53 protein-coding genes, 2 tRNA genes and 2 pseudogenes (1 of these 57 running past the window's edge) are annotated in these 55,664 nt (G+C 56.6%); 37 read left to right on the top strand and 20 right to left on the bottom strand.

Annotated elements, in window-relative coordinates:
* Both yccS and GRPL_RS05070 read right to left on the bottom strand, forming a co-directional pair.
* On the bottom strand, nt 1-1,655 hold the 5' portion of the coding sequence (gene yccS / locus GRPL_RS05065; protein ID WP_032700361.1) for a YccS family putative transporter. Its footprint begins 481 nt before the window's first position; only the first 1,655 of its 2,136 coding nucleotides appear in the window; its start codon is at nt 1,653-1,655; its stop codon lies off the left edge, out of view.
* Between the two features lie 17 nt (nt 1,656-1,672).
* Entirely contained in the window at nt 1,673-2,119 is a 447-nt protein-coding gene (locus tag GRPL_RS05070; RefSeq protein ID WP_004860167.1) for a YccF domain-containing protein, read from the bottom strand.
* A 122-nt stretch (nt 2,120-2,241) separates the two neighbouring features.
* On the opposite strand from GRPL_RS05070, the gene helD reads away from it, so the two are divergent.
* A complete protein-coding gene (gene helD, locus GRPL_RS05075; protein WP_032700360.1) occupies nt 2,242-4,296 on the top strand; it encodes a DNA helicase IV in 2,055 nt (684 codons plus the stop codon).
* Between the two features lie 28 nt (nt 4,297-4,324).
* Here the strand turns inward: helD and mgsA are convergent, their stop codons facing one another.
* Nucleotides 4,325-4,783 carry a methylglyoxal synthase gene (gene mgsA / locus GRPL_RS05080; RefSeq protein ID WP_032688625.1) on the bottom strand — a complete coding sequence of 153 codons (459 nt, stop codon included), beginning with the start codon at nt 4,781-4,783 and terminating at the stop codon, nt 4,325-4,327.
* Nucleotides 4,784-4,936: 153 nt separating this feature from the next.
* Between mgsA and GRPL_RS05085 the strand changes: the two genes are divergently transcribed.
* Nucleotides 4,937-5,350 carry a CoA-binding protein gene (locus GRPL_RS05085; protein WP_032688491.1) on the top strand — a complete coding sequence of 138 codons (414 nt, stop codon included), beginning with the start codon at nt 4,937-4,939 and terminating at the stop codon, nt 5,348-5,350.
* A 34-nt stretch (nt 5,351-5,384) separates the two neighbouring features.
* Here the strand turns inward: GRPL_RS05085 and hspQ are convergent, their stop codons facing one another.
* Entirely contained in the window at nt 5,385-5,702 is a 318-nt protein-coding gene (gene hspQ, locus GRPL_RS05090; RefSeq protein WP_004860177.1) for a heat shock protein HspQ, read from the bottom strand.
* Between the two features lie 59 nt (nt 5,703-5,761).
* The gene (gene rlmI / locus GRPL_RS05095; RefSeq protein ID WP_032688490.1) at nt 5,762-6,964 is read right to left on the bottom strand and encodes a 23S rRNA (cytosine(1962)-C(5))-methyltransferase RlmI; all 1,203 of its coding nucleotides are present in this window, start codon (nt 6,962-6,964) and stop codon (nt 5,762-5,764) included.
* Nucleotides 6,965-7,153: 189 nt separating this feature from the next.
* Here rlmI and GRPL_RS05100 point away from each other — a divergent pair, with 189 nt between their 5' ends.
* The 3 genes from GRPL_RS05100 to yccX are packed head-to-tail and all read left to right on the top strand — an operon-like array spanning nt 7,154 to nt 8,850.
* A complete protein-coding gene (locus GRPL_RS05100; protein WP_032695678.1) occupies nt 7,154-7,708 on the top strand; it encodes a kinase inhibitor in 555 nt (184 codons plus the stop codon).
* A gap of 20 nt (nt 7,709-7,728) precedes the next feature.
* Nucleotides 7,729-8,517 (top strand): helix-turn-helix domain-containing protein, encoded by a 789-nt coding sequence (locus GRPL_RS05105; RefSeq protein ID WP_032700359.1) that lies wholly within the window; start codon nt 7,729-7,731, stop codon nt 8,515-8,517.
* Between the two features lie 51 nt (nt 8,518-8,568).
* Nucleotides 8,569-8,850 carry an acylphosphatase gene (gene yccX, locus GRPL_RS05110; protein ID WP_032695680.1) on the top strand — a complete coding sequence of 94 codons (282 nt, stop codon included), beginning with the start codon at nt 8,569-8,571 and terminating at the stop codon, nt 8,848-8,850.
* Here the strand turns inward: yccX and tusE are convergent.
* Together tusE and yccA are read right to left on the bottom strand one after the other, a co-directional pair.
* Complete coding sequence (gene tusE, locus GRPL_RS05115) at nt 8,847-9,176, bottom strand: sulfurtransferase TusE (protein ID WP_004860187.1); 330 nt, start codon at nt 9,174-9,176, stop codon at nt 8,847-8,849. The two genes, yccX and tusE, sit on opposite strands and share 4 nt — an antisense overlap.
* Nucleotides 9,177-9,264: 88 nt before the next feature.
* On the bottom strand, nt 9,265-9,924 hold the full coding sequence (gene yccA / locus GRPL_RS05120) for an FtsH protease modulator YccA (protein ID WP_004860189.1): 660 nt from the start codon (nt 9,922-9,924) through the stop codon (nt 9,265-9,267).
* Between the two features lie 267 nt (nt 9,925-10,191).
* On the opposite strand from yccA, the gene GRPL_RS05125 reads away from it, so the two are divergent.
* Both GRPL_RS05125 and GRPL_RS05130 read left to right on the top strand, forming a co-directional pair.
* Entirely contained in the window at nt 10,192-11,820 is a 1,629-nt protein-coding gene (locus GRPL_RS05125) for an ABC transporter substrate-binding protein (protein WP_032688486.1), read from the top strand.
* 145 nt (nt 11,821-11,965) lie between these two features.
* Nucleotides 11,966-12,053: transfer RNA gene (locus GRPL_RS05130), tRNA-Ser, on the top strand.
* A 49-nt stretch (nt 12,054-12,102) separates the two neighbouring features.
* Here the strand turns inward: GRPL_RS05130 and GRPL_RS28330 are convergent.
* Nucleotides 12,103-13,281 (bottom strand): hypothetical protein, encoded by a 1,179-nt coding sequence (locus GRPL_RS28330; RefSeq protein WP_227502913.1) that lies wholly within the window; start codon nt 13,279-13,281, stop codon nt 12,103-12,105.
* 146 nt (nt 13,282-13,427) lie between these two features.
* Here GRPL_RS28330 and GRPL_RS05135 point away from each other — a divergent pair.
* The 8 genes and pseudogenes from GRPL_RS05135 (at nt 13,428) to GRPL_RS05165 (ending at nt 22,933) form a co-directional block, all read left to right on the top strand.
* Nucleotides 13,428-13,515 (top strand) — tRNA-Ser (locus GRPL_RS05135).
* Nucleotides 13,516-14,112: 597 nt separating this feature from the next.
* A complete protein-coding gene (locus tag GRPL_RS05140; RefSeq protein ID WP_032695682.1) occupies nt 14,113-14,727 on the top strand; it encodes a TetR/AcrR family transcriptional regulator in 615 nt (204 codons plus the stop codon).
* A 75-nt stretch (nt 14,728-14,802) separates the two neighbouring features.
* Nucleotides 14,803-15,912: an efflux RND transporter periplasmic adaptor subunit gene (locus GRPL_RS05145; RefSeq protein WP_032700358.1), complete on the top strand. Its 1,110-nt coding sequence runs from the start codon at nt 14,803-14,805 to the stop codon at nt 15,910-15,912.
* The gene (locus GRPL_RS05150) at nt 15,909-18,995 is read left to right on the top strand and encodes an efflux RND transporter permease subunit (RefSeq protein ID WP_032700357.1); all 3,087 of its coding nucleotides are present in this window, start codon (nt 15,909-15,911) and stop codon (nt 18,993-18,995) included. Before GRPL_RS05145 ends, GRPL_RS05150 begins: the two co-directional genes overlap by 4 nt.
* Before the next feature lie 754 nt (nt 18,996-19,749).
* Nucleotides 19,750-19,863: pseudogene (locus GRPL_RS28325) on the top strand (helix-turn-helix transcriptional regulator); the annotation flags it as partial.
* Nucleotides 19,864-19,911: 48 nt separating this feature from the next.
* Nucleotides 19,912-20,823 carry a helix-turn-helix transcriptional regulator gene (locus GRPL_RS28610; protein ID WP_369804326.1) on the top strand — a complete coding sequence of 304 codons (912 nt, stop codon included), beginning with the start codon at nt 19,912-19,914 and terminating at the stop codon, nt 20,821-20,823.
* A 416-nt stretch (nt 20,824-21,239) separates the two neighbouring features.
* Nucleotides 21,240-21,818 carry a hypothetical protein gene (locus tag GRPL_RS05160; protein WP_032700355.1) on the top strand — a complete coding sequence of 193 codons (579 nt, stop codon included), beginning with the start codon at nt 21,240-21,242 and terminating at the stop codon, nt 21,816-21,818.
* Nucleotides 21,819-21,862: 44 nt separating this feature from the next.
* A complete protein-coding gene (locus GRPL_RS05165) occupies nt 21,863-22,933 on the top strand; it encodes a hypothetical protein (protein WP_223525942.1) in 1,071 nt (356 codons plus the stop codon).
* Nucleotides 22,934-23,195: 262 nt separating this feature from the next.
* Here the strand turns inward: GRPL_RS05165 and GRPL_RS0125915 are convergent.
* Nucleotides 23,196-23,627 (bottom strand): annotated as a pseudogene (locus GRPL_RS0125915) (GNAT family N-acetyltransferase).
* A gap of 468 nt (nt 23,628-24,095) precedes the next feature.
* Between GRPL_RS0125915 and GRPL_RS05170 the strand changes: the two are divergent.
* From GRPL_RS05170 to GRPL_RS05200, 7 genes are all read left to right on the top strand, one after another.
* Nucleotides 24,096-25,112: an iron ABC transporter substrate-binding protein gene (locus GRPL_RS05170; RefSeq protein ID WP_032688471.1), complete on the top strand. Its 1,017-nt coding sequence runs from the start codon at nt 24,096-24,098 to the stop codon at nt 25,110-25,112.
* A gap of 24 nt (nt 25,113-25,136) precedes the next feature.
* On the top strand, nt 25,137-26,711 hold the full coding sequence (locus GRPL_RS05175; protein WP_032700354.1) for an ABC transporter permease: 1,575 nt from the start codon (nt 25,137-25,139) through the stop codon (nt 26,709-26,711).
* A complete protein-coding gene (locus tag GRPL_RS05180) occupies nt 26,712-27,734 on the top strand; it encodes an ABC transporter ATP-binding protein (protein ID WP_032695690.1) in 1,023 nt (340 codons plus the stop codon).
* 360 nt (nt 27,735-28,094) lie between these two features.
* Nucleotides 28,095-29,150 (top strand): DarT ssDNA thymidine ADP-ribosyltransferase family protein, encoded by a 1,056-nt coding sequence (locus GRPL_RS05185; RefSeq protein WP_032700353.1) that lies wholly within the window; start codon nt 28,095-28,097, stop codon nt 29,148-29,150.
* Between the two features lie 4 nt (nt 29,151-29,154).
* Nucleotides 29,155-29,880, top strand: a complete 726-nt coding sequence (locus GRPL_RS05190; protein WP_032688468.1) for a DarT1-associated NADAR antitoxin family protein — start codon at nt 29,155-29,157, stop codon at nt 29,878-29,880.
* A 13-nt stretch (nt 29,881-29,893) separates the two neighbouring features.
* Nucleotides 29,894-30,139 (top strand): hypothetical protein, encoded by a 246-nt coding sequence (locus GRPL_RS05195; RefSeq protein ID WP_228134584.1) that lies wholly within the window; start codon nt 29,894-29,896, stop codon nt 30,137-30,139.
* On the top strand, nt 30,136-30,456 hold the full coding sequence (locus GRPL_RS05200; RefSeq protein ID WP_032688466.1) for a hypothetical protein: 321 nt from the start codon (nt 30,136-30,138) through the stop codon (nt 30,454-30,456). The genes GRPL_RS05195 and GRPL_RS05200 overlap by 4 nt, the downstream gene beginning before the upstream one ends.
* A gap of 176 nt (nt 30,457-30,632) precedes the next feature.
* Here the strand turns inward: GRPL_RS05200 and GRPL_RS05205 are convergent, their stop codons facing one another.
* From GRPL_RS05205 to hpxD, 3 genes are all read right to left on the bottom strand, one after another.
* Nucleotides 30,633-30,974, bottom strand: coding sequence for a hypothetical protein (locus GRPL_RS05205; RefSeq protein WP_032688465.1), 342 nt, complete (start codon nt 30,972-30,974; stop codon nt 30,633-30,635).
* 222 nt (nt 30,975-31,196) lie between these two features.
* Nucleotides 31,197-32,171, bottom strand: coding sequence for a PDR/VanB family oxidoreductase (locus GRPL_RS05210; RefSeq protein ID WP_032700351.1), 975 nt, complete (start codon nt 32,169-32,171; stop codon nt 31,197-31,199).
* 13 nt (nt 32,172-32,184) lie between these two features.
* Nucleotides 32,185-33,222, bottom strand: coding sequence for a molybdenum cofactor-independent xanthine hydroxylase subunit HpxD (gene hpxD / locus GRPL_RS05215; protein ID WP_032700350.1), 1,038 nt, complete (start codon nt 33,220-33,222; stop codon nt 32,185-32,187).
* 126 nt (nt 33,223-33,348) lie between these two features.
* On the opposite strand from hpxD, the gene hpxR reads away from it, so the two are divergent.
* The gene (gene hpxR / locus GRPL_RS05220) at nt 33,349-34,266 is read left to right on the top strand and encodes a LysR family hpxDE operon transcriptional regulator HpxR (protein WP_032688461.1); all 918 of its coding nucleotides are present in this window, start codon (nt 33,349-33,351) and stop codon (nt 34,264-34,266) included.
* On the opposite strand, the gene hpxO is transcribed toward hpxR, so the two are convergent.
* Nucleotides 34,263-35,417 (bottom strand): FAD-dependent urate hydroxylase HpxO, encoded by a 1,155-nt coding sequence (gene hpxO / locus GRPL_RS05225; RefSeq protein ID WP_032700349.1) that lies wholly within the window; start codon nt 35,415-35,417, stop codon nt 34,263-34,265. The genes hpxR and hpxO overlap by 4 nt on opposite strands.
* Before the next feature lie 499 nt (nt 35,418-35,916).
* Here hpxO and uraD point away from each other — a divergent pair, with 499 nt between their 5' ends.
* Nucleotides 35,917-36,417, top strand: a complete 501-nt coding sequence (uraD, locus tag GRPL_RS05230; protein WP_032700348.1) for a 2-oxo-4-hydroxy-4-carboxy-5-ureidoimidazoline decarboxylase — start codon at nt 35,917-35,919, stop codon at nt 36,415-36,417.
* Nucleotides 36,414-36,740 carry a hydroxyisourate hydrolase gene (gene uraH / locus GRPL_RS05235; protein WP_032688458.1) on the top strand — a complete coding sequence of 109 codons (327 nt, stop codon included), beginning with the start codon at nt 36,414-36,416 and terminating at the stop codon, nt 36,738-36,740. The genes uraD and uraH overlap by 4 nt, the downstream gene beginning before the upstream one ends.
* A gap of 33 nt (nt 36,741-36,773) precedes the next feature.
* On the opposite strand, the gene guaD is transcribed toward uraH, so the two are convergent.
* The gene (guaD, locus tag GRPL_RS05240) at nt 36,774-38,090 is read right to left on the bottom strand and encodes a guanine deaminase (protein WP_032688457.1); all 1,317 of its coding nucleotides are present in this window, start codon (nt 38,088-38,090) and stop codon (nt 36,774-36,776) included.
* Nucleotides 38,091-38,197: 107 nt separating this feature from the next.
* Nucleotides 38,198-39,691 carry an NCS1 family nucleobase:cation symporter-1 gene (locus GRPL_RS05245; protein ID WP_032688456.1) on the bottom strand — a complete coding sequence of 498 codons (1,494 nt, stop codon included), beginning with the start codon at nt 39,689-39,691 and terminating at the stop codon, nt 38,198-38,200.
* A gap of 145 nt (nt 39,692-39,836) precedes the next feature.
* Here GRPL_RS05245 and GRPL_RS05250 point away from each other — a divergent pair, with 145 nt between their 5' ends.
* The 3 genes from GRPL_RS05250 to puuE are packed head-to-tail and all read left to right on the top strand — an operon-like array spanning nt 39,837 to nt 42,245.
* Nucleotides 39,837-40,553, top strand: coding sequence for a GntR family transcriptional regulator (locus tag GRPL_RS05250; protein WP_032688455.1), 717 nt, complete (start codon nt 39,837-39,839; stop codon nt 40,551-40,553).
* Nucleotides 40,553-41,302 carry an allantoin racemase gene (gene hpxA, locus GRPL_RS05255; RefSeq protein WP_032700347.1) on the top strand — a complete coding sequence of 250 codons (750 nt, stop codon included), beginning with the start codon at nt 40,553-40,555 and terminating at the stop codon, nt 41,300-41,302. Before GRPL_RS05250 ends, hpxA begins: the two co-directional genes overlap by 1 nt.
* A gap of 10 nt (nt 41,303-41,312) precedes the next feature.
* A complete protein-coding gene (gene puuE, locus GRPL_RS05260) occupies nt 41,313-42,245 on the top strand; it encodes an allantoinase PuuE (RefSeq protein ID WP_032688451.1) in 933 nt (310 codons plus the stop codon).
* A gap of 34 nt (nt 42,246-42,279) precedes the next feature.
* Here puuE and hpxZ read toward each other — a convergent pair whose 3' ends face one another.
* Genes hpxZ through hpxW form a run of 4 tightly spaced genes read right to left on the bottom strand, consistent with a single transcriptional unit; the run spans nt 42,280 to nt 45,838 of the window.
* Complete coding sequence (gene hpxZ, locus GRPL_RS05265; RefSeq protein ID WP_032700506.1) at nt 42,280-42,666, bottom strand: oxalurate catabolism protein HpxZ; 387 nt, start codon at nt 42,664-42,666, stop codon at nt 42,280-42,282.
* Nucleotides 42,666-44,060 (bottom strand): AtzE family amidohydrolase, encoded by a 1,395-nt coding sequence (locus GRPL_RS05270; protein WP_032688449.1) that lies wholly within the window; start codon nt 44,058-44,060, stop codon nt 42,666-42,668. The genes hpxZ and GRPL_RS05270 overlap by 1 nt, the downstream gene beginning before the upstream one ends.
* On the bottom strand, nt 44,057-44,245 hold the full coding sequence (gene hpxX, locus GRPL_RS05275; protein WP_032700346.1) for an oxalurate catabolism protein HpxX: 189 nt from the start codon (nt 44,243-44,245) through the stop codon (nt 44,057-44,059). Before hpxX ends, GRPL_RS05270 begins: the two co-directional genes overlap by 4 nt.
* 9 nt (nt 44,246-44,254) lie before the next feature.
* A complete protein-coding gene (gene hpxW / locus GRPL_RS05280; RefSeq protein ID WP_032700345.1) occupies nt 44,255-45,838 on the bottom strand; it encodes an oxamate amidohydrolase in 1,584 nt (527 codons plus the stop codon).
* Between the two features lie 167 nt (nt 45,839-46,005).
* On the opposite strand from hpxW, the gene hpxU reads away from it, so the two are divergent.
* The 8 genes from hpxU to GRPL_RS05320 all read left to right on the top strand — a co-directional run bounded on the left by hpxU (nt 46,006) and on the right by GRPL_RS05320 (nt 53,652).
* Nucleotides 46,006-46,845, top strand: coding sequence for a MurR/RpiR family transcriptional regulator HpxU (hpxU, locus tag GRPL_RS05285; RefSeq protein ID WP_032688446.1), 840 nt, complete (start codon nt 46,006-46,008; stop codon nt 46,843-46,845).
* 213 nt (nt 46,846-47,058) lie between these two features.
* A complete protein-coding gene (locus GRPL_RS05290; protein ID WP_032700344.1) occupies nt 47,059-47,844 on the top strand; it encodes a transporter substrate-binding domain-containing protein in 786 nt (261 codons plus the stop codon).
* Nucleotides 47,845-47,853: 9 nt separating this feature from the next.
* Nucleotides 47,854-48,519 carry an amino acid ABC transporter permease gene (locus tag GRPL_RS05295; protein WP_032688444.1) on the top strand — a complete coding sequence of 222 codons (666 nt, stop codon included), beginning with the start codon at nt 47,854-47,856 and terminating at the stop codon, nt 48,517-48,519.
* On the top strand, nt 48,519-49,175 hold the full coding sequence (locus tag GRPL_RS05300; RefSeq protein WP_032688617.1) for an amino acid ABC transporter permease: 657 nt from the start codon (nt 48,519-48,521) through the stop codon (nt 49,173-49,175). The genes GRPL_RS05295 and GRPL_RS05300 overlap by 1 nt, the downstream gene beginning before the upstream one ends.
* A complete protein-coding gene (locus tag GRPL_RS05305; RefSeq protein ID WP_032688443.1) occupies nt 49,156-49,893 on the top strand; it encodes an amino acid ABC transporter ATP-binding protein in 738 nt (245 codons plus the stop codon). The genes GRPL_RS05300 and GRPL_RS05305 overlap by 20 nt, the downstream gene beginning before the upstream one ends.
* A gap of 15 nt (nt 49,894-49,908) precedes the next feature.
* Nucleotides 49,909-51,150: a pyridoxal-phosphate-dependent aminotransferase family protein gene (locus GRPL_RS05310; RefSeq protein WP_032695698.1), complete on the top strand. Its 1,242-nt coding sequence runs from the start codon at nt 49,909-49,911 to the stop codon at nt 51,148-51,150.
* Nucleotides 51,147-52,409 carry an allantoate amidohydrolase gene (hpxK, locus tag GRPL_RS05315; RefSeq protein ID WP_032688442.1) on the top strand — a complete coding sequence of 421 codons (1,263 nt, stop codon included), beginning with the start codon at nt 51,147-51,149 and terminating at the stop codon, nt 52,407-52,409. Before GRPL_RS05310 ends, hpxK begins: the two co-directional genes overlap by 4 nt.
* A gap of 337 nt (nt 52,410-52,746) precedes the next feature.
* Entirely contained in the window at nt 52,747-53,652 is a 906-nt protein-coding gene (locus GRPL_RS05320) for a GGDEF domain-containing protein (RefSeq protein WP_032688616.1), read from the top strand.
* Nucleotides 53,653-53,660: 8 nt separating this feature from the next.
* Here the strand turns inward: GRPL_RS05320 and GRPL_RS05325 are convergent, their stop codons facing one another.
* On the bottom strand, nt 53,661-54,494 hold the full coding sequence (locus GRPL_RS05325) for an AraC family transcriptional regulator (RefSeq protein ID WP_032688441.1): 834 nt from the start codon (nt 54,492-54,494) through the stop codon (nt 53,661-53,663).
* 250 nt (nt 54,495-54,744) lie between these two features.
* Here GRPL_RS05325 and GRPL_RS05330 point away from each other — a divergent pair, with 250 nt between their 5' ends.
* Entirely contained in the window at nt 54,745-55,512 is a 768-nt protein-coding gene (locus tag GRPL_RS05330) for a phytanoyl-CoA dioxygenase family protein (RefSeq protein WP_032688440.1), read from the top strand.
* Nucleotides 55,513-55,664: the final 152 nt, after the last annotated feature.

Below are 55,664 nucleotides of genomic sequence, written 5' to 3'. Positions count from 1 at the left end.
CGGCAGTTGGCGTTGATAGCCTGATCCAGCGCCCGTGGCAGATTGCGGAACTTCCAGTCTGGCCAGATAAAGCTCACCGCCGCCCAGGCGATAGCACAGCCAATCAGCGTATCGAAAATACGCGGCAGCGCGACCTCGAAACCTTCGCCTAGCAGGTTAAAGCACAGCAGAACCAGCAGGGTGATGAACATCGTCGCGTGGGCATACTGCACGTTGCGAAAAGCAAAGAACAGCACGCCGGTCAGAACAATGAGCAGCAGTTGGCCTTCAACCGATGGCACGAGCAGTAATATCGGCAGGCCTATGGCCACCCCGATCAGGGTACCGATAATCCTCAGCGCGAGTCGATGACGGGTGGCGTTATAGTTCGGCTGGCAGACAAACAGGCTGGTCAGGAGTATCCAGTAACCGTGGTTTAAGCCGGTGAACTGGATAAACGCATAGCCGGTACAGAGGACCAATGACATCCTGACCGCATGACGGAACAGAGCCGATTCTGGCGACATGTTGCGGCGCAGCCGCAGCCAAATATCGCTGAAACTGTTAAGTCCGTCGTCTGCGAGCAGGTTTTCGGTTGCGCTGTTCGCCGGGGCACTGGTTTGCGCCGACTCAATGGTTGCCAGCTGAGCGTCGATAGCGCGGAGATTGTTAAGCAGAAAGCCCAGCGCTTTCATCTGTTCAGCCGGAGCGCCGCTGGCCTGCACGCGGTCGAGGGCGGCATCAAGGTGCATAAATGCCCGCTCGAAATGGGCATCGTGCTGGTAGGGCTCGCGTAAAAGAATCGCGCGGGACAGTTTCTGGCATGCCTGCGCCTGCATCGACAGCATGCGCTGGAAGCGGAACATCACATCGCTATAGCGAAAATGATCGCGCAGCGTTTGGTACTGAATGTGCGATGAACTGGCGCGTTCGTGAATATCCTGAGCAACAAAGTAGTATTGCAATGTGCGACGGGTGCCGCGCTGGCCGCGGTCGCCGCGCAGACGCGTCAGCAGAGAGACCTTGGTCTGATTGAGCGTCGTCACCAGTTGACCATTGGCAATGGCTAAATCATATAGCGGCGCCTGGCTCTCATCCTCAATATCCGGGTCAAACAGACGGGATTTAAGATCCAGGTAATGCGCCAGCTGTTCATAGCTGCGCGCAAGATTATCCTGAAGAGGGCGAATCGGGAAAATCAGGTGTCCGCAGAGGGTCAGCAGGTTGTACCAGACTGCACCGGTCAGCAGAAAGAACGGCTGCAGATACCAGCGATCGTAGAGCGTTACCCCCAGCATGGTATAAATGGCGATCAGCAAGGCGCCAAATGCGATGGTGGCGTAACGCTGCCCCAGACCGCCGAGCAAGATAAATCCGGTGGTCGATACGGTTAACCCAAGCGCAAACAGCCAGGGCCAGGGGAACAGTAGCTCCACCGAAGCGGAAGCAATAAAGAAACACACTAGCGTGATGGCCAGATTGCGCAACCGGCCGGCCAGACGATCGTCGAGGTCGGTCAATGCCGCGGCCACCACGCCCAGCGTCAGGGGAATGGTCAGTTTGACTTCGCCAAGCCACCATGGAACGGCGGTTGTGCCGCAGAGTGCGATAAAAATCCTGGCGTTATATAGCCAGGCACTGTTCCATGTATAACGGCGTAGCAAGGGGCTAAGCATGGTCGTGTTCCGTCCGGTTACTGAAAGCGACGACGCGCATTCGCTTCACGCGCGGCGCGAGCCGTTTCGACGGAAACCACTCGACGTCCCACCGGCCATAATGCAATGGCGGCAATTTTAAAATTGGCAATACCGACCGGGATGCCAATGATGGTCAGGCATTGGGCGATGCCGCTGAAAATATGCATCAGGCACAGCCACCAGCCAAAAAAGATAAACCACAAAATATTCAGAATCGTGCCACCGGCATTCAGCAGGCTATTTTTGCCTTGCGGTTCAAGTTCATCGACATGAATGGCTTCATTACCGTAAGGCAGCAAGGAGAGTCGGGTAATCTCCCAGCATGAGCGGGTTAATGGCAGGGTGAAGATCAGGATGATGCTGACCAGAGTTGCCAGCAGCCAGCCCAGCGTGGTGGCGAAACCGCCAAGGATAAAGTTCAAAATATTCAGAATGGTACGCATAAACCCTCAGTTCAGTCCTGGAGATAATAAGTCCTGACCATTGTAACGTTTTTTACGCTGGAGCACCTGGTCGCTGGCGGTTAAACTTAAAAACATCCAACCTGATTGAAATTCGGCATGATATGGAACTTAAAGCGACAACATTGGGCAAACGTATGGCACAGCATCCTTACGACCGGGTGCAACTGCTAAACGCGGGAGTAAAAGTCTCGGGTGATAACCATGAGTATCTTATCCCTTTCAATCAGTTATTGTCAGTTCAATGTAAGCGCGGCCTGGTCTGGGGCGAACTGGAGTTCGTTTTACCGGACAGCAAAGTCGTGCGTTTACACGGCACCGAGTGGAATGAAACGCAGCGTTTTTATCATCATCTGAATACCCTGTGGCAGCAGTGGAGCGCGGAAATGAGCGGTATTGCCGCCGGTGTTCTCCAGCAGCAGCTGGAGGAGGTTGCCCGCGCCAGCGCCGAAGGCAAGTGGCTGACCCGTCAGCAGGTTACTGACATTCAGGTGAAGATTCGTCGTGCGTTGACCGGTCTGCCAATGCCGACCAGCCGTCTTGAGGCTTTCGAGAACTGTCGTGAGCTGTGGCGGCAGTGCCAAAGCTGGCTGGCCGATACCGAAGAGGCCCGGTTGGCTCATAATCAGGCTTTTACGGAATCGATGCTGGAGCAGTATCGCGGATTTTTTACCAGCGTCGAAACCTCTCCGCTGAATCCTGCGCAGGCGCGGGCGGTGGTCAACGGCGAGCGCGCTTTATTGGTGCTTGCCGGGGCCGGAAGCGGCAAAACGTCCGTGCTAGTGGCGCGAGCCGGATGGTTATTAACGCGGGGAGAAGCCGCCGCCGACCAGATTCTGCTGCTGGCATTTGGCCGCCAGGCGGCGCAGGAAATGGATGAGCGTATTCGTGAACGGCTGGGCTCAGAAGAGATTACGGCGCGCACCTTTCACTCTCTGGCACTGCATATTATCCAGCAGGGCAGCAAAAAAGTGCCGACCATCAGCAAGCTGGAGAGCGACAGCACGGCCCGCCAGACCTTGCTGCTGAAAAACTGGCGCCAGCAGTGTCAGGAGAAAAAAGTGCAGGCCAAGGGGTGGCGGCAGTGGCTGGAAGAAGAGATGGGCTGGCAGGTGCCGGACGGCGAATTCTGGCAGGATAAAAAAATTCAGCGACGGATGACCAGTCGCCTCGATCGCTGGGTTAGTCTGATGCGAATGCACGGGGGATCGCAGGCGGAGATGATCGCCGGCGCGCCGGAAGAGGTGCGCGACCTGTTCAGTAAGCGCGTTAAGCTGATGGCGCCGTTGTTAAAAGCGTGGAAAACGGCGCTGAAAGACGAAGGCGCGGTCGATTTTTCCGGGTTGATACATCAGGCGATTAATATTCTGGATAAAGGACGCTTCGTCAGCCCGTGGAAACATATCCTGGTCGACGAGTTCCAGGATATCTCGCCGCAGCGCGCCGCCTTGCTTGCTGCGCTGCGTCGGCAGAACACGCAGGCGACGTTATTTGCCGTTGGCGATGACTGGCAGGCTATCTATCGCTTTAGCGGGGCACAACTCTCTTTGACCACCGCATTTAATCACTATTTTGGCGAAGGCGATTGCTGCGCGCTGGATACCACCTACCGGTTTAACGGGCGTATTGGGGAGGTGGCGAACGGCTTTATACAACAAAACCCGCATCAGTTGAGTAAACCATTGAACAGCCTGACGGCCGGAGACAAGAAAGCCGTAACGTTGCTGGCGGACGATAAGCTCGACGATCTCCTCGATAAGCTCAGCGGCTACGCGAAACCGGAGCAGCGGATTTTATTGCTGGCGCGCTACCATCATTTGAAACCTGAGGCGCTGGAAAAAGCGGCGACGCGCTGGCCGCATCTGCAGCTCGATTTTATGACCATCCATGCCAGTAAAGGTCAGCAGGCGGATTATGTCATTGTCCTGGGACTTCAGGATGGTGATGATGCGTTTCCGGCCCCGGCGCGTGAATCCATTATGGAGCAGGCGCTGCTGCCGCAGCCGGAGGATTTTCCGGATGCGGAAGAGCGACGTTTGCTCTATGTCGCTATCACGCGTGCTCGGCTTCGCGTCTGGCTATTGTTCAACAAAGCGCGGCCTTCGCCATTTGTCGAAATGTTAGAAGATCTGGATGTGCCGGTGGCGAGAAAACCGTAAGTGCCGGCGGGCGGGCCGCCGGCCGGGATTACTTCAGCCGGTCGGCGAGGTAACGTTGATAATCCGGGATCAGAATATCGAGAGGTTCAGCGAAGTTCGGCGACAGAATAATAAAGTCGGCCGTTGAGGCATTGGTGGCTACAGGGATGTTCCACACCGTAGCCAGGCGCAGCAGTGCCTTGACATCCGGGTCGTGCGGCACGGCGTTGAGCGGATCCCAGAAGAAAATCAGCACATCGATTTTACCTTCCGAAATTAGCGCGCCGACCTGCTGATCGCCACCCATCGGTCCGCTCAGCATCGCGTTAACCTCCAGCCCGGTTGCGCGGGAGATAAGGTTACCGGTGGTGCCGGTTGCATAGAGTTCGTGCTGGGCCAGCAGCGGCTGGTGGCGCTCAACCCATTTCATCAGCATATCTTTACAGTGATCGTGAGCAACCAGCGCGATATGTTTGCGTGCGGGTAACGTACGTGTCGTCAGTTCCATATTTTTATTCCACATTTTGACCTGCAGACAGATTACTGGAAGTGACTGTTGCTGCAAGCATCCGGGTGAAAATTTTTGACGTATCCGTAAGTCAGGATGCATGGCCCGTTCAGTCGGATTAGCATACACTTGGGCTAAAGAGTGGAGGATTAAATGAAAGAGAACGATATCGCAGGCATTCTCACCTCAACCCAGACGATTGCGCTGGTGGGGGCGAGTGACAAACCGGATCGCCCAAGTTATCGGGTGATGAAATACCTTCTTGAACAGGGCTATCACGTTATCCCTGTTGCGCCGAAAGTCGCTGGTACCACGCTGATGGGGCAGAAAGGCTACGCCACCCTTGGCGATGTGCCGGAAAAAGTGGATATGGTCGATGTCTTTCGCAACTCCGATGCGGCGCTGGCCGTTGCTCAGGAGGCCATCGCCATTGGTGCGAAAACGCTGTGGTTGCAGCTGGGCGTGATTAACGAACAGGCGGCGGTACTGGCGCGCGAGGCTGGGCTGAATGTGGTGATGGATCGCTGCCCGGCGATTGAAATACCGCGTTTAGGGCTGGCGAAGTAAATAAAAAACCCCGCGATAGCGGGGTTTTTTTACATCAGTTACGTAGCCGCGGGGCCTGTAGCTGTCGGCGAATCGTTCTGGCCAGCTCGTCCATCGACGGCTGTTCCGGATGTTCGTCGCTGGCTTCACCGCTCAACTGCGCTTCCGCAAGATAAGTGTGGATCGGCTGGCCGTCCTCATCTTCCATGACCACATGATACCAGGGCGACGCGCGCAGTTCGTCATTGGCTGCAATTTCATCCTCTTCCGGCTCGGCGAGCGAGTATACGGGATCGATATCAACAACCACGCCGAGGTAGCCCAATAGCGTATGGCGAACCTGCTGGCCGATACCGAATTTGCTGGCAATCATAGGCACCTCCTGGGAAACGTTATTACCTGCTATATGCGGGCAATGTTCCGCTTTTCAAGTTACATGATGCGACAGGCAAACCCTTTCAGATACAGCCCTTCCGGGTAGGTTGCAATCACCGGGTGATCGGCAGCCTGACGGAACTGTTCTATAAATTGTACATCACGTCCGGCATCAATTGCGGCATCGGCAATGATTTTCTGAAATAAATCGGTCGCCATCAAACCCGAGCAGGAGAAGGTCAGCAGGATACCGCCGGGATTCAAGAGCTGAATCGCCAGCATGTTGATATCTTTATAGCCGCGGCAGGCGCCCATCAGCTGGTTTTTATTCTCGACGAACTTCGGCGGATCCATGACGATAACGTCAAACTTCTCCCCCTGATCGCGATATTTACGCAGCAGTTTAAAGACGTCGTCGCGAACAAATTCCGCTCTGGAAAGGTCCAGCTTGTTCAGCTCTACGTTTTGTTTCGCAACGTCCAGCGCCTCCTGGGAGGTATCCACGCTAATAACCTGGCGGCAGCCGCCCATCAGAGCGGAAACAGCGAAACCACCGGTGTAGGAAAAGCAGTTAAGAACGCGCTTGTCGGTGACATAGCGGCGGGTCGCCAGACGGCTATCGCGCTGGTCGAGGTAGTAACCGGTTTTGTGGCCGCCCTGAATATCTACCAGCAGCTGCATACCGTGCTCGGTAATCGGTAGCAGGGCCGGCGGCAGTTCGCCGACGACGGGACCCTGAGCCAGCTCCAGTCCCTCTTTTTTACGCACCGCGACGTCGCTCCGATCGTAGATAGAGCAGTCCGGAAACAGCGTTTGCAACGCGCTGATGATGGCGGCACGCTGGTATTCAGCACCGGCGCTCAGCAGCTGCAGTACGAAGAAGTTACCAAAACGATCGATGGTCACGCCCGGCAGGCCGTCGGATTCTCCGGCGATCAGACGATAGCTATCAAGGCCATCGCGGGCCGCCAGCCATTCGCGCCAGGTCTGAGCCTGCTGCAGACGACGCTCGAAAAAAGCGTTATCGATAGCTTCATTGCGATCGAAGCTCCAGACGCGAGCGCGGATCTGCGAAGAGGGCGAATACGCGCCGCGGGCCAGCCATTTTCCCTGAGAATCAACGATATCGATGGTCTCACCGGAACGAGCTTTACCTTCCATCCGGGCGACGGCGCCGGAGAAAATCCACGGATGGCGACGCAGCAGGGATTTCTCGCGTCCTTTGGTTAACACTAAGCGGGGGAAAATGGAATCTGTCATGGAGCTACCTTTAAGCAACGGGAATGTCGCACCGAAAAATGGCGCGTAGGTTAGCACAAGTGACCGGCGCAAGCATCATTCCACCTGCGCCGACAGGTGAGCGTTTCGGCACAAAATGCCGGCGCTTTGGCACAATAAAAACCTTCCCGGGATCTTACAGTGATTCCTCACCCAACGGAGGAAAACACGATGAAAACAGGATCCCGGTTAGCGACAATCTTGATTGCGGTTATCAGTACCAGCGCGGCAGCAGCGCCATTTCGCGTCACCAGCAGCGATATGCGCGAAGGCGACAGCCTGGCGACATCCCAACAGTTTAATGGTTTTGGCTGTCGCGGGGGGAATGTCTCGCCCCAGTTGACCTGGGAACATGCGCCGACGGGTACCCGCAGTTTTGCGGTGACCGCCTACGACCCGGATGCGCCCAGCGGGAGCGGGTGGTGGCACTGGACGGTGGTGAATATACCGCCGACGGTTTCCAGTCTGGCGACTGGTGCCGGAGATAAAAACAACGCTAAACTGCCAGCAGGCGCCGTGCAGGGGCGGAATGACTTCGGCTATGCGGGCTTTGGCGGAGCGTGTCCTCCGCCCGGGGATAAGCCTCATCGTTACCACTTTACGGTATGGGCGCTGAATACGGCGACATTACCGATTGATGCACAGGCCAGCGGCGCGTTGGTGGGCTTTATGCTGCGCAGCCATGCTATCGCCAGCGCCCAGCTGACGGCCATGTCAGGACGCTAAACGACAGACAGAGAGCTCAAATGCGGAATATTCACTTTCAGCATAACGCGTTATCGGCGGCGGAAATCACCTCCCGGCGATTATATAAACTGCATCGCGTCAGGCTTTTTTCGCCTGCGCTGTGTCGGGTCAATCGAGGAAGTAAAATCATCGTGCAGGGGGCCAGTCAGATGCAGGCCACCCCGCAGCAGCTGATTATTTTGCCCGCCGACGTTGAGCTCGAGGTCATTAATCAGCCGGACAATGGGCTATTTTGTTCTGACCTGCTCTCATTGACCGTCGACCTGCTCGCGGATTTTAAAGCACGTTACATGAGCGAGCCGCCGCCCGGCCGGCTGACATCACTCTGCGCGCCGATGACTCCTGAGCTGTCGTTTATGTGGCAGAACGTGTTGCAAGCGGTGCGTGGGGGACTATCGACGGAACTGCAGCATCACCAGACGATGGGGCTGCTGCTGGCGTTGCAGCAGGCGGGATATGCCGGACCGCTGTTAAACGAAAGACAGCAGGATCTGACCGGCCAGGTACGGCAAATTATCATGCTGTCGCCGGCGGAGGCGTGGAGCGTTCCCCGGGTGGCAAAGATGTTGTTTTTGGGGGAATCGACGCTGCGCCGCCGTTTACAGCTGGAATCGCAAAGCTTTCGTCTGATCGTTGAAGAGGTTCGCATGGCGTACGCCTTAGGCCAGCTGCAGTCAACGTCGCTACCCATAGGCGAGATCGCGCTCAACAGCGGCTATCAGTCCGGGTCACGCTTTACCGCGCGTTTTCGTCAGCACTATGGCCTGTTGCCGAAGCATGTACGCTGACGAGAATTTGCTATTCTGTGCATCAGGGCAGGCCAAAAAAGGAGCGTAACGATGGCGACAATCTGCACAATGGCATGGGTTTATGGCTCGGTTCAGGGCGTGGGGTTTCGCTACTCGACGCAGCGGGAGGCGCTACGCCTGGGGCTGACGGGCTATGCTCGTAATCTTGATGATGGCAGCGTGGAGGTGCTGGCCTGCGGGGAGGAAGACCAGGTCGCGGCACTTATCGCCTGGCTAAAAGCCGGCGGGCCGCGCAGTGCGCGGGTTGACAGAGTCAATACCGAGCCTCATCAACCCACCAGAGAGTGGCAAAAATTTGCCATTCTCTATTAAATGCACTTCACCGGTTTAGGCAGGCCGGCAATTTTGGTGGCCTGTTTGGCCGGCCCTTTCGGGAACAGACGGTAGAGATAGCGGCTGTTGCCTTTCTCTTCGCCAAACTTATTCGCCATCGCCTTCACTAACATGCGAATGGCGGGCGAGGTGTTGAACTCCAGATAAAATTCGCGCACAAAGCGCACCACTTCCCAGTGTTCAACGGAGAGCGTAATGCCTTCCTGCCCGGCGATAACTTCCGCCATAGCTTCGTTCCACTGTGTCGTCTCTTTCAGATAGCCTTCGCTATCGGTCTCAATTTCGTTGCCTTCAAAGATAAACATAATTCTTCACATACCGTTCAGACTGGCCGCAGTGTAGCAAAAAATAAGGCCCCGCATAAGCGGGGCCTGAGCACAGCGTCGGCAGAGGTTAGTCCCGGCTTGCGAAGCCAAGGATGCTCAGCAGGCTGACGAAGATGTTGTACAGCGACACGTACAGGCTGACGGTAGCGCGGATATAGTTGGTCTCACCGCCGCGGATAATATTGCTGGTTTCAAACAGGATTGCGCCTGAAGAAATCAGGATAAACACCGCGCTGATGGCCAGGTGCAGAGCCGGCAGCTGCAGGAAGATGTTAGCCACCATACCGATCAGAACCACCACTACGCCTGCCATCAGCATCCCGCCGAGGAAGGACATGTCTTTGCGGGTGGTCAGCACATAGGCCGAGCAGCAGAAGAACACCAGAGCGGTACCGCCCAGCGCCAGACCAATCAGGTCACCCATGCCCGCAGACAGATAGGCGTTGAGCATTGGCCCAAGGATATAACCCAGGAAGCCGGTAAAGGCGAAGGCCGCCAGAATACCTGTCGGCTTATTGGCCAGTTTATAGGTCAGGAACATCAGACCATACATACCCACCAGCGTCAGAATCAGCCCTGGAGAAGGCAGCATCAGCACCGTGCTGGCCGTTGCCGTAATGGCGGAAAATGCCAGCGTCAGACTGAGAAGGAAATAGGTGTTCCGCAGAACTTTATGCGTACTGAGCAGCGATGAACGGTCACGCGACGACGTAATAATACGATCCATGAGTCACTCTCTTATGACAGATGTAATTAATAATGAAGCATAAAAAAACCGCGACGGAAGCCATAGTGCTTTTACCCATCTTTACTTAGACCCCAACGCAATCACGCAGCATATTATTCTAATAAATAATGGAAAGGTGGTGTGTTTGTGCGTTTGGCTTCAGGAACCCGATCGGAATCTGATAGGTTACTGAAAAATATTGCGTTATTGCCGTTCTGTGGCTAAGTGTGGAGAGGGTACAAACGAAGCGTAATAAAGGCAAGGGATATGAAATCACAAAAATACAATCACATCACGCAAGCATTGCTGGCTCTCGGTTTACTCTGCACGACGGCCACGATATTTGCCGCTCAGGTTCCCCCGGGGACGGTGCTGGCAGAGAAGCAGGAACTGGTGAGAAATAACGGCAGCGAGCCGGCATCATTGGATCCGCATAAGGTCGAGAGTGATGTTGAGTTTAATATCATCAGCGATCTTTTCGAGGGGCTGGTCAGCGTCTCGCCGGCGGGTGAAATAGAGCCGCGGCTGGCGGAAAAGTGGGAAAATAAAGATAACACCGTCTGGACCTTCCATTTACGTCCGGGCGTTACCTGGTCTGACGGGACCGCCATCACCGCGCAGGATATTGTCTGGAGCTGGCAGCGTCTGGTCTCTCCTCTGACGGCATCTCCTTATTCCAGCTACCCGGGCAATATGCATATTGCGAACGCGCAGGAAATTGCCGAGGGGAAAAAAGCGCCGGAGACGCTGGGCGTGAAGGCGGTTGATGATGCGACGCTTGAAGTCACATTAACGCAGCCGAACGCGGCGTTATTAGCGATGCTGGCGCACCCTTCGCTGGTGCCGATTGATAAAGTGCTGGTAAACCGCTTTGGCGAGCAGTGGACCAAACCGGAGCATATCGTGACCAGCGGTCCGTATAAGCTGTCCGCGTGGGTAGTTAACGAGCGCATCGTGGCCGAACGTAACCCGCGTTATTGGGACAATGAGCATACGGTAATTAATAAAGTGACCTGGCTGCCGATTCATTCAGAGGCGGCGGACGTTAACCGCTATAAAGCGGGCGAAATCGATATTGTTTATACGGTACCGATTAACCAGTTCGCACAGCTTAAAAAGACCATGGGCGATCAGCTGAACGTGTCGCCGCAGCTGGCGACCTACTATTATGAGTTCAACACCACCCGGCCGCCATTTAACGATCCGCGAGTCCGGCTGGCGCTGAACATGGCGCTGGATAAAGACATCATTGCTGAAAAAGTACTGGGGCAGGGACAACGCCCGGCCTGGCTGATTAGCCAGCCTGATATCGGCGGCGTAAAACTGCAAAATCCAGATTACGCCAGCTGGCCACGCGATAAGCGCATTGCCGAAGCCAAAAAACTGCTGAGCGAAGCGGGGTACTCGGATAGTCACCCGCTGGTGTTTAATCTGCTGTACAACACTTCGGAATCACACCAGCGCGTGGCGATTGCCGCCAGTTCGATGTGGAAGAAAAACCTTGGTGTGGAGGCGAAGCTGCAAAACCAGGAGTGGAAGACGATGCTCGACACCATGCACACGCACAATTTTGACGCCGTGCGCTATGCGTGGATTGCCGATTATGACGATGCCGCCACTTTCCTGAACAATTTCCGCACCGGCGACAGTGAGAATACCAGCCAGTACAGTAATCCTGCCTATGATGAAGCCTTAAAGAACGCCGCCAAAGCGTCGGATGGGGTGGCGCGCGGTAAGTACTACCAGCAGGCAGAGGATCTTCTGGCGAAAGATGTACCGGCGGTTCCGGTTTATCACTATGTCCGTACGCACCTGGTGAAACCGTGGGTGGGGGGATTTACGCCTGATAAGCTGGGATACTACTTCACCAAAGATATGTACATCAAAAAGCACTAACGCTCAGCGGGCAGATTTCGTGCTGAAAAAATGGTCAATCTGCTGTTGGTTCAATCGATTAACAGCATTTTGGCTATTTTTGAAGCAAGTGAACGGCTCCTGACTTTACACGGCGCAAGTAGCTGTTTATAGTGCGCCTCATTACGGAAGTGTGGCCGAGTGGTTGAAGGCACCGGTCTTGAAAACCGGCGACCCGAAAGGGTTCTAGAGTTCGAATCTCTACGCTTCCGCCAGATACAGAAAAATCCCGCGATAGAAGTATCGCGGGATTTTTTTCGTGTATTATCTGGAGTCTTCCTGTCCGGCCTGGGCTTTGTCGCTGAGCCAGCCCATCATATATTCGGCGTAATGTGTGCTATCCAGCAGAGGCTTTGCTTGCACCCAGCCATCATTGACTTCTTTTTGCCAGGAGTCTCCCCAGCTGTTGATAACCTTCAGAACATCCAGACACTGATTTTTTTTGTCACAGAGCGTTTTGCTACCGCTAATGACAACGGTATGCAGCACCAGACATTTTTTGCCTTTTGTATTTTTATCAAGGCAAATACCTTCTAACACCAGCGGCCTGCCGCTGTTGAGTACCGTTTTAATGACCGCGATGGCTTCTTTATAGTTACCGTGTCCTGGTTTTTTATTCTGTCCGGTCTCTTTTCCCGAACTGCCAGGTGTTGTCGTGTCACCTCCCGCTGGCGGATAAACCGCGACATCCACCTTTCCGGCGTTCTCAAGCCACACTTTATTCGCGACCCGGTGGCATTTTATCGGCACGGTAAGTTTAACGACGAAGTCGCGATAAGTGGGTTCCCGCATGAGCCTGAGAAAACTGACCGACTGCTCTTTTATATTGGGGAATATTTTCTTTAATGTTGAGAATTCTGTTTGGTGAGTATTAAAAAAATCCTCAATGCACGCCTGACAATTAAAGTCTGTTTTTTGAGCGGTATTTGTGAGGTTTTTGTAAATGTTATAAACCTGATTCCACATCGTATATTCCCGAACGCCGCCATCATCGCTAGTGGCGAAATCAGGCATCGTTTTATCTTTTGACGAGCACTCAAGTGATGGGTTACCGAACGCGTCATAGGCTGCATAATTTAAAGCATTTATTGCACTCCCGCCTTCATCTGCAAGAGGCTCATGACTTCTTGAATCCTCTTCGCCAAAAGGTTTTACCAGCCCGTAAGGTGAAAAGATTTTGTCTGGCGTATAGCGAGTACAATCCTCATGTAATTTGAGGCAGTTTTCCGCAGTAAGCACCACTGCCGCAGAGGCGGCGTAGCAGATCCCCCGACCTCCCTGCGCAGGTACTTTAGGTAAGTTAGTGACTTCAATCAGATCGCTTTGCACCGCATATTCTTTCGACGGTGGGGTGAATGCCGCAAATGAAGGATATTGAGCCGATGCTTCAGGCGGGATCAATAAAATAAACGCCAGAATAGCTAAGGTGTTGACCCTTTTCATATCGCCGAACCTTCTCTATGAGCACCGCTGTAAATAACGATGTTAGCGTATTGCTCGTTTTTTGCGCCATTGAGAGAGAAACCTTCGCGTTCGATAAATTCCTGCTTTACATGGCGCTAAGAGATGTTTATAGTGCGCGTCATTCTGGAAGCGTGGCCGAGCGGTTGAAGGCACCGGTCTTGAAAACCGGCGACCCGAAAGGGTTCTAGAGTTCGAATCTCTACGCTTCCGCCAAATAAAAAAAGGGGTTACCGAAAGGTAACCCCTTTTTGTTTTGGGGTCGTTTATACCCTATCAGTCACATCGCCTACATTGTGAGGCGCGTATGACGCCATTCTCTTTACCCTGCTGCGCCGGGGCCGCGAACTGAGTTCCGGCGTTGTCTATTCGCCGTTTCACCGCATCACCTGTTGAGCAAGCCTGACAGCAGGCGATAAAAGCAGACCGTCTGCTCAGCGATAGTGAATATCTTGCCTGGCCGCAATGATCCCCCCTGGAACTTATCTGTTATGGATAGATTGCAACGCAGCGCCGTACTGCTTGTACACATTGATTAAAAGCAGAGGCCATTCCCGTGGTGGCATTCACTTCTGCCATTGAGATAAGCTTTCATATAGGGCTTTTATTGGCAAAGGTATTTGTCTGGTACAATTTCGGTACTGGAGCATCCGAACCGATCCGCCGGCACCTCCCGCAGTAAACAGATGCACTGCCCTGGTGCCGTCGCCGGTGAGGATAACATTGCGCGACCTTGAAACTAGCCGGAATTGTGACTAAATTCTAATTTGGTCATGAGTTGTCAATCAATGGCTATCACGCTAAGCTGAAAAAATGACTAAGAATATGAACGTCCCACCATCACGTGGTCCACTTGATCACAGCGTCCGAGAGCAAATTGTCGAAGCGGCTTTTGAGCATTTCGGCCATTACGGCTACGAAAAAACCACCGTGGCAGAGCTTGCTAAATCTATCGGTTTTTCAAAGTCCTATATCTATAAGTTTTTTGATTCCAAACAGGCTATCGGCGAGGTGATCTGCGCTAACCGCCTGTCGTTGATCATGGAGGCGGTCGATGCCGCAATTGCCGATGCGCCGTCAGCCAGCGAGAAACTCCGTCGTCTTTTCGGGGCGCTCACCGAAGCGGGGAGCGAACTGTTTTTCCACGATCGCAAGCTTTACGATATTGCCGCCGTCGCCGCGCGGGATAAGTGGCCTTCTACGGAAAAGTATGCAGAACATCTGATCAAGCTGATTGAGGGTATTCTGGTTGAAGGCAGGAAGAACGGGGAGTTTGAAAGGAAAACGCCGCTGGACGAAGCCACGCACGCGGTATATCTGGTGATGTGTCCTTTCGTTAACCCCGTTCAGCTGCAGTTTAATCTCGAAGCGGCTCCTAAAGCAGCGGTGCTGCTTTCCTCACTGATTTTAAGAAGCCTCGCCCCCTGATTTGTGACCATTGACTTTATTGGTCACTAGTCTGAGAATGCGGAAACTGTCCTGTTATTTCATTAAGGGTTTCCCATGCTCAGGCTTAATTCAGCCCGTTTTGCCGTTTGCCTCCTGCCGTTCATCCTGGGGGCCTGCGGCGACAATTCCGCTAATGACGATCCGCGCACGCGGCCGCCGCTTGTCAGAGACGCGTCCGTTGAACTCGCGAACAATACTTCCCGGACCTTTACCGGCGTGGTGGTAGCAAGAACGCAAAGCGATCTTGGTTTCAGGGTGCAGGGTAAGATCCTCGAACGCTTTGTGGATACAGGCCAGACCGTTAAACGGGGTCAGCCACTGATGCGACTGGACCCTGTCGACCTGAAGCTGCAGGCGCTGGCGCAGCAACAGGCCGTTGATGCCGCCAGGGCACGCGCAAGAAAAGCAATCAGTGATGAGGCGCGCTATCGTGGCCTCGTTGCCTCTGGCGCCGTCTCCGCGTCAGAGTACGACCAGATTAAAGCGGCGGCCGATTCTGCTAAAGCGGAGCTCAGCGCCGCCCAGGCTCAGGCAAACGTGGCGCAAAACGCGACGGGCTATGCCGTGCTGCTGGCCGATTCCGACGGCGTGGTGATGGAGACGCTCGGCGAACCCGGTCAGGTCGTCAGCGCCGGACAGGCGGTGATTCGGCTGGCGAGAGCGGGGCAGCGTGAGGCGCTGGTGCAGCTCCCGGAGACGTTGCGTCCCGCCATCGGCAGCGAAGCTCAGGCTACGCGCTATGGCAACGAAACCGAGCCTGTTATCGCCAGACTGCGGCTGCTTTCGGATTCAGCTGATACTGCGACCCGCACATTCGAGGCGCGGTACGTGCTGGAAGGCCCGCTGGCGAACGCTCCGCTGGGGTCGACCGTGACGCTGCAAATTCAAAAAAATAGCGGGGAACGCCCGGTGATGCAGGTTCCGCTGGCTTCTCTGTACGATTCGGGTAAAGGGCCCGGTATCTGGCGGATTTCTACACCGCCAACCAAGGTCGTCTGGCAGCCCGTAACGGTGCTAAGCGTAGGTGCGGAAGCTGTGCAGGTGACTGGCGATGTGCGGCCGGGCGAGAAGATTGTGGCGCTAGGGGCGCATCTTCTGCACGAAGGCGAGGCTGTGCGACTTGCTGAACAACGCGATGCTGCCCATGCGGGGAGCAAACCATGAGCGCAAAACGCTTCAATCTGTCCGCGCTGGCGGTGCGCGAGCGCTCGATCACCCTGTTTTTGATTATTCTGATTACGATTGCCGGTATTTATTCGTTTTTTGGCCTTGGACGAGCGGAAGATCCGCCCTTTACGGTCAAGCAGATGACCATTATCAGCGTCTGGCCCGGGGCGACCGCGCAGGAAATCCAGGATCAGGTTGCCGAGCCGCTGGAAAAACGTCTGCAGGAGCTCAAATGGTATGACCGTACGGAAACCTATACCCGCCCCGGCATGGCCTTTATCACGCTCTCATTACAGGACAGTACGCCGCCATCCCAGGTGCAGGAAGAGTTCTATCAGGCGCGAAAAAAGCTGGGGGATGAAGCCAAAAATCTCCCCGCCGGCGTGATAGGGCCGATGATCAATGATGAATTCTCCGACGTCACTTTCGCGCTTTTTGCGCTGAAAGCGAAAGGGGAGCCGCAGCGCCTGTTGGTTCGTGATGCCGAAACATTACGCCAGCAGCTCCTGCACGTCCCTGGCGTGAAGAAAGTCAATATTATCGGCGAGCAGGCGGAACGCATTTATATCTCCTTCTCGCATGCGCGTTTGGCTACGATAGGGCTCTCTCCGCAGGATATTTTCAATGCGCTTAACAGCCAGAACGTCTTAACCCCGGCGGGTTCAATTGAGACTCGCGGCGCACAGATCTTTATCCGCCTCGATGGCGCTTTCGATGAATTGCAGAAGATCCGCGATACGCCATTTATCGCTCAGGGCAAAACGCTCAAGCTGTCCGACGTGGCAACGGTTGAACGCGGTTATGAAGACCCTCCCACTCTGCAGATTCGTAACCAGTCTGAACCGGCGCTGCTGCTCGGTATTGTCATGCGCGAAGGCTGGAATGGCCTGGCGTTAGGTAAAGCGCTGGATGCCGAAGCGGCAAAAATCAATGCGGCTATGCCGCTGGGGATGACCCTGACGAAAGTCACCGATCAGTCGGTGAATATCAGTGCGTCGGTCGACGAGTTCATGCTCAAATTCTTCGCCGCCCTGCTGGTCGTGATGATGGTCTGTTTTGTCAGCATGGGGTGGCGCGTGGGCGTGGTGGTCGCGGCGGCGGTCCCCCTGACGCTGGCGATTGTTTTTGTGGTGATGGAAGCCTCCGGTATCAACTTTGACCGCGTCACCCTGGGCTCGCTTATTCTTGCTCTGGGCCTGCTGGTCGATGATGCCATTATCGCCATCGAAATGATGGTGGTGAAAATGGAGGAGGGCTACGACAGAATTAAAGCTTCGGCCTACGCCTGGAGCCATACCGCCGCGCCAATGCTGGCAGGAACTCTGGTGACCGCCATTGGCTTTATGCCTAATGGTTTTGCGCAGTCTACCGCTGGAGAATACACCAGCAATATGTTCTGGATTGTCGGTCTCGCCCTGATCGCCTCGTGGTTGGTTGCCGTTGTTTTCACGCCGTATCTGGGCGTGAAGATGCTGCCGGATATTGCAAAAGTGGCAGGCGGCCATGCCGCTATCTATAACACGCCGCGCTATAACCGCTTCCGCCGTATGCTGGCCCGCGTTATCGCAAGCAAATGGGGTGTGGCCGGGTCCGTCGTCGCGATTTTCGTTTTGGCCGTTCTCGGAATGGGGCTGGTGAAAAAACAATTTTTCCCCACCTCTGACCGGCCGGAAGTTCTGGTCGAAGTGCAGATGCCCTATGGCACCTCTATTGGGCTGACCAGCGCAGCGGCGGCCAAAATAGAGGCGTGGTTGCAAAAACAGCCGGAAGCGAAAATGGTGACCGCCTACATTGGCCAGGGCTCACCGCGTTTTTATCTGGCGATGGCCCCCGAGCTACCCGACCCGTCGTTTGCCAGGATAGTGGTGTTGACGGACAGCCAGCAATCACGCGATGCGCTCAAACTCCGGCTGCGGGAAGCCGTCGCCAGCGGACTGGCGCCTGAAGCGCGCGTTCGCGTAACGCAACTGGTGTTTGGCCCGTATTCACCTTTCCCCGTGGCATGGCGGGTAATGGGGCCAGATAGCGATAAATTGCGCGACATCGCAGATAAGGTTGAGAGCGTGCTGCAGGCCAGCCCGATGATGAGGACCGTTAATACCGACTGGGGGCCGAAGGTACCCGCCTTACATTTCACCCTCGATCAGGACCGTCTGCAGGCAACCGGTTTAACGTCGAATGCCGTGGCCCAACAGCTCCAGTTCCTGTTATCGGGAATTCCCATTACCTCGGTACGGGAAGATATTCGCTCGGTGCAGGTCACGGGGCGCGCCGCCGGTGATATACGCCTGGACCCGGCGAAAATTGAGGGGTTTACCCTGGTGGGCAATGCGGGGCAGCGCATTCCTCTCGCACAAATCGGAAAGGTTGAGGTCAGAATGGAAGACCCGCTACTGCGTCGTCGCGATCGAACGCCGACCATTACCGTGCGCGGTGACATTGCCGACAACCTTCAGCCGCCGGACGTTTCTGCCGCCATCATGAAACAGCTACAGCCGATTGTTGATTCGCTCCCCCCTGGATACCGTATCGATATGGCGGGCTCGATTGAGGAATCGGGCAAAGCCACTCGGGCGATGGCGCCTTTATTCCCCATTATGATCGCCCTGACGCTGCTGGTCATCATTCTGCAGGTACGCTCCATGTCGGCCATGGTGATGGTGTTTCTTACCGCTCCGCTGGGGCTGGTCGGCGTGGTCCCTGCGCTGCTGCTTTTCAATCAGCCGTTTGGCATCAATGCCCTGGTCGGGTTGATCGCGCTTTCGGGCATTCTTATGCGTAATACGCTGATTCTTATCGGTCAAATTCATCATAACGAGAGGGAAGGCCTCGATCCGTACCATGCGGTGATAGAAGCTACGGTACAGCGGGCGAGGCCCGTGCTACTGACGGCAATGGCCGCTGTGCTGGCGTTTATTCCCCTGACCCATTCGGTGTTCTGGGGAACCCTCGCTTATACGCTGATTGGCGGAACGTTAGGGGGCACCATCATGACGCTGGTCTTCTTGCCGGCGATGTATGCTATCTGGTTCCGGATCCGTCCTGAGGTTCCGCCCCATTCGGCACGACAACAGGCGTAAACGGTAGTGCTTCGCATCGCGAGCGCCACGGCCAAAGAGGGGGAGGTGAGACGTCAGGCTCCCCCCCCGAACAGGGGGTGATGTTTTTGTGATGCAAGTCATAAAATAACGTCCGGTTATTGTGATGTTACTTGCACGCAATGGATTTGAATTTGAATCAACCCGCGCTATCTCTGCGGGTTTTTTTTCTTCCCGCGCTTGCTGACCGGCGATCGGCTACGGGTCAGACGGAATCAAGGGCAGAAAACCGCACCGACTTCATACCCATTTCAGCCTAAGCGCTCATGCCGCTTGCGGCGGGGAGTGACTCACCCATCGCTGGGCTATCGCTGGCTGAGCAGAGAGAACATTTGTCTGGCGCAGACTATTTGCCATTGCCAGATAATGCGACCGTCCAGATGTCTTGCGCCATAGCTGGCTGCGTAAAACCCATTGGGCTTTCACTCCACGTCCTGCGATGGCGGGTTTATTCCCCGCTTTTTTCAGTGGCAGGACGTTGAAGGCAGCAAATTTTTCACCTTCCTGTCATCCGTAGCTATATGTAGTGCGGTTTGCGGCCACTAAAGAGTTGTTTCTCTTCCCGGCTGTCTTCGACATCAGGAATGACCTTTGCCTGGCCCTCTCTATCATGTTACGTATTTCCCTGCCAACTTGTTGCGCCGGGTTTGCCACGATTTATCTTCCGGGTCTATGATGACTATGCAGGCATCATGTGCCGTCCAGGCAGGTTAAACACTGAGTAACAGGTGTTGTTATGGCCACCGATCCGGAACGAATTTATCTTGAGATCCTGGAAACTATCCTGATGGCCACGCTGGATCCCCAGCTGTGGAAACTCGCGCTGCAGAAGCTGTCGTTCCTCACCGGTCATCAGTACGCGGCATTACTTTTTTATGATAAAGGTAATGCGCATCTGATGACGGATTCATTCCTACTTGAAGAAAAGGTAGTTACGGCCTACCGGGATGTCTTTCTGGCCATTGACCCTGCCGAGAAAATACTGACGGGATTGCCTGTCGGACAGATGTACCGGGACAGGGAGTTTTTAGGCGATAAATTTATTGCGAACAGCATTTATTACAATGAATTTCATCACCCGAATGACCTGAATTATCTGACCAGTGTCAAGCTGTGTACCGTCAATGGTTATTCCACCTATTTATCGCTGATGACAGCCAACGATGCCGTCTATCCGCAGTCTGCACAATTTGACCTGTTTCAGCGCCTTATCCCGGCCTTAATGACCGCCAGCCAGCTTCACGCCAGATTTGAGCAACTTCGTGACACGATTAAGTATCAAACTGCCATTATGGACAACGGTATTTACCCGGTCTGGCTTGTGGATCGTAGTGGGAAAATTCTTTACGCCAGTGCCCATGCCGAAAGTTACCAACGTGCGAACGTCCGGTTAGCCTGGTCTGCCGGCGCTGATACACTCAGTCTGGATACCGACAACAAAAAACTGAAACATGCCATCGAACAGGCCACGCGAACCGCGGAGCCACCCCGGGCAGGATTATGCTACACCGCCAGACGCCCGGCAAAACCGATTCTGGTTCTTCCGGCTTCCCGTATTCCCGGGGTAGCCTGCATTATCATTCCCGAGCCTTTCTTCAGCGGTAGCGCATTGATGGCGGTGTTTAATGTCAAACCCGCCGAAAATGCGGTGGCTGAACTGCTGGTCAGGGGGATGACCCCTGCTGAATGCGCCCTACATCTGGGCGTATCCATCACTACCATCAGAACTCATCTCAGTGCGCTGTACCGGAAAACGCATACCCGAAACCAGTCCGAATTGCTGCTTATTATCCGGGCCATTCACGGCTGATTTATTTCACTTACTCATTCATATGAATGAGTGAGAATTGCATTATCGCCATTATACTCATGCTTATACGGCCGGGCGGATTTTACTTATCTTCATTAATGCCAGCGGCATATCGGTGTCTGTTTACGGGATGCGGTAATGATGTTTTAGCTTAGTCCGACAGTCCTGCTGTTTTTAGAATGCCAGGGTATATTTTTTGTCTGGAATTGCATGAAAAATATCCTGAAACTTCTTTCGTTCATCATTCTGACATTACTGCTCTCGGCGTGTGGTTCTGAATAGGTCGCGAAGCACGGAACAGCGGCATGGCAAAAATAAGCGAGATAACATCCTGTTGCAAAGGATGTATCTATATGAATGACTTTGTCTTCGCATGTCAATAATAAATGAAAGTGATATTGATGAGGAGTGTATTTATGTTTTCTCTCAAAACATGCTGGTCAGCACATGCAATATTCTTGCTCTTTTTTTCTGCTGCCGTGCTGGCCGGGGAACCCTCAGCGCAGGGGCAGCATCTGTGTGGCGAGAATTACAGACTTATTTTCTCATCTATAATACTTTTTATTGTCATCTTTGGGACGCTGATTTCTATTTTAGTGATCCGCAACTCTCTTCCTCAAGAATGGTCTTTGGCCGATGCGCTTTCTGAAGATGTGGCGTTATCTGCCGTCACTGAAGTTAAGGAAACAAAAAATGGCATTGATAGCGTGACAAAAACACCGCTTTATGACGCAGCAGGTAAACCTGTTCTGGAAACAGTCATGAAAGCCAGTTCGAGTCGGTTGATTGCGCTGATAGGGATGCTGGTTATTTTGTTTATGTTTGTTGGTTTTGGGTCCTTAATATTACTTGATTATGGTATGACTGGTGAAATATCAAGTCCTGAATCCGTTGGTGAGATTATTAAATTCCTGTCTGCCGGGATGACATTATTTGCACCATACCTGGTAAATAAGTTCTCTTCTCTGTTTCAGAGCTTATCCTCAAATAAATAGAGGCAAAACAGCGTCTCTGCAGTAATAAACCCATGAAGGAGAATATGATGGAGACTATGAACAAACGTATATTCATCACGACCCGCTATCCTGTCAGCGCGCAACATGGTCGCCCGCCTAGTGAGTTTCTGCAACAACTGGTCGAGACTCTGGATGCTTTACCCGATGATGTTTTTGCCGAAAATGAGCTTCATGATATCTATGCCGTCATGAAAGGGGTGCTTGGGCCTTACACCAGTCTTCAACACCGAAAAGCAGTGATGTGTGAAGTGCTTCGCGTGCAGGCGGGGTTTGAATCGGACTGGCGCTGGGAAGCTGGCGTCGATCTGAGAAATCATCATTCCCGGACTCACATTGAAAGCGAAGAGACCGGAGCCTTCCAGGTCTCATTTGACAGTATTGGCACCAGGCAATCGGCACTGCTGGATTTTGCCAAACGGCATGGGATAGACACGGCTGAAACGTTCATTACCAAAATGAAAACCGACCACAGCCTGGCCGTGGAATATTGTGCCCGACTATTGCGTATCAGCACCGCCTGGTGCGGTACGATAAAAGACCCGGGTAAGGTTATCTCCCATGTGCGACGCGATGCCGTAGAGGAATTTCAGACATTTCTCTCGCCGCGAATAGCTTCCCAGACGCTATTCGCGGCAGGTATCGGGCCGCTCAGCGACAAAGAGAAAATGATCGAGGTGATGAATATTGCCAGAACGCCAGCTCGTTATGAAAAAGTACAGGAGGTCGCCGCGAGTGAGCTATTTAAGCTAACCCATGAGAGCTGGCCACATGATGGCTGTGCGCTAAATCTGGCTAATCTATTGCAGGAAGGTGGGATTGCCGTTCCCGATATTACGCAAGCATTAGCGTTGGGCAACTATCTTCACGATGAAAGAAAATGGGAAAAAATTCCTGTTGGTCAACAGCAAGCGGGAGATGTCGGTTCTACCTGCGGCCCGACGGCTCATCATGGTTATGATCATATTTATCTGGTGCTGGAACGTCAAGATAGCGACAAAATGGTGATTGTCGATAATCAAAAACCCCAGCCTCATGAACGACTCGCCAGCGGAAAGGGTAAAACACCCACGAAGTTCTTTTTGCGCCCGGTCTGAAGCAGCAAAACAAAGATCGACCCGATTAGCGCGTCGCGCCTCTCCCCGTGTGGCCGGGGAACCGTCAACGCCAGCGGAAGCACAAGTTGGCAACTGCATTATTTCAGCCGTTGCCGCACGGAACCCACGCGATATTTGGCGGTGGGTTCTCTACGCATCATTCGATGCTCAGCTTTCAGGGCATCTGCTCTACCTTGCTCGCCAGCAGCGTGCAGCGTGCAGGGCGCGCGACCCCGATATATTATCGGGGTCGCGAGAGCGGTTATTTATTTAACATCTTATTATAGACGTATAAATCCGTGTCGCGTACGAAGCCATTTTTCTCATACAGCGCTTGCGTATTATCCGTTGCGGTACTGAGCATAATAAACGCCGGGTCGGACTCTTTGGCTAATTGCCCGGCGCGGGCGATAAGCGCTTCAGCAACTCCTTGTTTACGGGAAGAAGGATCAACAAATAAGTCATACAGTAACCAGATACGCTTCATTTCTAATGAGCAAAACAGCTGCGTCAATCCCACGACTTTGTCAGCCATTTGAGCAAAGAAAATAGTCGATTCATTAAGCTGTAAGCGCTGCAGAATAAAATCACGCGCCTGTTCGCGCTATGTCGCGACATCATAAAATTCGCGATATGCCAGAAACAGGGGCAGGATTTTATCCACATCCTTGGGTTGCGCCTGATAAATATTCATATTAACCCTCGTGACAAAGATCCATTATGGGATGCTGAATTACGCCACCGTAAATGCCAGCCCGGTGGCAAAACAAAATGCTGGCCATTTCACGCGCCGCGCTCGTTGTCTGTCCGGGGGAGCATGCCGTCAGTGGAAAGACCTGCCGCTATCGTGGCGCATATTCGCGCTTGCTGGCGTCGGCTAAACGGATGGTGTAGGATTTTTGTTCGCGGCAGAAATGCAACTGAGATCATATTTTTCATATTCTCTGCGAAAAAACGAACCTTTCTTAAGGTTGTTTTAATCTTTCATTTTTCATTGTTTTAAATAAAGCATTTTCAGATAAGAAAGCTATGCAGGGCAGTATTTTTAACTATTTTTATTTTATGGGAATTGTTTTCATTATCATTCCTATTTCTCTGTGTTTTAATCCTTTCCGGCCAGGCTATCGGCGGCCATTTGTCCATCAATACTAAGGATTAGCACATGAATTTTCGCCTGTCGTCTTATTGCTCCGCCGCGCTCGTCGCTGCTTCGGTGTTTCTTGCCCCTCAGGTCCTGGCGGCCGAAAGCGGTGAAGGCATTGTTGTCTATAACGCGCAGCATGAAAATCTGGTCAAGTCGTGGGTGGATGGCTTTACCAAAGAAACCGGTATTAAAGTGACTCTGCGTAACGGCGGCGATAGCGAGCTGGGAAATCAGCTGGTGCAGGAAGGCACGGCTTCACCGGCTGACGTTTTCCTGACGGAAAACTCCCCGTCTATGGTGCTGGTCGACAATGCAAAATTATTCGCGCCGCTGAATGCCGACACCTTAAGCCAGGTCGCGCCGGAATTCCGCCCTGAGCATGGCCGCTGGATCGGCATTGCCGCGCGTAGCACCGTTTTTGTCTATAACCCGGAAAAAATCAGTGAATCTCAGCTGCCGCATTCTCTGATGGATCTGGCGAAACCGGAATGGAAAGGGCGCTGGGCCGCTTCGCCATCGGGGGCTGATTTCCAGGCCATTGTCAGCGCGATGCTGGCGCTGAAGGGCGAGAAAGCCACGCTGGACTGGCTCAAAGCGATGAAAACCAACTTCGTGGCCTATAAAGGCAACAGCACCGTGATGAAGGCCGTCAATGCCGGGCAAATTGATGGCGGGGTGATTTACCACTACTACCGCTTTGTCGATCAGGCCAAAACCGGTGAGAACAGCAAAAACACCAAACTGTACTACTTCAAACATCAGGATCCGGGTGCTTTCGTGAGTATCTCCGGCGGTGGCGTGCTGGCCTCCAGCAAACACAAAGAGCAGGCCCAGGCCTTCATCAAATGGATCACCGGCAAGCAGGGCCAGGAGCAGCTGAGAACCAATAATGCATTTGAATATGCCGTGGGCGTTGATGCCGCCTCTAACCCGAAACTGACGCCGCTGAAAGCGCTGGATGCACCAAAAGTCGAGCCTTCTTCGCTGAACAGCAAAAAAGTTATCGAACTGATGACGCAAGCTGGCCTGCTGTGATCCCTCCGGTGAAGTGAATACCTTATGTCTGGTCTGAGTATTACACTCGGAAAAAAAGTACGACGCCTGCCCGAGCGCAGGCGTCCTGCATTTCCGATGGTTGCATTAGCGGTACTGTTTTCATTATTAGCCCTCCTCCCGCCGGGTTTTGTCGTTGCCGTGGGTATTGATACCGGATGGGAGACCATTAAGGCGCTGGTGTTCCGTCCGCGCGTCGGGGAGCTGCTCAGCAATACGCTGTGGCTCAGCGCCCTGACCGTACCGGCGTGCATTGCGCTCGGCGTGACGGTCGCGTGGTTGACTGAACGCACGACCCTGGCGGGGCGGCAGGTCTGGTCGGCGCTGGCGGTTGCCCCGCTGGCGATACCGGCGTTTGTTCAGAGCTATGCCTGGGTCAGCGCGGTGCCATCGATGCACGGCCTCTCCTCCGGCGTGTTCCTCTCGGTGCTTGCCTACTATCCCTTTATCTATATGCCAGTAGCGGCGGTGCTTCGCCGCCTGGATCCGACGCTGGAAGACGTTGCTGCCTCGCTGGGTACGCCGCCGTGGCTGGTTTTTTTCCGCGTGGTGTTGCCGCAGCTGAAGCTGGCCATTTGCGGCGGCGCACTGCTGGTAGCGCTGCACCTGCTGGCGGAATACGGCCTGTATGCGATGATCCGTTTCGACACCTTTACGACCGCGATCTATGACCAGTTCCAGTCCACGTTCAGCGGCCCGGCGGCAAATATGCTGGCCGGCGTGCTGGCGCTATGCTGTCTGGCGTTCCTGCTGCTGGAGAGCGCCACCCGGGGCAAAGCGCGCTATGCCCGTATTGGCGCCGGGGCCGCGCGGGAGCAGAAACGCAAACAGATGAACGTGATGGCGACCTTCGCGGCGCAGTCGCTGCTGTGTGCGCTGGTGCTGCTGGCGCTAGGGGTACCGCTGATGGTGCTGTGCCGCTGGCTGTGGTTGGGAGGCCTTGAAAACTGGATGAACGCCGACCTGTGGCTCTCTCTTCGCCAGACGCTCATGCTGGGGGCCAGCGGGGCGCTGCTGACGACCGCCTGCGGCATCCCCATCGCCTGGCTGGGGATTCGCTATCCGCATCGTCTGTTTCGTCTGCTTGAAGGGTGCAATTACATGACCAGTTCGCTGCCGGGGATCGTGACCGCGCTGGCGCTGGTTACGGTGACCATTCACTACGCCCGGCCCATCTATCAGACCGAAGTGACGCTGTTTCTGGCCTACCTGCTGATGTTTATGCCTCGTGCGCTGATCAATCTTCGCGCGGGAATCGCCCAGGCGCCGGTGGAGCTGGAAAACGTCGCGCGGAGTCTGGGAAGAAGCCCGGGGCGGGCGCTGTGGAGCATCACACTGCGTCTCGCCGCGCCGGGGGCGACGGCCGGGGCCGCTCTGGTCTTTCTCGGCGTCAGCAACGAACTGACCGCGACGCTGCTGCTTTCACCGCTGGGAACCCGTACGCTGGCCACCGGCTTTTGGGCATTAACCAGCGAGATAGATTATGTCGCTGCGGCGCCTTACGCGATGCTGATGATCGCGATTTCTCTACCGTTGACCGGTGTGCTCTATCACCAGTCGAAAAAAATTGCAGGTCTGTAAATGCTGGAATTAACCGCTATCTCAAAATCTTTTGCCGATGTGCAGGTGCTGGATAACCTTTTTCTGTCGGTGGCCCCCGGCAGCCGGACGGCCATCGTCGGGCCGTCCGGCTCCGGGAAAACAACGCTGCTGCGTATTCTCGCCGGCTTTGAAACGCCGGATGCCGGGCGCATCGTGATGCAGGGCCGGACGCTGTTTGATGAGGGGGTTTTTATTCCCGCCCATCAGCGCGGCATCGGTTTCGTTCCGCAGGAGGGAGCTTTGTTCCCGCACCTTAACGTCGCTGACAATATTGCCTGGGGCTTAGATTGCTCCCGGCAGGAGAAGCGCCGTCGGGTCGCGGCATTGATGGAGATGGTGTCGCTGGATGGGCAGTTGGCCACGCACTGGCCGCATGAAATTTCCGGCGGCCAGCAGCAGCGCGTGGCCCTCGCCCGGGCGCTGGCGCAGCGGCCATCGCTGATGCTGCTGGATGAACCTTTTTCCGCCCTCGATACCGGGCTTCGTGCCACCACGCGAAAGGCGACGGCAGACCTGCTTGCCCAGGCCGGCGTCGCCTCGATTCTGGTGACCCATGACCAGAATGAAGCGCTGTCGTTTGCCAGCCAGGTCGCGGTCATGCGTCAGGGGCGCTTTACCCAGGTGGGCACCCCGTTTGAGGTCTATTCGCGGCCCGCCGATGAAGCCACGGCGCTGTTTCTGGGCGATGCGCTGGTGCTGCCTGCCGAGCTTCATGGCGGGCGGGCGCAGTGCGCGATTGGCGCGCTGCTTACCGATAACGACGACGCGACGGGGCAGGGGCGGGTGATGCTGCGTCCGGAACAATTGATGATTACGCCTTGCCAGAATGAGGAGAGTGCCGTCACCATCCTCGACGTTGATTTTTCCGGCCATCTGTCGACCTTAACGCTGGCGATCGCCCAGCAGACGCTGACCCTGAAAACCGTCAGCCGGGCGGACTGGGTACCGGGCCGCCGGGTACATATTGAGGTCAGCGGGAAAGGGCGGGTATTTATTCCTTAATAAATAAAAATCGCGCCAGGCTATTTCTGGCGTCATTTATTCTACCGGCGACCGTGACGTGGATGAATAATATCGACACGCACGGTTTGGCGGCTAAAAATTCTGCGTCCGGATCTCTGTCCGCTATCCACGCCGCATTTCCGCGCCCGTCATGCCGGCGTACAGGCAACCGTTAACCCTTGAGTTAACTGAATGAATCGATTAATGTGAGTCGTCCTTCATCCTTTGCACGTGCCGTGGGCCCTCTGAATAACTAAAAATACGAATAAGATAACACGCACTTCCTCTTTGCTATCGGTGAAGCGTAACGGCGTGCGCGGTAATGCAAAATAATAGAATAATGATTGTGCTGGAGTTCATATGTGGACTGTGATTGGCATTTTTTTCGTTCTGGTTGTTATCGGCAATTTAATAAAGAAAAAAGAAACGCCCCCTACTAAAACAGGTAGTCGGGTAGCCGAGCCGTTGGTTGACGTTGAAAAACGGAAAGCCTGTACCCGGCAGGTTGATCCGCTCAAGCCGCTGACGAAGCCGCGAATGCTTTTGGGTGACATACCGACGGATGACAAAGCGCCGCGCCCGTTAATGGTCGATGTAAATAATACTGCGCCCGGTATTACGATGGCGGAAGCGCTGAATCTTATTATGTATATCGACGGCTTTAAAGAATATATGTTAACGCGCTATGCAATTACGGGGTTAACTCACCTGACACCGGCTTATATGTCCGATGTCCACGATGATTTCATGCGCTTAATTGCGAATAAACCCTTCTATGCGATTCAGCAATTTAACTGGGCACGAGTCATTGATTTTTCCTCCACCCGGCGGCGAAATATTTCTTCGCTGTATCACTTTAGTCATCTGTCAAATCTGAGAAGCATATTTAAATCTGGGATTATTAGCCGCCAAAGACTCGAAGAGGGCGGGCACAGTTTTCACTATAATGACGAACTGCGGCTGGAAGGGGTGCGAGATGCTATTTCCCTCTCGTTAGGTGAGGTGAATAAAAAAATGCTCTACAAATATTCCAACGGGCTACGCGATCGCGACTGGGTAATCCTCAAAATAAAAAAAGAGTTGATTAGCGGACCCACCCAACCATCATTCGATCATCGGGCTTTGCTCAAGCGGGCCATTTTTTGCCACCGCAACGCGGCGTCTTCCTCCGTCAGAGCTATCAGCGTGGAGCAGCGGCAAAAACATCAGGCTTTCCAGGCGATGTTTTGCGGTGATAATCATGAAGATTCCGGCGATCGTCCGTATGATATCCAGGCCGAAATTTTATATTCTGGCGAGATTCCCGCCTGGTTTATTAGTGACGTTGTTTTTTATTCCGCGGATAAGATCCCGCCGTGGTTACGCGACTATGCGGTGAACATCGTGGTTGATCCTTCACATTTTTCTTTCAGGTGAGTTTATGGCCGTTCGTCCCGTCTTTATCCCGACCCGAGAAGGGGAGGCGCTGGTGGACATCGTTAACGTGGATTTCAGCTGGTCACCGGGTCTGGCGGTCAGTCAGAAACAAAAGTCGATTGCCGCGCTGCATGACGGTTACGCGCAGATGTCGCCGGGAGCAAAGATTCTTGAAGTATCCAGTAAATCTCCGGATGCACTGGGCGTTCAGCTCAGCGCCTTTAACATGGGCGTCGGTAGCCTCGGCGGACAATTTATCAGCGTGGAATCGCTGTTCCAGTCTTCGAAAGTGTTTACCGATAGCGGAACGTTACGCGGGCCCTTTCGCGAGCTGATGCGCAAGGCGCCAAAAGAGGCCAGGCGCGCGGAGCTGCTCAAAACGTCGGGTCGCTTAGCCCACTTTTCCTTTCAGCCCACTGAGGCGCGTGAACCGGTTATCTGGCCGCTGGAGCCGAAAACCGCCTTCTATGACTGGCTGTATCTCAATGCGCTGTACCACTCGCCTTGTAAAGAACAGGTGCTGAACTATTCGGCCTTTACCGACATCGAGTTTAATCCCATGAAATCGGTCAACTGCCAGGCCTACTCCGTGGCACTGTGGTGTGCGCTACGCCAGCGGCAATTGTTAACAGCGGCAATTCCCCCGCGAGATGCGTTCATCGCACTGATCGAACGCTTCACCATTCACAACACCAGCGATGGCGATCTCCGCAATATGTCTCTTTTCTAAGCAATCAGGAGCGATGATGGCAAGTCAACTACCCAATGGCGATATCCCTGTGCCGACTTCTTCTGCGGCAGAGACCTTTGACGATATACCGCAGGTGCGTAAGCAGGCGATTCGCGAAGCGGTGATGGGCGACTATTACGCCCGCCTCCAGGCGGTGAAAAAAGCGGTGGATGCGATGACCATTACCCAGCGCGAAATGTTTCACCGTAGCCTGACGGAGACGCTGGCATTGCTGTCGGTCGGGGAGACGAAAAAATGAACGAGAACAAAATCCTGGCCGCCGTTGCCGAATCCCTTAATAAAACCCACGACGCCATCAACCAGGCCAATAATGCGCTCGGAACGCTGGCACGCGAGTATTTGTATCGCTCAATGCTGGAAAGCGCCCTCTCCGGAGAGCTGATTGCTATGGAAGCCGCATTGAAATCGGTGCAGGAGCGTATCCAGCGTCAGGAAAAACAAGAGGCGATGCTGGCGGGAATGGATCCCCAAAATCGGCAGACGTTTAACGCGCTGTATGAAGAAAACAGGGCCAGATACGCCCGGCTGCTGAATGAAAAACGCCCCGGAAAGTAAGCCGCCATGGCCGCATTCGGGCGGTGAAAAAAAGCCAGCCAGGAGCTGGCTGGCGAAGACTCGGATACAACTCCATATTATGATTGGTGTTTCGGGGGTTCCTGAACACCTGTCTGGGAACGGCGGCACAGGCTGCAATACCCAGAAAGCTGGTCAGCTATCGTTGGAGCCCGGGGTTATTCTCCGGCCAGCAGCTTTTTGCAGCGGTAGATAAACGCGCTGGAACGCCGCGTTAACCCTTCAATCTCCCTCGGCTTCATGCCGTTACGCAGATGCGTCATAATCCATTCCCGATCGGCGTCGATATGGGATCGGCAGTGATATTTCGCTGCCTCTTTCTCTACTTTTTGCTGCGTCAGCAGCGCGGCGATCTCCTGTTGTTTGTGGCGGGCTATCGGCGTCAGTTCGCTGTCGCCGTGTCGCGCGATTTCGTTCCACAGCGCTAAGGCACGCCGCAATAATCCCCGCTCCTGTAGACTTTGCGCCTGAACCTGTTTCTCTTGCAGTGTCGTTACCATGATATCGGCGCGGCCCGTTTCGCTGTGGAGTTATTTGTCATACAAATATGGCGGTGATTGATTCAGAAAGGAAATGAATAATTTTTATCTTAATTATGAATGAATGGCATGATTTTATATGTCGCTGATTTAAATGAATTTTATTTTACCGGCGGGAGTGGGGCAGGCCCGGCGTCTGAGATCCTGTGGTGCGCTATCATCAGACCCCGGAGAGGGCAAAAATTACAAATCAATGACTAAGTTTGCCGAGCGGCTGCGCGAGCAGCACAGGGCTATCTGCTGCGCGGCGGCAGATTTCTCGGCCTCTGACTGTACCGTATCACGATGATCGGCCTCACCGGCCATCAGCGGTGTCAGGCAGGCGCCGCACATCCCCATTTCGCAGGAGAGCGGCACGGCGACGCCATGTTCCTGAAGCACCTGGGCAATGGTCTTATCGCCCGGAACCGGCCACGTCTCGCCCGACGACGCCAGGGTGACGGTAAACGTATCCTGATCATCGCTCGTCGCGGCGGCCTTCAGCGGCTGGAAGGCTTCGCTGTGAACCTGCGCCTCGGGCCAGTTTTTCTCCGCCGCAATTCGCCGGGCGGTATCCATAAAACCCGACGGGCCGCAGAGATACAGATGGTGGTCGGCGCGCGCATCGCCCAGCGTATCAGCCAACGACGAGCGCGGACTTTGCCCTTCATCTGAACAATGGACCACGCAGGTGCCATGGCTGATGATTTTTGCTATTTCGCCGACAAAGGCCGCATTTTCCCGACGCTTAACGTAGTAGTGCAGCTCAAACGGCGTGCCCGCCGCGTCGAGATGCAGGGCCATGGTATACAGCGGCGTGATGCCAATGCCGGCGGCCAGCAGCGTAACCTGTCGCGCAGGCTGCAGCGCAAACAGATTGCGCGGCGGAGAGATAAGCAGCGTCTGGCCCGGGCGCAGCGTCTCATGAATATAGCGTGACCCGCCGCGGGAGGCGCCCTCCCGACTCACGCAGATCAGGTAAGCGTCGGCGCCCGCTTCGGCGTGGCGACCGGTAAGCGAATACTGGCGAATTATCCCGCAGGGCAGGTGAACGTCAATATGTGCCCCCGGCAGCCAGCCGGGAAGCGGTCTACCGTCCGGTGCTAACAATTTGATGGCGAGGCTTTTGTCCCCCTCGCGCCACAGGCCATCGACAACGACCTTCAGTACGTCACTCATCACTCTTCTCCCTTTACACCAGGAAAAACTCACCAAAACCCATTTTCTTCAGGCTACGGCGATAGGCGATTGAACTGCGATCGGCGGGAATGTGCGCCTCAAGCGTTAAGTCCAGCGGCAGCCGTTCCGGACGTTGAGTCTCCACCATCAGACGGTCCTCTTCGAACACGCGCAGGTTGAACGCATGTACCTCTTCCACCGGCACATGCAGGTCAAAATTGCGCGCAATGGGGGCAAACATTCGGGTCACCCGCGATGATACCGGTGAGGCGGCATTCATGATCACCAGTCGGGCCTCGCCAGGGAAATGGATGGTCAGGGTTGCCGTAAAGGGCAGGTGCAACTCAAAATGACGCAGCCACTGGAAGCCATCCGGGGCCCGAAATTCAGAACTGGCCGGGTAATTGCCGACCGAACTCCAGTAATCGGCGATGAAGCCAAAGGGGGTCTCCTGCGGGTTATAGTCGGGAACCACTTGATTATCGGGATCAGCGAAGGTCTCGGTATGGATCCAGGCGAAGTGGGCAACATCGAGAAATCCCTCGACCTGGCGACCGGCAAAGCCGTTGACTTCAAAGGCCGGGCAGTTGATCTGCTGGAAGCCCTCATCGTCCCAGTGGGGAAGGGTGGGCAACGGCATCGGGTTTTCCGCATCGAAAGCCAGGCAGGTCCAGATGAGCCCGTAGCGCTCCTCGACCGCGTAGCAGGTGAGATTAAGTTTCGCCGGTACCGGCCGATCGGGGCTTGAGGGAATGCGGTTGCAGAGACCATCTTCCCCGAAGCGCAGGCCGTGATAGGGACAAACGATCCCCTCTTCATCATGGAAGCCCAGCGTCAGCGGCACGCCGCGGTGCGGGCAGACGTCGCGCGCGACCACGACCTGGCCCTTAATGCGATAGATAACCAGCTGTTCATCCAGCAGCACCGCTTTCACCGGCGCGGCGCCAATATCTTCGGCACGGGCGACCGGATGCCAGCAGCGGGCCAGGCGTAGCCAGTCTTCAGGATCGAAAGTGCAATGGGCGGGGGGCGTTGGCGCGGCTCTGTTCATGATTTTCCTTCCTGCTCACAGAATACATTTGTTTAATTGTTGTGAGTTTATTGTTGTCATATTAGGGTGTTGACATCCATCAGCATTAATTCACTAACCCGTTGCAAAAAAGAGGACAGGGTAGACATGAGTCCGTTTTCGCGTTTTGCGCTCTATTTTGCTGAAGTCGCCCGCAGCGGCAGCCTGCGTCGGGCCGCTGAAAAGCTGCATATTTCGGCTTCGGCGATCAATCGCCAGATCCTGCAGGCCGAAGAGGCATTTGGTACGCCGCTGTTTGAACGTCTACCGGAAGGGCTGCGAATGACGACCGCCGGCGAGCTGCTGTATGACAATCTGTTGCGCTGGCAAAAAGAGTTTCGCCTGACCCGGCAAAAGTTTGATGAGCTGCAGGGGCTGAAGCGTGGAACGGTCAGCGTGGGGATGGTGCAGGCGCTGGCGGAGGGGAGCTTTGCCGCGGCGCTGGCCGATATTATCGGTACCTGGGACTGGCTGGAACTGGTTTTGCAGGTGGCCGACAGCCATACGGTCAGCGAAAAAGTTCGTCAGGCCGATCTCGATTTCGGCCTGATTCTTGATCCGGAAGGCCAGGTGGGGCTGAGCGTACTGGCGTTTGTGGAACTGGAAATGGGCGTTGTCATGCGCCCGGATAACCCCCTGGCGGATGCGGCCGCGCTCTCCCTGGGGGAGCTCAGCCAGCAGCGCCATATTGTCCCTGGCGCTCCGTTGATTGTGCACGAACGCGTCGGCCTGCTCTATCGCCATTATGATTTTAGCCCGGCCAACAGCATCAGCTGTAACGATATCCGGCTGATTAAATCGCTGGTGCTGAAAGGCAGCGGCGTGACCGTTCTGAGCCTGCTGGATGTTCTGGATGAGGTGAAAAGCGGCCAACTGGCGTTTGTTCCGCTGCGCAATAAGCTGCTGCGGCCGCTGACGCTGGCGCTGTGTACGGCGCCATCGCGCCAGCTGTCTCGTCCGGCGCAAATGGCGATTCAAAAATTGACGGCGGTGATGGAGGAGATGCAAACCGTCGGCGGAGGTTAACCCAGCGGGCCGCCCTGGATGGTTTCGCACAGGCCATTGATAATTCGCTCCCCGGTCTCCTCTTTGAGCTCCTGATACCACGCCTGGGTCAGGGCCATATCTTTCCCGTGCGTGATGTCGCAGCGCTTGCGCGCCTTGAGTATCAGGTCGCGTACGCGCGCGCAGCGCAGCGCTTCGTACTGCCGCAGCGCGGAAACAATCTCACGATTTTCCAGGAAAATATTGCCCAGCACCACCGCATCCTCCATCGCCGCGCAGCCGCCCTGTCCGATGTCCGGGGTCGTGCTGTGACCGGCATCGCCGAGCAGCGCGACCTTGCCGCGAACCAGGGTATCCAGGGGTTCAATGTCATGGATTTCAACACGGTTGGTTGTCTGCGGATCCAGGGCGGCAATCAGTTTTTGCACCGCTGGCGCCCAACCGCTGAAGTAGCGGCTGAGATCGTCGCGCAGGGTGCGCCGATCTTCGGCCAGACCGGCGGGCAGCGGAACATCAAAGAAGAAATAGAAACGGCCATGCGCCACCGGCATCAGCGAGACACGTTTGCCTTCGCCGACAAAGGTGGTCCACTGATCCGCCGGCGCAATGCTCTCATCGATATCCACCAGTCCGTTCCAGTTGACGTAACCCGCATAGCGGCGTTCGGGCTGATGGCCAAGTACATAGGGGCGCAGCGCCGAGTGGCTACCGTCGGCGGCGATCAGAAAATCACCGTGGGCCGTGCTCCCGTCGCTAAACCAGACGGTGACACCGTCAGCGTTTTCTTCCGCGCGAGTCACCCGTTTACCAAACTGCACCGCCTCGCGTCCCCAAAAATCGAGCATCTCTCTTTGCAGTTCGCTGCGTGACACCGGGCAGGGGCGGCCACCGGTGCGTTCAACCAGCGGAGCGAGGCTAAAGCGGGTCAGGGTTTCTCCGCCCTGATACTCTTTATAGGCTAAAAAGTGCATCGGGCCGCCGTAGGTTTCGATTATCTCGCCCATGCCGAGGTTGTTCATGCACTTCACGCCGTTTGGCCAGATGGAGATCGCCGCGCCGACCGGCTTTATCTCTTTCACCGCCTCAAACACCTCGCAGGTAATTCCCGCATTCTTGAGGGCTACCGCCGCGCTCAGACCGCCGATACCGGCACCAATCACTAATGCTTTCATGCTGTTCTCCTTATATTGCGTCATCAGGGAAGTGAGCAATTTGCGTACCAGCTTGCTCAAAGCACTAAAATCGGCCTTGCGGCGACAACACGGCGAGGTTTTGCACTTATCTGGTGCGTCAGAGGGTGGCAATTGCCATTTTCTGAACTAAAAATTTCTTAAGGATAATGATGGAATCGAAAGTTTCATCAACGGCGCACAACAGATGAGCGGGCAGGTAACAGCGATATCGAGTAATTATCATTAATAAACAACAGGTTATTGAGCTTCGCTATTGACGGGCGGCCCGCGGCGCCACTCTGGCCTGCTTTGTGCACTGTGCAGACAACGTTGAGGTGAAACGGGGGAATGGAGATGTTGCAAAACAACAACAGCGGTCAGTTGACGGCCTGGGCAATGGACAATGGCGCGGGGCCCTGTCCGCGTGGCCAACGACGGGCGACGCCCCGGCAAGGGTTGTTATCACGCGGACAACGCGCGGCGGCGGCAAGGAGGGACAATGATCCTGCTTACTGACTTTAACCAACTGCCAGCCGACGAGGCCGCGCATCTGCTGGAGCCGTGCGTGGCGATTGACGCCTGGGTGACGGCGCTGGTGCAGGCCCGGCCATACCCGAACCTGGCGACGCTGCAAGCCGTGGCGCAGCAGAAGTCGCTGGCGTGGGGCGAACCGGAGCTGGATCTGGCGCTAAGCGCGCATCCGCGCATTGGCGAAAAACCCGCCGCCCGGCACGGACATGCCGCGCTGTCGCGGCAGGAACAGGCGGCGGTCAACGATCGGGATGCGTCGCTCATCCAGGCGTTAACGGAGGGCAACGCCCGCTATGAAGCGCGCTTTGGCCGGGTGTTCCTGATTCGTGCCAAAGGTCGCAGCGGGGAAGAGATACTGCAGGCGCTGACGCAACGGCTGACCCACAACGCGGCGCAAGAGGTTGCGTGCGCGCTGGCGCAGCTACGTGAAATTACGTTATTACGACTAACGGGAGTCATTGGCGAATGAATACGTTGAGTACCCATATTCTGGATGTTTCCACCGGCAAGCCTGCACAGGGGGTGGTGGTCAACCTGCTGCGGGGAGGGCAATCTATCGCCAGCGGCATCACGGATGCGAATGGTCGCATCGCGTCGCTGGCACCGGGCAAGCTGGTCGCCGGCCGCTATCGGCTGGTGGCGGATATTGGCGACTGGTTCACCCGCGGCGGTCTTGAGACGCTGTATCTGTGCGCGCAGATTGATTTTGCGATTGCCGAAGAGGCGGATGAACATTTCCATCTGCCGTTCTTGATTGCCCCCGGCGGCTGGTCAACCTATCGCGGGAGCTGAGCGTGCCAACGCCCGGCAGCGAGCCGGGCTTACTTATTCCGCCTCTGTGTGCCAGACGCACTCGCCATTGACCCAGGTCTGGTGAATATTGCGTTCGTCGCCCAGCGTCATCAGGACAAACAGCTGTTCGTAAATATCCTGACAGCGGGAGAGGCGCAGCCGCTGCAACGGCGTCACCCCAGGGGTGATGGCGACAAAGTCGGCCTCTTTTCCCGGCTGGAAGTTGCCAATTTTCTCATCGAGAGACAGCGCCCGGGCTCCTCCCAGCGTGGCATGGTAAAAGGCTTCACTGGCGCGTAGACGATAGCTTTGCAACTGCGCCACTTTATAGGCTTCGCCCAGAGTGCGTAGCATACTGAAAGTCGTCCCCGCGCCGACGTCGCTGCCGATGCCGATACGCACCTTCTGCTGCCAACTGGTGGGCAAGCGGAACAGACCGCTGCCGAGAAACAGATTTGAGGTCGGGCAGAAGGCGAGCGCCGAGCCGGTCTCGTGCAGGCATCGCCACTCCGCATCGGCGAGGTGAACTCCGTGGGCAAATACGCTGCGTTGGCCGGTTAAGCGATAGTGGTGATACACATCAAGATAGTGCTCATGCTCCGGCCACAGGCTTTTTACCCACGCTATCTCATTGAGATTTTCGCTCAGGTGGGTATGCAGCCAGGTATCCGGGAACTCTTCCCGCAGGCGTTGAACCGCGGTCAGCAGCTCCGGCGTCGACGTGGGGGCAAAACGCGGCGTGATGGCGTAGCCGAGGCGGCCCCGATGGTGCCAGCGCTGAATGAGCTCGCGGGTTTGCCGGTAGCTCTGCTCCGCCGTTTCACTCAGATAGTCCGGGGTGTGGCGGTCCATCATCACTTTACCGGCCAGCAGGCGCATATTCAGCCGCAGGGCTTCGCTAAACAGCGCATCGACGGATTCGGGATGCAGGGTACAAAACACCAGCGCGGTGGTGGTGCCGTGGCTCAGCAGCTGGTTGATAAAGAACTGCGCGATCTCTGCGGCATACTCTTCATCACAAAACTGACTCTCCACCGGAAATGTGTAGGTGGTCAGCCACTCCAGCAGCTGCTCGCCGAAGGCGCCAATCATCTCAGTTTGCGGATAATGCACGTGCGCATCGACAAAACCGGGGAGTAACAGCTGTCCGCGCAAATCGAGATAGCCTGTTTGCGGATGCAGGTACTGTTCGCCCTCCTGCCACGGTAGCAGCGCCTGAATTTTTCCCTGCTGGATAAACAGCACGCCATCATCAAGGTAGCGCGCATGGCGAGCGATATCGTCGGCGCTGTCGGCGATGTGGGCGATATCGAAAAAGGCGCCGCGAACGGCGGTGTGGTACTCAATCATCAGGACAACCTTCTTTGTTCCAGATAGGGGCAAGGGTATTGAGCAAAAATAATGCCAGTTTGTCGGAAGGGAGATGCCGCGGCGCGGTGCCGCGGCAAAGAGGGGCGTTACTCTTTCTGGGCAAGCGGGCGGGAGGTAAAGCGCGATGCGGCGGGGGCGCGATCGTCGCGGGCGATCCAACGATAGGCCGCGCCGCTCAGGAAGACGCCGATAAACCAGCTAAAGTTCGCCACTTCATGCAGGGCCGGAATAAAGCTAATCACCAGTCCGAAAGCCACCGACGGGATCAACGCCGCGATGGCTTTCGGGTTAAAGCCGTTGCGATACCAGTACTGGCCCTGCGGCGTGGCATCAAACAAGTCGTCAACGGACACCTGGCCGCGCTTAATCAGGTAGAAGTCGACAATCAGAATACCAAACAGCGGGCCGATAAAGGCACCCAGAACATCCAGCGTATAGTGAATCAGCTCCGGTGAGTTAAACAGGTTCCACGGCGTGAGCAGAATGGAGCCGACCGCGGCGATCATGCCGCCGGTACGGAAGCTGATTTTCTGCGGTGAGCAGTTGGAGAAATCAAATGCCGGTGAGACAAAGTTGGCGACGATATTGATCCCGATGGTGGCCGTGATCATCGTCAGCAGACCAATGGCGACTGCCAGATCGTTCCCCACGCGGCTGACGGTTTCAATCGGGTCGGTGATCATCCGGCCGAACAGCGACTGGGTGCCGGAGACAATCACCACGGTAACGATCGAAAACAGCAGGAAGTTAAACGGCAGACCCCAGCGATTGCCGCGCCGGATTTCGCCCATGCTTTTGCCGTAGCGCGAGAAGTCGCCGAAGTTCAGCAGCGGGCCAGAGAAGTAGGAGACCACCAGCGCGGTGGCGGTGATCATCTGCCAGGTCTGCTCGCCGGCGGTCAGCGATTTGCTGGCCAGGGTAAAGGAAATACCGTCAAAGCCGGTTTTGTATACGATCCAGCCCGCCAGTGCCAGCATCACCACGTAGACCGCCGGTCCGGCAATATCAATAAAGCGCTTAATGGCGCTCATTCCGTGCCAGAAGACCATCGCCTGCAGCAGCCACATGGTGGCGAAACAGAGCCATCCGAGGTGCGACAGACCCAGGAAAGTGGCTTCGGTTAATGTCGCCAGCGAAGGCCAGAACTTGAGCAGCACCAGCATCAGCGCGTTGGCCGCCAGATAGGTCTGGATGCCGTACCAGGCGAAGGCGATAAGCCCGCGGATCACCGCCGGGATATTGGCGCCAAAGACGCCAAACGCCTGACGACAGATGACCGCATAGGGCACGCCCGCCATCTGGCTCGGCTTCGCCACCAGGTTGGCGCACAGCTGGACGATACAAATTCCTACCAGCAGGCAGAGAAGCACCTGCCAGCTGGCCAGCCCGAGCGTGAAGAAGCTCGCCGCCACCACGTAGCCTCCCATGCTATGGACGTCGGACATCCAGAAAGAAAAGATGTTGTACCAGCTCCAGTTCTGGTCGCGCGTCGGCGCCAGATCCTCATTACACAGCCGTGGGCTGTAGCCGACGGTGGAGTCAGCGGCCTTAACCTGATGGGTATGTTGTCTGTTTGGCATGAAACCTGCTCCTCTGAATGAAAACCCTTTTACGTTACTGGTTGAGGCTGTTGCAGGATTCAGGCCAGAATCGTTAATCTTGTATACAAGAAATTTATTTTATGTATACGATTGGCTATCGAAAAGTAAAATCCGGAGTGGGTGAATGCGTAATGAAAACCGTCAGCAGGCCGCGCCAGCGCTGCATGACAAGGATGAATCCATCTATCAGGCCCTGCTGACCGCCATCGTGGAGCATCAGCTGCCGCCGGGCAGCAAGTTGCCGGAGGAGGCGCTGGCCGAGGTCTTCGGCGTGAGCCGGACCGGGATCCGCAAGGTGCTGCAACGACTCAATGCTGTGCAAATGGTGACATTAACGCCCAAACGTGGTGCACAGGTGGCCAGCCCAACGGTGGAAGAGGCGCGGGAGATCTTCCGCACCCGCGCGCTGCTGGAGGTGGCGAACCTGCCCGAGGTGATCGCCCGCTGTCAGCCGCCGCACCTGGCGGCGCTGGAGGCGATTATCCGCCAGGAGCAGCAGGCGCATGAAGCTTACGATGGCCCGGCGGCGATTCGTTTTTCCGCCGAATTTCATATTCAGCTGCAGGCCATTTCCGGCAATCAGGTCCTCACCGAAATGGTGACCCGCCTGAGTCAGCGCTCTTCATTAGTGATTGCGGCATGGGGAGCGCCGTGGCGTCAGGGCTGCCGCTGCGACGATCACGAGCAGCTTGTCCAACTGCTGCGGCAAAAAGCGCTGCCGCCCCTGAGCGCGGCGTTAACGCACCATTTTGAACATATCGTTGCCAGCCTCTGCTTTGAGCGGGCTGGTGAATGCCTGCCTGATTTTGCCCGGCTGTTTGCCGGCGACAAGGAGTCCTGATGGCCGCTATTTGTATACAAGTGATTAATCCCAACACCAACCCCGGGATGACCGACACCATCGCCACCGCCGCCCGCATGGCGGCGGCGCCGGGGACCGAGATTATGGCGGTCTCGGCACGGGAAGGGGTGCCGTCCATCGAAGGCCATTTTGATGAGGCCATTGCCGCCGTCGGCGTGCTGGAGCAGATTCAGGCCGGCCGCCAGCAGGGCGTTTCGGGTCACGTGATCGCCTGTTTCGGCGATCCGGGATTGCTGGCGGCCCGCGAGCTGGCGCAGGGGCCGGTGATCGGCATTGCCGAAGCGGCGATGCATCTGGCCACGCTGGTCGCCACGCGCTTTTCCATTGTTACCACGCTGCCGCGTACGCTGATTATCGCCCGTCATCTGCTGCATCAATATGGCTTCTACGACCGTTGTTCCGGTCTGCACGCCATTGATCTGCCGGTGCTGGCGCTGGAAGACGGCAGCGGCGTGGCGCAGGAGAAGGTGCGCGCACGCTGTATCCAGGCATTAAAAGAGGATGGCTGCGGCGCCATCGTGCTGGGCTGTGGCGGAATGGCCACCCTGGCCCAGGAGCTGACCCGCGAACTGCAGGTGCCGGTCATCGATGGCGTCAGCGCGGCGGTGAAGATGGTGGAGTCGCTGGTGGCGCTGGGTCTGTCGACCAGCAAACGCGGGGACTTAGCGTTCCCGGAAGCCAAAACTCTGAGCGGTAAATTTCAGGTATTCAATACATTTTCAATTTAAGGGGTGGCAGATGACGTCAGCAGCACAGAATTACCCTCGCGACCTGCGAGGATACGCCGGTCAACCGCCGCACGCGCAGTGGCCGAACCAGGCGCGCATTGCCGTGCAGTTTGTCCTTAATTATGAAGAGGGGGCGGAAAACCATGTTCTGCATGGCGACGCCGGTTCCGAGCAGTTTCTCTCCGATATAATCGGCGCCGCCAGCTACCCGGACAGGCACATGTCGATGGACTCGCTGTATGAGTACGGCAGTCGCGCCGGGTTCTGGCGCATCCATCAGGAGTTCAGCCGACGCGGGTTGCCGCTGACGGTGTTCGGGGTGGCGATGGCCCTCGCGCGTCACCCCGATATCGTCGCGGCGATCAAAGCCGCCGACTACGACGTGGTTAGCCACGGCTGGCGTTGGATCCACTATCAGCATATGGATAGCGACATGGAGCGCGAGCATTTGCATAAGGCAGTGCACGTCTTAACCGACCTGTTCGGCAAGCCGCCAACCGGCTGGTACACCGGGCGGGATAGCCCCAACACGCGACGGCTGGTGGTGGAACACGGCGGTTTCGATTACGACAGCGACTACTATGGCGATGATTTACCTTTCTGGACCGAGGTGCAGTGCGGCGACGGTTCGCGCAAGCCGCATCTGATTGTCCCCTATACCCTCGACGCCAACGATATGCGCTTTGCCACCGCGCAGGGCTTCAACACCGCCGAGCAGTTTTATACTTACCTCAAAGACAGTTTTGATGTGCTGTATGAAGAGGGGGAAGAGGCGCCGAAGATGATGTCTATCGGCATGCACTGTCGCCTGCTTGGCCGGCCGGGGCGCTTCCGCGCCCTGCAGCGTTTCCTCGATTATGTCCAGCAGCACGAGCGGGTCTGGGTCTGTACGCGCCAGCAGATCGCCACCCACTGGCGCGAAGTCCATCCGTTCCGGGAATAGTGGCCGTTCCCGGGTAGCCCGGCTCAGCGCCGGGTTAGCTCATCAGGCTGACCTGCGCGGCAACAATCCGCCAGCCAAACGGAAAACGGACCCAGGTTTGCTGCTGGCGGCCGATCCGCTCGCTGCCGGCGCGGGTAAACTCGGTGCTGCACACCGCGTAATCCTCGCCGAAGGTGACGATCTCGGTGTGGCGTAATTCGCGCTGCAATCCCGCCGCCGGACGGGCGGCGCGAAAGGCGCGAATTTCATCGATACCGTAGAGGTTCTCGCCGGCCCCCTGGCGCACCGTCCGTTTATCGTGCCAGAAGAGCTCATCCAGCACCGCAATGTTGTTGCTGACCAGCGCCTCTTCGTAGCGGTAAAAAGCGGCGGTTACCTCGGCCAGAACGCGTGGCCGGTTAATATTATCCTGATTGATCATCATGCTCTCTCCGCAGGGCGGGCCTCGGTGATGCCCGCGTGTTCCAGAGCGCGCGCAGCGCGCAGACAGGCCTGTTCATTAAACGGCGCGGCAATCAGCTGCACGCCAATGGGTCGGTTGGATGCCGTGCGCAGCGGGACCGTGACCACCGGCAGGCCGAGGAACGAGATGGGCTGGGTGAGTATGCCCATACTGGCGCGAACGGGCAGTATCTCGCCGTTGATCGTCATCGTCTGTTGGCCGATAAGGGTGGCGCTGCACGGTGTCGCCGGGGCGATGAGTACATCGACGTGGTGAAACAGCGATTTTATCGCCTGCCGGGCATGGCGGCGAAAACGCTGCGCCTGAAGATACCAGGCCGCAGGAATCATCGCCCCGGCCAGCAGACGCTCCCGCGAGTTCGGTTCAAAGCGTGCCGGTTCACGCCGCAGCGCCGGCAGATAGTGATTGCCCCCTTCGGAGGCGCTGATGATAAACGCCGCCGAACGCGCCAGTTCGGCCTCGGGGAACAGATGCTCTTCCCGGGCGTCGAGGGCCTGCGCGACGCGGGCTACCGCGGCACGGGCGTCGCTATCGCACCAGTCGCTGAAATAGCCGCCAAGCACTCCGCAGCGCAGACCCTCCGCCGCGCGTTCCAGCCGCTGGCGAGTGGGGGCAACGGCTTCGTCCGCCTGGGCATCATCGTCGGGATCGTGCCCCTGTAAGGCATCGTAGACCGCCGCCAGATCGTCGACGCAGCGGGCAAACGGGCCAATGTGATCGAGGCTGGCGACGAACGGATGGCTGCCCGCACGCGACAGGCGGCCAAACGTCGGCTTCAGGCCAAAAATACCGCACAGGGAGGCCGGGACGCGGATTGAGCCGTTGGTATCGCTTCCCAGAGAGAAGTGAACCAGCCCGGCGGCAACCGCCGCTGCCGAACCGCCGGAAGAGCCGCCGGCGATGCGCTGCGGATCGTGCGGATTATGGGTGGCGCCATAGTGGCTGTTTTCGGTGGTGAACCCATAGGCGTAGGCATCCATATTGACCATTCCGCTAAGCAGACCGCCTGCCGCGCAGATCTGCCGTACTGCCCAACCGTCGTTGACGGCAGGCGGGCGGTCGCTGAACAGCTGTGCGCCGGCGAGGGTGGTTTCCCCGGCAACGTCGAACAGATTTTTTACCGCGTAGGGAACCCCCGCCAGCGCCGGTAACGGCTGGCGGGTTCGACGCAGCGCATCAATCTGGTCGGCTTCGGCGAGCATCCGGCGTTCGGTGATCTGCGTCCAGGCATTAATCCGCCGGTTAACCTGCGCCATATCGTCGAGAGTACGGCGGGCAATCTCTCTGGCGCTCAGCTCACCGTCGGCCAGCGCGCGCTGAATATCAGCAATCGTCATCTCAGTCAGGGTCATGCTTTGTACACTCCGGCAATCTCCAGGCGTTCATCGAGCGGCAAGGCCATCAGCGGCTCAGCCATGGCGGCAATACGGGAGAACTGTAGCTGAAGCTCAGCGCGGCGGGTGTCGTCCAGCTCCAGTGCCAGCAGGTGTTCCATTTGCGCCAGATAAGTGCGCCAGTCGTTTACGCTATGGGTCATGTTCGTCTCCTAATAACCGGCGGCGGCGCCGTTGCTGCGCGGATCGGACGCCCCTTCAAACAGGCCGTTGGGATGACGGACGATGGCGCCGGCGTGCCCCATGGCTTCGCTATAATCGGCCAGCACCTCCACGTCATGACCCAGCGCCCGCAGACGGGCGATGCTCTCCGGCGCGAAGCGGCCTTCCAGCTTCAGTGAATCTGAGGTTTGTCCCCAGGTTCGGCCCAGCAGCCAGCGCGGGCGCGAAATACTCTCCTGCAGCGGGATGCCCTGCAGGATGTAACGGGTGAAAATGGCCGCCTGAGTTTGCGGTTGGCCATCCCCGCCCATCGAACCGTATACCATGACCCGGCCGTCGTTGAGGCGTGCGGCGGCGGGGTTGAGGGTATGAAACGGCTGTTTGCCTGGCGCCAGCGCCAGCAGATGTGCGGGGTCGAGACTGAACGAGGCGCCGCGGTTTTGCCAGACGATCCCGCTATCCGGCAGTACGACGCCGCTGCCAAACTCATGATAAAGACTTTGAATAAAGGAGACCGCCAGCCCGCTGCTGTCCATCACCCCCATCCAGACGGTGTCGCCGGGGCCTTTTCCCGCCCCCCAGGGGACGGCCTGCCGATCGTCGATGTTATCGGCCAGCTGCTGGAGCGCCTGCGGGTCGAGCAGGCTTTGAATATCCACGTCGAGATGACGGGGATCGGTAATGTGGGCATCGCGCAGGCCAAAAGCCTGCTTGGTGGCCTCGACGATACGGTGCACGGTCTGCGCGTCATCGGCATCGTGCATCGCCAGCCGGTCGGTAATCCCGAGGATCGCCAGCGAGACCAGTCCCTGCGTTGGCGGCGCCAGATTCCACAGTTCGCCGTGCTGGTGCTGAAGCTTCAGCGGCGCAGGGCGACGGGCGCGATGCTGCTGTAGATCGGCAAGGGTGATGGGCAACCCGCAGGCCGCCATCCCCGCAGCCAGACGGCAGGCCAGCGGGCCGCGATAAAAACTGTCGAGGCCATCGTCGACCAGCTGCTTAAGCGTCGATGCCAGCGCGGGCTGACGAAAGCGACTGCCGGCGGCCGGCGGTTGTCCGTTGACCAGAAAGGTCTCCGCGAACCCTGGCAGGTCATGGAGTTCGGCGAGTTTTCCGGCGCTGGCGCTGGACTGGGACGCCGTCACCGGCGTGCCGTCAGCGGCATAGCGAATCGCATCATCCAGCAGGCGCGCCAGCGGCAGCGCTTTTCCGGTCAGCGTCTGCGACACCTTCAGCGCTTCATCCCAGCCGCTGACGGTCCCGGCGACGGTCAGCGCCGCTTGCGGTCCGCGGTGCGGAATTTGCGCCAGCCCGGCGTAGGCTTCCGGCGTGGCCAGCGAGCCCGCTGCGCCGCTGGCGTCAATGGCTATCGGTTCGCCCTCCGGCGGGACGATAAGCCAGAAGCCATCGCCGCCCAGGCCGTTCATATGTGGGTAAACCACCGCAATGGTGGCCGCCGCGGCGACCATGGCTTCTATCGCGCTGCCGCCTTCGCGCAGCACGGCAACCGCGCTTTGGCTGGCCAGATGGTGCGGGGCGACCGCCATTCCGTGGGCGGATACATTACTCTGCATGGGTTGTCCTCATGATCCAAAGGTGATGTCAGCGCTGCAAAAGCTGTTCCACTTTGAGCGTAAAGTTTCATTCGTCGGGAGGGGCGGCCCTTTTTCTTAAACTGGCATGCATTATGAAAGCGCTCTCATCATGTATAGTTTGATGAAACAAAAGTTACAGAGGCTGTATGGAACAACTGGATGAACGCTTGAAAGGGCAATATGCCTCATTGTCGCCTCAGGAACAGCGGGTGGCGGATTTTATTTTCGATCACTTCGACGACCTGATTAGCTATAACAGCGCTGAGCTGGCGCAGCTGAGCGGGGTGTCAAAAGCCACGGTGAGCCGTCTGTTTAAGCGGCTGGGCTACGAAAAATATAAGGATATGCGCGATGAGCTGCGCACGTTACGCCAGAGCGGAATGCCGCTGACCGATCATCGCGATGCGGTGCAGGGGAACACGCTGCTGGCGCGGCACTATAAGCAGGAAATGGCGAATCTGACGCAGTGGGTCAATGCGCTCGATGCGCAGCAGTTTGCCGAGGCGATTAGCGGGATGGTCAACGCCCGGCGCATTGCGATCATCGGAATGCGCAACTCCTGGCCGGTGGCGCTGCACCTGCGCCAGCAGCTGCTGCAGGCGCGCGGGCAGGTGCAGGTGCTGCCGCAGCCGGGACAGAGCTTAAGCGAGGAACTGGTGGATCTGACGGCGGACGATCTGGTGGTGGTCATGGCCTTTCGCCGCCGTCCGCGCATTATTCGCCCGCTGTTGCAACAGCTCCAGCAGCGCGGTATTCCGGTACTGCTGATCTGCGAACCGCAGGCATACAGCCTGTTTCCGCTGTCCCGCTGGCAGCTGTGTGCTCCCCTGGATAGCGTCTCGGCCTATGACAGCTACAGTTCGGTAAACAGCTTGATCAACCTGCTGGCGAATGCGTTCCTGCACGAAATTCTCGATAAAGGCCGCCCGCGCATCCACGATATCGCCACCCTTTATCAGCAGCTGGACGAGCTTGAGCAACGATAATGGGGCCTCAGGCTGGTGCTTTGCTCTTTTATGGTGCAATAAAATAGTGGGGGAATGAACTCCGTTTCCCCGCTGTTTTCCGCTATCTCCTGTTTCTTCTCTCTTTTCTCGCGCTTTGCGCCGTGACCCTCCCATTTTTTGTATCTGGCACATTAGTTGCAGAAGTTTATTTAAAGAATCTTTTGTTTCATACTAACGTAACGGGTAAACATCATGAAAAAACTGCTGATCGCACTGGCCGGGGCCGCTTGTCTGTTCACGCAAATCACAGCGGCGAAAGCCGACCAGCTGCAGGATATCGAAAAGCGCGGCGTGATTCGCATTGCGGTTCCGCAGGATTTCCCGCCGTTTGGTTCGGTGGGGACCGATCTCCAGCCGCAGGGCTATGACATCGATATGGCGCGTTATCTTGCCAGTCAGATGAAGCTCAAGCTGCAGCTGGTGCCGGTGACCAGCGCCAACCGGGTGCCTTATCTGCAAACCGATAAAGTGGATCTGGTTATCTCCAGCCTCGGCAAAAATGCGGAGCGCGAGAAGGTGATTGATTTCAGCCGCCCGTATGCGCCGTTCTTCCTTGGCGTATTCGGCCCGAAAGGGGAAGAGCTGAAGGATGCGGCGGCGCTCGGCGGCAAAACCGTCGGCGTTACCCGTGGCGCGGTGGAAGATATGGTGCTGACCAGCATTGCGCCGAAAGAGGCGCAGATTAAACGCTATGAAGACAACAACACCACGCTGTCGGCTTATCTGTCAGGCCAGGTGCAGTACGTGGCGACCGGTAACCTGGTGGTGGCGGCGATTTCCCGGCAAAACCCGGCTAAAGCGCCGGTGCCGAGCTTTATGCTGAAAGATTCGCCGTGCGTGATTGGTCTGAAAAAGAATGAGCCGGCGCTGAAAACGAAAGTCGATGCGCTGATCGAGCAGGGAATGAAAGACGGTACCCTGAACAATTTGTCTCAGCAGTGGCTGAAAGCGCCGTTGCCCGCCGACTTTTCCGCATAAGGTCAGTGAATGACGGAACAACTTCATTTTTCTGCGCTCTGGCCGCACTGGCCGGAGCTGCTGGCGGGACTGTGGGTGACGGTTCAGCTGACGGTACTGGCGACGGTCGGCGGCCTGGCTATCGGCATCTTCGGCGCCGCTATTCGTAGCGGGCGGCCATCCTGGTTCAGCCGTTTGTGGGGCGGCTACGTGGAGCTTATCCGCAATACGCCGTTTGTGGTTCAGCTGTTCTTTATCGTCTTCGGTCTGCCTAACCTCGGGCTGAAGATGACGGCAGGCGAAGCCGCGCTGCTGGCGATGGTGGTCAACCTTGGCGCCTACAGCACCGAGATCGTTCGCGCCGGGATCCAGGTGACGCCAAAAGGCCAGTGGGAGGCCGGGCGTGTGCTGGGGCTGAGCCGCACGCAGACTTTTATTCGGGTGGTGTTGCCGCCGGCGCTGCAGCGGATTTACCCGGCGCTGGTCAGTCAATGCATTATCGTGATGCTGGGATCGTCGGTGGTGTCGCAGGTCTCTTATGAAGAGCTGACCTTTGCCGCCAACCTGATCCAGTCGCGGACGTTTCTGAGCTTTGAGGTCTATCTGGTGACGACGGGGATCTACTTAGTGCTTTCGATAACCATGCGTCAGCTGTTGATGGCGGCAGGGCGAAAATGGCTGGGGGTGCAGGCATGATGGTCACCTTTACTGACTGGGATATTATTCGCAATCTGCTGCTGGCCGGCCGCTGGACGGTACTGCTGTCGCTGGTGGCGTTTATTGGCGGCGCGCTGGTGACGTTGCCGCTGCTGCTGCTGCGCCTCACCGGCGGACGCCAGGTTAAGCGCCTGATTCGCGGCTATATCGAGCTGTTTCAGGGGACACCGCTGCTGATGCAGCTGTTTCTGGCCTTCTTCGGCGTGGCGCTGTTCGGCATTGACGTCTCGCCGTGGACCGCCGCGTCGCTGGCGCTGACCTTCTACACCAGCGCCTTTTTACTCGATATCTGGTTCGGCAGCATTCGCGCGTTGCCGAAAGGGCAGTGGGAAGCTTCGCGCTGTCTGGGCCTCAGTTTCGCCCAGACCTTGTTTCGCGTCATTGCGCCGCAGGCGCTGCGTATCGCCATTGCGCCCACCGTAGGGTTTGCGGTGCAGGTGGTGAAAGGCACCGCGCTGGCGTCGATTATCGGCTTCGTCGAACTGACCAAAGCTGGCACGATGCTGACCAACGTGACCTATCAGCCGTTTAAAGTCTTTGCGCTGGTGGCGCTGGGCTACTTCATTCTGTGCTACCCGCTGTCCCGCTACAGCCGCTATCTGGAGAATAAATTCAATGCCTCTCATCACCATTAATCAGATGCAGAAGTACTACGGCGACAACCACGTGCTCAAAGGTGTCGATCTGGACATCGAGATGGGCGAGGTCATTTCGATTATTGGCCGTAGCGGCTCGGGGAAAAGCACGCTGCTCCGCTGCATCAACGGGCTGGAAGGGTATCAGGACGGCAGCATTAAGCTGGGCGGCATGACCATTACCGACCGCGATTCGCAGGCCCGCGAGATCAGCCGTTCCGTCGGGATGGTGTTCCAGAATTTTAACCTGTTTCCGCACATGACCGCGCTGGAGAACGTGATGCTGGCGCCGCGACGGGTGCTGAAAAAAAGCGCCGCCGAATGTCGTGAGCTGGCGCAGCGGATGCTGGAGAAGGTCGGCCTTGGCGATCGGCTGGACTATTATCCCTCGAGCCTCTCCGGCGGCCAGCAGCAGCGGGTGGCGATTGCCCGCGCGCTGGCGATGTCGCCAAAAGTGTTACTGTGTGACGAGATTACCTCGGCGCTGGATCCGGAACTGGTGGGCGAAGTGCTCAAGGTTCTCGAGCAGCTGGCTGCCGAGGGAATGACGCTGATTCTCGTCACCCATGAAATGAATTTTGCCCGTGAAGTGGGCGATCGGGTGGTGTTTATGCATCAGGGACGGGTCTGGGAGCAGGGTGACAGTAAAACGCTGTTTGCCAACCCGCAGACCCATGAACTGAAACAGTTTATCTCCTCCGTTCGCGGCCTGAATTAATCAAAGGACTCTAAAATGGATATCGCTCAATTTTCGCAACTCAACCCGCCGCCGCGCCTGCTGATGGGGCCAGGGCCGATTAACGCCGACCCGCGCGTGCTGCGCGCCATGTCGAGCCAGCTGATTGGTCAGTACGATCCGGCGATGACCCACTATATGAATGAGGTTATGGCGCTGTACCGCGGGGTGTTCCGTACCGAAAATCGCTGGACGATGCTGGTGGACGGCACCTCGCGCGCGGGAATCGAAGCGATTCTGGTGTCGGCTATTCGCCCTGGCGATAAGGTGCTGGTGCCGGTATTTGGCCGCTTCGGCCATCTGCTGTGCGAAATCGCCCGCCGCTGTCGCGCCGAGGTTCACACTATCGAGGTACCGTGGGGCGAAGTCTTCACCCCCGATCGGGTTGAAGACGCCATCAAACGCGTGCGTCCGCGCCTGCTGCTGACGGTACAGGGCGACACCTCGACCACCATGCTCCAGCCGCTGGCGGAGCTGGGCGATATCTGTCGCCGTCACGAGGTGCTGTTTTACACCGACGCTACCGCCTCGCTGGCCGGCAATGCCCTGGAGACCGATGCCTGGGGGCTGGATGCGGTATCCGCAGGGATGCAGAAATGCCTCGGCGGCCCGTCCGGTACCTCGCCGATTACCCTCAGCGCGCGCATGGAGGAGGTGATTCGCCGCCGCAAATGCGTGGAGGAGGGCATTCGTACCGACGCCCATCTTGATGGTGTGGATGAGATGGTTTACTCCAACTACTTCGACCTCGGCATGGTGATGGACTACTGGGGGCCGGAGCGCCTGAATCACCACACCGAGGCCACATCGGCGCTGTTTGGCGCTCGCGAATGCGCGCGACTGATCCTGCAGGAGGGGCTGGATCGGGGGATCGCCCGACATAAGCTGCATGGCGATGCGCTGCTCAAAGGCATTCAGGCGATGGGGCTGGAGACCTTTGGCGACCTGAAACATAAGATGAACAACGTGCTCGGAGTGGTGATTCCGCAGGGCATCAACGGTGACCAGGTACGGAAGCTAATGCTGGAAGATTTCGGCATTGAGATCGGCACCTCCTTTGGCCCGCTGCATGGCAAAGTGTGGCGCATCGGCACCATGGGCTATAACGCGCGGAAAGATTGCGTGCTGACCACGCTCAGCGCTCTGGAGTCAGTACTGAATTACCTGAAATTCTCTACCACCCAGGGAGCGGCGATGCAGGCGGCGTGGGATCACTATTGCAGCGAGAGTGCGCGATGAATCAATCAACACGCCAGCAGGCGGAGATGATGGCGGCCGCGGAGCGGGTGATGGCCCGCGCCGATGAGCTGGCCGCGATCAGCGAAACGGCAGAAGGGCTGACCCGGGTGTATCTCTCGCCGCAGCATTTGCAGGCCAATCAGCAGGTGGCGCGCTGGATGACGCAGGCGGGAATGACCGTCTGGCAGGATAGCGTCGGGAACATTTGCGGGCGTTATGAAGGCGAGCAGGAGGGGGCGCCGGCAATTCTGCTGGGATCTCATCTGGATACGGTACGCAATGCCGGGCGCTATGACGGCATGCTGGGAGTGCTTACGGCGATTGACGTGGTGGAAAACCTGCATCGGCAGGGGCTTCGCCTGGCGAAAGCGATAGAGATTGTCGGTTTCTGCGATGAAGAAGGGACCCGTTTTGGCATCACGTTGCTGGGCAGTCGCGGCCTGACGGGAAGCTGGCCGGAGAGCTGGCTGGCGCAGACCGATGCTCAGGGGATCAGCGTGGCGCAGGCGATGGCGCAGGCCGGACTTGATCCTGCGCGAGTCGGCCTGGCGGCGCGTCCGACGGCGGATATCGCCGGCTATCTCGAGCTGCACATTGAGCAGGGGCCGTGCCTTGAGCAAGCGGAGCTGGCGCTCGGCGTGGTGGAGGCCATCAACGGCGCCCGCCGCCTGAACTGCCGTTTTACCGGCGAAGCGGGCCACGCCGGAACGGTACCGATGAGCCAGCGTCGGGATGCGCTGGCCGCCGCTGCCGAATGGATGGTCCTCATTGAGACGACAACCCGGCAGCACGGGGGAAACCTGGTGGCTACGGTGGGGACGTTGCGCTGCGCCCCGGGCGCGGTTAACGTCATTCCCGGCGAGGTGGCGCTGACTCTGGATATTCGCGGTCCGCAGGATGGTCCGCTCGACGCGCTGCTCACCACGCTGCTGGATGCCGCGCAGGCGATAGCCGCCCGTCGCCATCTGCGCTTTGCCGCCGAAGCGTTCTACCACATCGCCGCGACCGCCTGCGATCGGCGGCTACAGGCGGTGTTGACGCAAGCCGTCACCGAGGTTCAGGGGCGCTCGCTGTCCCTGCCGAGCGGCGCCGGGCACGATGCGATCGCCATCGCCGAACGTTGGCCGGTAGGCATGCTGTTTGTGCGCTGCAAAGGCGGCGTCAGCCACCACCCGGCGGAATCCGTTACCTGCCAGGATGTGGCGTTGGCTATTGCGGCGTTTCGCCGCGCGACGCGGGCGCTGGCCGAAAACGCATAAGCCGTCCCGCGCGGTCGCACTAGCGGCTTCTTCTGCGCCGGCGCCGCGCTGAGGGCCGCTGAGCGGCGGCTGATTGACCGAAGTGACGGGCTATTTTTACCCGAAAGTAGCACAAAGTGCTAAATATGCGGATGATGAACTCTATACCATCCGCGGCACTGACCTCGTCGCCATGGATTGGTAGTCAGTTGGAATCATTCCGCGGGGTCAGTCTGCTCTTCTTGTTAAGCATCGATGACGCCTTTAACCCTCAGATAATCATCATTTTTATTCGCTGAAAATTCCCCGACTGTTATGCTACTTGTGAAAAGATATGCTGCTGACGAGAGACATGCCGATGCTGAATTCAGAACAGAGTATTAATATACAGACGCAGTCCTCCCGTTCCGGGATGAATCTTTTCTCCGCATTACTGATAATTATCGCCGTTTCCGCATTGTGTATTGTGATTTCGAAACCATTAGGTCCCTGGGACGTTATCTTCGCCAACGCCGGGCTGTATATTGATCTGTTAGCCTTATTGTTCCTGGTGTTTATGTTATGGATTTCGGCAAAAGTCAGAATGAGTTATGTCGCGGTAAACTGGGTGCGCTACGGGCTGTTGCTCTGGATAGCCGGCTGTACCTTTGATGTAATGGACGAAATATTTGTCCAGCCGAAATGGATGGGCTATTACTGCGAAGATCTGCTCCGTCTTTCCGGCATGCTGTTGACGACCATCGGCATCTATAAAATTATCGAGCGTATTAACGTGCTGTACGTCGACGCGCGTTCTCAATCGTTAAAAGACGAGCTTACTCAACTGCCTAACCGGCGTTTTTTCATTGATACCATCCGGGAAAAACAGGGCCACCAGCTGGCGCTGATGATTCTGGATATTGATTTTTTCAAGAACATCAATGATACCTACGGCCATCTGGTGGGCGATGAGGTGCTATTTGCGTTGGGTAAACAGCTGGCAAAATTAACCAGCGATAAAATTCTGCCGGCCCGGATTGGCGGCGAAGAGTTTGCCATTATTGTTGACGGGATGCCGGCCGAAGAGGTGCGCAACCTGGCGCAGTCCATTCTGGAGAATGTCCGCTCCATTCTGATTAATCATGATTATCCGCTGTCGGTCAGCATTGGCGTCGGCATGCGTGAAAAAGGTGAAGCGCAGGATGCGTTTATTAAGAAGGTGGATGAAGCGCTCTACCAGGCGAAACATAACGGCCGTGGACGCGTCGAGTGGGCCACATCCTGAGGCCGCCGCTATCCCTGCTGCGCGCTGCGACAATGGCGGCGATATTCAGAAGGGGAGCGTTCGGTATAGCGTTTAAACACCCGGCAAAAATAGTTACTGTCGACAAAACCGCAGTTATGGGCAATCTCTTTGACTTTTAAATCGTAACCCCGCAGCAGCTTTTTGGCCTGCTCGAGCCGGACGCGGGTCAGGTATTCGTTAAAGCCGACGGAACCCGACTTCTGAAAAATGTGCGACAGGTAGTTGGGGGTGATATGAAAACGTTTCGCCACCGATTCGCGGGTTAACGGCTGGCTGAGATTCTCCTCCAGATAATCCTGTACCGCCATAAACAGGTCGCGGCTACGGCTGACCCGCATCTCCAGGCCGACCAGCTGTTCAAGGCAGTGGCTCAGCAGCGCCGACACCACCAGCCGGGCGGTGACCGGGTCTGGCTGCAGACATATTTCGTTCAGCGCCAGCAGCAGATAAGAGCCCACGCGCGGTCCCAGGCGAGCGACGCTTTGTTTCTCCGTTCGCAGCCGTTTACCGTCCCAGTGCTGGATGCAAAACCCCAGCTTTTGCCTGCCAAATAAAATACTTAAGGTCGATGCCTGACCGGTCCACTGCGGACAGGTCCATTTTCCCGCCTGAACATAAAGCACCTGTGATGTTGACAGCACCATATCGGACAAGGGTAAACCGTTCTCCCGCAGCTCCCCCTCCAGCACAATTTCCAGACGCGGAAACGCGACCTGATAGGCCAGTTCCGGGACAGAAATATCCGGTTCCGGGAACCTGACCAGCAGCCTGTCCTTCTGATTGACCAGACGATTTAAAATACCCGGCAGATCTTCAATCATCCCTTCACCCCGAGAGCGAACTATTATCCTGTTGAATATAATCTATTTAATACCCGCAGATCTCTTTTAGATCGCCCGATTGAGCGCCCGGAGCCGGCCTGCGGCCGCCCGAAGCTCAGAGTTTGATGATCATCACACTTTGTCTCCCCGCGTACGGATGTCCAGTTTTTCGTAGGAATCGCCTCATGTTTTTTCCCTGGCCGACGATTAGAGTTTATTTCGTGTTATAGAAAGGTTAAGGAAAGGAAATATGGAACATCAATCTGCTGTCTATCTGGATGCCCTCGGCGCCAACATCGCCTTATCCGCCAAAATGAAACAGGAGCTGGATACGCTTGGCTATACCGTGGTGCATCATCTGGCCGACCCGGCATGGCTGGCGGCGATGCGCGAGCTCATCGATGCGCTTGTCGAGAGCGAGGGAGATAACCTGGCCATGGAACACCATCAGGAGGCGACCGCGACGCGTATTGCCAATCTGGTGAATAAAGGGGTGATTTGGGAGAAGGTGTGGTCCCATCCGCTGGTGCTGTCGGCCTGCCGCTATATTTTTCAGGGCGACTTTAAAGTGTCCAGCCTGAATGCGCGCGAGGCGCTGGTTAACGGCGGCCACCAGCCTCTACATGCCGACTGGAAAAAACCGCGTCCCGATTTTCCCAAAGTGCATCTGGTCAATACCATTTGGGCAATCGATGATTTGAGCGCCGAGAATGGCGCCCCGCGAATTATTCCCGGTACGCATCTGCGTCCGGAACTGCCCGAAGAGGTCCTGAGCGACCCTGAACTGCCGCACCCGGATGAGGTGGTGTTTGCCGCCCCGGCGGGGAGCGTGATGATTTATAACGCGCATACCTGGCACGGCGGAACCTGCAATATCACCGGCAGCAGAAGACGGGTGCTGCACGGTTTATACATTGACCGCCAGGACAGCGCGCAGCAGGACCAGCGGCTCTGGTTAAAGCCGGAAACCGCCAGCCGCCTGACGCCGGCGCAAAAATGGCTGCTGGATGTGGAGTAACCCGGTGCGCCATGATGTCCGTTTTTTGCCAGGTGGCGGCTACGCCTTACCTGGCCTACGAAACGGTTGCTTCCTGGCGGCGGGGTAAATCCCTTGCCCGGCTACGGTGTGCACCGGCTGTAGCCCCGGTAAGCGTAGCGCCACCGGGGAGA

Source organism: Klebsiella planticola ATCC 33531 (genome assembly GCF_000735435.1).
Classification (GTDB): Bacteria; Pseudomonadota; Gammaproteobacteria; order Enterobacterales; family Enterobacteriaceae; genus Klebsiella; species Klebsiella planticola.
The sequence above is the reverse complement of the archived record's forward strand: the minus strand, read 5'-3'. Positions and strand labels throughout refer to the sequence as shown.

What these genes read in the sequence shown, in the direction of transcription:
- GRPL_RS05070 (WP_004860167.1), bottom strand. Translation starts at nt 2,119, where the DNA reads ATGCGTACCATTCTGAATATTTTGAACTTTATCCTTGGCGGTTTCGCC.
- helD (WP_032700360.1), top strand. Translation starts at nt 2,242, where the DNA reads ATGGAACTTAAAGCGACAACATTGGGCAAACGTATGGCACAGCATCCT.
- mgsA (WP_032688625.1), bottom strand. Translation starts at nt 4,783, where the DNA reads ATGGAACTGACGACACGTACGTTACCCGCACGCAAACATATCGCGCTG.
- GRPL_RS05085 (WP_032688491.1), top strand. Translation starts at nt 4,937, where the DNA reads ATGAAAGAGAACGATATCGCAGGCATTCTCACCTCAACCCAGACGATT.
- hspQ (WP_004860177.1), bottom strand. Translation starts at nt 5,702, where the DNA reads ATGATTGCCAGCAAATTCGGTATCGGCCAGCAGGTTCGCCATACGCTA.
- rlmI (WP_032688490.1), bottom strand. Translation starts at nt 6,964, where the DNA reads ATGACAGATTCCATTTTCCCCCGCTTAGTGTTAACCAAAGGACGCGAG.
- GRPL_RS05100 (WP_032695678.1), top strand. Translation starts at nt 7,154, where the DNA reads ATGAAAACAGGATCCCGGTTAGCGACAATCTTGATTGCGGTTATCAGT.
- GRPL_RS05105 (WP_032700359.1), top strand. Translation starts at nt 7,729, where the DNA reads ATGCGGAATATTCACTTTCAGCATAACGCGTTATCGGCGGCGGAAATC.
- yccX (WP_032695680.1), top strand. Translation starts at nt 8,569, where the DNA reads ATGGCGACAATCTGCACAATGGCATGGGTTTATGGCTCGGTTCAGGGC.
- tusE (WP_004860187.1), bottom strand. Translation starts at nt 9,176, where the DNA reads ATGTTTATCTTTGAAGGCAACGAAATTGAGACCGATAGCGAAGGCTAT.
- yccA (WP_004860189.1), bottom strand. Translation starts at nt 9,924, where the DNA reads ATGGATCGTATTATTACGTCGTCGCGTGACCGTTCATCGCTGCTCAGT.
- GRPL_RS05125 (WP_032688486.1), top strand. Translation starts at nt 10,192, where the DNA reads ATGAAATCACAAAAATACAATCACATCACGCAAGCATTGCTGGCTCTC.
- GRPL_RS28330 (WP_227502913.1), bottom strand. Translation starts at nt 13,281, where the DNA reads ATGAAAAGGGTCAACACCTTAGCTATTCTGGCGTTTATTTTATTGATC.
- GRPL_RS05140 (WP_032695682.1), top strand. Translation starts at nt 14,113, where the DNA reads ATGACTAAGAATATGAACGTCCCACCATCACGTGGTCCACTTGATCAC.
- GRPL_RS05145 (WP_032700358.1), top strand. Translation starts at nt 14,803, where the DNA reads ATGCTCAGGCTTAATTCAGCCCGTTTTGCCGTTTGCCTCCTGCCGTTC.
- GRPL_RS05150 (WP_032700357.1), top strand. Translation starts at nt 15,909, where the DNA reads ATGAGCGCAAAACGCTTCAATCTGTCCGCGCTGGCGGTGCGCGAGCGC.
- GRPL_RS28610 (WP_369804326.1), top strand. Translation starts at nt 19,912, where the DNA reads ATGACGGATTCATTCCTACTTGAAGAAAAGGTAGTTACGGCCTACCGG.
- GRPL_RS05160 (WP_032700355.1), top strand. Translation starts at nt 21,240, where the DNA reads ATGTTTTCTCTCAAAACATGCTGGTCAGCACATGCAATATTCTTGCTC.
- GRPL_RS05165 (WP_223525942.1), top strand. Translation starts at nt 21,863, where the DNA reads ATGATGGAGACTATGAACAAACGTATATTCATCACGACCCGCTATCCT.
- GRPL_RS05170 (WP_032688471.1), top strand. Translation starts at nt 24,096, where the DNA reads ATGAATTTTCGCCTGTCGTCTTATTGCTCCGCCGCGCTCGTCGCTGCT.
- GRPL_RS05175 (WP_032700354.1), top strand. Translation starts at nt 25,137, where the DNA reads ATGTCTGGTCTGAGTATTACACTCGGAAAAAAAGTACGACGCCTGCCC.
- GRPL_RS05180 (WP_032695690.1), top strand. Translation starts at nt 26,712, where the DNA reads ATGCTGGAATTAACCGCTATCTCAAAATCTTTTGCCGATGTGCAGGTG.
- GRPL_RS05185 (WP_032700353.1), top strand. Translation starts at nt 28,095, where the DNA reads ATGTGGACTGTGATTGGCATTTTTTTCGTTCTGGTTGTTATCGGCAAT.
- GRPL_RS05190 (WP_032688468.1), top strand. Translation starts at nt 29,155, where the DNA reads ATGGCCGTTCGTCCCGTCTTTATCCCGACCCGAGAAGGGGAGGCGCTG.
- GRPL_RS05195 (WP_228134584.1), top strand. Translation starts at nt 29,894, where the DNA reads ATGATGGCAAGTCAACTACCCAATGGCGATATCCCTGTGCCGACTTCT.
- GRPL_RS05200 (WP_032688466.1), top strand. Translation starts at nt 30,136, where the DNA reads ATGAACGAGAACAAAATCCTGGCCGCCGTTGCCGAATCCCTTAATAAA.
- GRPL_RS05205 (WP_032688465.1), bottom strand. Translation starts at nt 30,974, where the DNA reads ATGGTAACGACACTGCAAGAGAAACAGGTTCAGGCGCAAAGTCTACAG.
- GRPL_RS05210 (WP_032700351.1), bottom strand. Translation starts at nt 32,171, where the DNA reads ATGAGTGACGTACTGAAGGTCGTTGTCGATGGCCTGTGGCGCGAGGGG.
- hpxD (WP_032700350.1), bottom strand. Translation starts at nt 33,222, where the DNA reads ATGAACAGAGCCGCGCCAACGCCCCCCGCCCATTGCACTTTCGATCCT.
- hpxR (WP_032688461.1), top strand. Translation starts at nt 33,349, where the DNA reads ATGAGTCCGTTTTCGCGTTTTGCGCTCTATTTTGCTGAAGTCGCCCGC.
- hpxO (WP_032700349.1), bottom strand. Translation starts at nt 35,417, where the DNA reads ATGAAAGCATTAGTGATTGGTGCCGGTATCGGCGGTCTGAGCGCGGCG.
- uraD (WP_032700348.1), top strand. Translation starts at nt 35,917, where the DNA reads ATGATCCTGCTTACTGACTTTAACCAACTGCCAGCCGACGAGGCCGCG.
- uraH (WP_032688458.1), top strand. Translation starts at nt 36,414, where the DNA reads ATGAATACGTTGAGTACCCATATTCTGGATGTTTCCACCGGCAAGCCT.
- guaD (WP_032688457.1), bottom strand. Translation starts at nt 38,090, where the DNA reads ATGATTGAGTACCACACCGCCGTTCGCGGCGCCTTTTTCGATATCGCC.
- GRPL_RS05245 (WP_032688456.1), bottom strand. Translation starts at nt 39,691, where the DNA reads ATGCCAAACAGACAACATACCCATCAGGTTAAGGCCGCTGACTCCACC.
- GRPL_RS05250 (WP_032688455.1), top strand. Translation starts at nt 39,837, where the DNA reads ATGCGTAATGAAAACCGTCAGCAGGCCGCGCCAGCGCTGCATGACAAG.
- hpxA (WP_032700347.1), top strand. Translation starts at nt 40,553, where the DNA reads ATGGCCGCTATTTGTATACAAGTGATTAATCCCAACACCAACCCCGGG.
- puuE (WP_032688451.1), top strand. Translation starts at nt 41,313, where the DNA reads ATGACGTCAGCAGCACAGAATTACCCTCGCGACCTGCGAGGATACGCC.
- hpxZ (WP_032700506.1), bottom strand. Translation starts at nt 42,666, where the DNA reads ATGATCAATCAGGATAATATTAACCGGCCACGCGTTCTGGCCGAGGTA.
- GRPL_RS05270 (WP_032688449.1), bottom strand. Translation starts at nt 44,060, where the DNA reads ATGACCCTGACTGAGATGACGATTGCTGATATTCAGCGCGCGCTGGCC.
- hpxX (WP_032700346.1), bottom strand. Translation starts at nt 44,245, where the DNA reads ATGACCCATAGCGTAAACGACTGGCGCACTTATCTGGCGCAAATGGAA.
- hpxW (WP_032700345.1), bottom strand. Translation starts at nt 45,838, where the DNA reads ATGCAGAGTAATGTATCCGCCCACGGAATGGCGGTCGCCCCGCACCAT.
- hpxU (WP_032688446.1), top strand. Translation starts at nt 46,006, where the DNA reads ATGGAACAACTGGATGAACGCTTGAAAGGGCAATATGCCTCATTGTCG.
- GRPL_RS05290 (WP_032700344.1), top strand. Translation starts at nt 47,059, where the DNA reads ATGAAAAAACTGCTGATCGCACTGGCCGGGGCCGCTTGTCTGTTCACG.
- GRPL_RS05295 (WP_032688444.1), top strand. Translation starts at nt 47,854, where the DNA reads ATGACGGAACAACTTCATTTTTCTGCGCTCTGGCCGCACTGGCCGGAG.
- GRPL_RS05300 (WP_032688617.1), top strand. Translation starts at nt 48,519, where the DNA reads ATGGTCACCTTTACTGACTGGGATATTATTCGCAATCTGCTGCTGGCC.
- GRPL_RS05305 (WP_032688443.1), top strand. Translation starts at nt 49,156, where the DNA reads ATGCCTCTCATCACCATTAATCAGATGCAGAAGTACTACGGCGACAAC.
- GRPL_RS05310 (WP_032695698.1), top strand. Translation starts at nt 49,909, where the DNA reads ATGGATATCGCTCAATTTTCGCAACTCAACCCGCCGCCGCGCCTGCTG.
- hpxK (WP_032688442.1), top strand. Translation starts at nt 51,147, where the DNA reads ATGAATCAATCAACACGCCAGCAGGCGGAGATGATGGCGGCCGCGGAG.
- GRPL_RS05320 (WP_032688616.1), top strand. Translation starts at nt 52,747, where the DNA reads ATGCTGAATTCAGAACAGAGTATTAATATACAGACGCAGTCCTCCCGT.
- GRPL_RS05325 (WP_032688441.1), bottom strand. Translation starts at nt 54,494, where the DNA reads ATGATTGAAGATCTGCCGGGTATTTTAAATCGTCTGGTCAATCAGAAG.
- GRPL_RS05330 (WP_032688440.1), top strand. Translation starts at nt 54,745, where the DNA reads ATGGAACATCAATCTGCTGTCTATCTGGATGCCCTCGGCGCCAACATC.